Here is a 56058-nt window from a genome sequence, read left to right as displayed (position 1 = left end):
CGGATTGGGCAATATCTATGTTTGCGAGGCGCTATTTCGCGCTGGAGTGTCGCCACGTCGCAAAGCCGGACAAATTTCTGCGCCCCGCGTCGCCGCACTGGTTCCAATCATCCGGAAGGTGTTGCAGGACGCCATCGAAGCGGGTGGTTCATCCTTGCGCGATTTCCGCCAAGCTGATGGAGAACTTGGATATTTTCAGCACAGCTTTGATGTTTATGGCCGCGAAGGCGAACCCTGCAGGACCGAAGGTTGTGGTGTGGCGATTAAAAGAATCACCCAGTCCGGTCGCTCATCCTTCTACTGTGCGCAATGCCAAAGATAACTTGATCCAGCGAATTCGCGTGATAAGGAATCGTACCTGAACGGAACAACCGGAAGCTTTCACCTCATGGCTTTTGAGACGATCATCGTCGAAATCGAAGACCACGTCGCACTTATCAAGCTCGACAGACCCGATGCGCTGAATGCGCTGAACTCACAGTTGGCGCAGGAACTTTGCACCGCGTTGGAAGATGCGGATACTAATGACAAAGTGCGTTGCATTGTCATCACCGGTTCGGACAAGGCGTTCGCTGCTGGCGCGGACATCAAGGAAATGTCCGAGTTGAGTTTTGTCGACGTCTACAGCTCAAATCTGTTTGGCGATCTCAATGACCGGGTCTCCGCGATCCGCAAGCCTATCATTGCGGCCGTTGCAGGCTATGCGCTGGGCGGAGGTTGCGAACTGGCCATGCTGTGCGACTTCATCATTGCGGCCGATACGGCCAAGTTTGGCCAACCGGAAATCAACCTTGGTGTCATTGCGGGCGTGGGCGGCAGCCAGCGGCTGACACGGTTTGTCGGCAAGTCCAAATCCATGGACATGAACCTGACCGGTCGTTTCATGGATGCCGAAGAAGCTGAGCGCTCGGGCCTTGTCAGTCGAGTCGTCCCTGCCAAGAAGCTAATGGACGAGGCGATGGGCGCAGCCCAAAAAATCGCCGAGAAATCCCAGTTGACTGCAATGGCGGCCAAGGAAGCGGTCAACCGCAGCTATGAGTTGCCACTTAGCGAGGGGCTGTTGTTTGAACGTCGCGTTTTCCATTCGATGTTCGCGACCGAGGATCAGAAAGAAGGCATGGCCGCATTCCTTGAAAAGCGCGCCGCGCAATTCCGCGACAAGTAAGCAGTGTCCTAACCGAGTCGAAACCGGCGGGCCTATGCCCGCCTTTTTCATACACGACATGTGCGGCGAAAGAATCGGCTTGGCAAACCTGGCCAACTTGGATAGTAAGCGCCGCTATACATGCGCGTGCGGCCCGCCTGGCCCGACTCACACTCGTGATTTCTGATCCGGTGCGGATATTCCGTGGCGCGCAACCCTAGATAACGTACCGAACCAAAGGTCAGAGACACACATGGCTAATTCGCCCCAAGCAAAAAAACGCGCTCGTCAGAACGAGAAGCGTTTCGCAATCAACAAAGCACGTCGTTCGCGCATCCGCACCTACCTGCGTAAAGTAGAAGAAGCGATCGCATCCGGCGACAAGGACGCGGCAACCGCGGCACTGCGCGCAGCTCAGCCTGAACTGATGCGCGGCGTCACAAAAGGCGTTTTCCACAAGAACACCGCGTCGCGCAAAATGTCGCGCTTGTCGGCACGTGTAAAAGCGCTGGGCTAAGGTCCGGGTTGACCTTGGGTCAATCAAGCAAGGTAAATTGATAAAAAAAGCGCCGCGGTCTGTGGCGCTTTTTTTGTGCTGTTGCCGGAAAGCCGCGCCTTCACAAATCCGAGAGATTCTTTCGGCGAAAGATACGAGTCAACATCAGAGTTTCGTTGCCGGATGCCTTGGCCTCTTGCTACCACTGTTACAGCGATTCACTCGCTTGGGGGGACAGGCTGTTCCAACGACCGGACTGACGGGCATCAGAATGGTCAGGAACGAATGTTGGCAACTGGTTTGCTGATCTGCTGCGGTCCTTGGGTCACCAGGGAACCAAGCCCTGTCGAATATGAGATTGCGTTGCGCAACCCTGTTTTCAGGGCGTTTCGGGTATGGAGCGCCGGCAAATAAGGTTGTGCGGACTTTCTGAGACACACCCGCCAAACTTCTGCGGTTTGGTGACGGTATCCCTTTGCGTGTGAGTGCTTAATCCGGGCAACCGGAAAATAGCAATAAGGCCGACAGGCCAATAAAGAATGGGATGCGTGAGGCGCTTAATGACACAAGAGAAATGGGGACTACTACGAAACAAGTTGCTCAAGGCCATTGGAAAAAACAACTACACGACCTGGATCGAACCTCTTGAATTCCAAGAGTTGCAGGATGGCGTAGCGGTATTTTCCGTGCCGACAAATTTCATGGGCAACTATGTCAGTCAGAACTTTGCGGATCTCATACTCTATGAGATGAACACCGCAGGGGAAACGGTTCAACGACTGGCCTTCCGCGTCGCTGCCAACTCACCGGCGCGCCCTAAGACCGAGACCGATTCCAAACCGACCGTTGTGCGTGATGCACCAGTTTCGTCGCAAGCGGACGTCACGAACGACGCGCTTGAATCCTTACAGGCCGCTCCGCTGGATTCCCGTTTCACGTTCGACAGCTTTGTTGTTGGCAAGCCCAACGAACTGGCCCATGCCGCTGCGCGTCGTGTGTCCGAAGGCGGACCCGTCACGTTCAATCCTTTGGTTCTTTATGGTGGCGTCGGTCTGGGTAAAACGCACTTGATGCACGCCATCGCATGGGAGTTGAAAACCAAGAGCCCCGAGTTGAACGTTCTGTATTTGTCGGCGGAGCAGTTCATGTACCGGTTTGTTCAGGCCCTGCGCGAACGTAGGATGATGGACTTCAAGCACTTGTTCCGCTCGGTTGACGTGTTGATGGTGGATGATGTCCAGTTCATCGCTGGCAAGGACTCAACGCAGGAAGAGTTCTTTCACACGTTCAATGCGCTGGTCGATCAGAACAAGCAGATCATCATCTCGGCCGATCGCGCGCCAGGTGAGATCAAGGACCTTGAGGATCGTGTTAAGTCTCGTCTGCAATGTGGTCTGGTCGTCGACCTGCACCCCACCGATTATGAATTGCGTCTGGGCATCCTGCAGAACAAGGTTCAGCAGTACAGCAGCACATATCCCGACCTGACCATTGCCGAAGGCGTTTTGGAGTTTCTGGCACATCGCATCTCGACCAATGTCCGCGTGCTGGAAGGCGCCCTGACCCGTCTCTTTGCGTTTGCGTCGCTGGTAGGCCGCGAGATCGACATGGAGCTGACGCAGGACTGTCTGGCCGATGTGCTGCGCGCGTCCGAGCGCAAGATCACCGTCGAAGAGATTCAGCGCAAGGTTTCGGATTATTACAACATCCGCCTGTCGGACATCATCGGGCCCAAACGCTTGCGGTCCTATGCTCGCCCGCGTCAAGTTGCGATGTATCTGTGCAAGCAGCTGACCAGCCGGTCCTTGCCGGAAATCGGTCGCCGCTTTGGCGGTCGCGACCACACCACCGTCATGCATGGCGTAAAACGCATCGAAGAGCTGAAAACCACGGACGGTCAGATCGCCGAAGATGTGGAAATGCTGCGTCGCGCGCTGGAAGCCTGACGTATACGCGCAATCACAGAAAACGCCCCGGTCCCTCACGCCCGGGGCGTTTTCTTGTGCGCTAATATCCACGGTTGGAAACGAACTGTGCCCGTCGGGCAACGCGACCCTTGACCCTTTGCGCATTCCGACCGAGAAATCCGTAAAAAATCCTTGTGCCTCAGGGCGGAACCGCTAACGTGCCAGTCCCGCCCATTTCGGCACGCAAGTCAGAGGAATTGAGGGTATGAAGATCAGCATCGAACGCGGCACCCTTCTCAAGGCCGTTTCCCAGGCCCAATCTGTTGTCGAACGTCGCAACACCATTCCCATACTTGCCAATGTTCTGATCGAAGCCGAAGGCGATCAGGCGATGTTCCGGGCGACTGACTTAGATATTGAGGTGGTCGACAAAGCGCCTGCTCAGGTCGAAAAGGCCGGGGCCACCACTGTTGCCGCAACCACGTTGCACGAGATCGTGCGGAAATTGCCGGATGGTGCGTTGGTGACGTTGACCGCTGACAGCGCGGCTGGTCGTCTTACCGTTGAAGCCGGGCGATCGAATTTCTCACTGGCGACGCTGCCGAAAGAAGATTTCCCTGTGATGGCGTCCTCGGAATACCAGTCGAACTTTACCGCCTCGGCAGCCCTGCTGCGGCGTCTGTTCGACAAATCAAAATTTGCAATCTCGACCGAAGAGACGCGGTATTATCTGAACGGCGTCTACATGCACGTGGCCGACGGGTCAGAAGGCGGCAAGGTGCTGCGCTGCGTAGCCACAGACGGCCACCGTCTGGCACGCATCGACGCGGATCTGCCCGAAGGGGCTGCAGACATGCCAGGTGTGATCGTGCCGCGCAAAACCGTGGGTGAACTGCGCAAGCTGCTGGACGACGATGAGATGGATATCGCCGTGTCGGTCAGCGAAACAAAAGTACGATTTGCAACCCCGGACATCACGCTGACCTCAAAAGTGATTGACGGCACGTTCCCGGATTACACACGCGTTATTCCGCAAGGTAATACGCGCCAGCTGGAAGTTGACGCGGCCGAGTTCGCACAGGCTGTAGACCGGGTTGCAACGGTGTCGTCCGAACGGTCTCGCGCCGTAAAGCTTCAGCTGGATACCGATAAACTGGTGCTGTCGGTTAATGCTCCGGATAGCGGCGCGGCTGAGGAAGAACTGGCCGTGGCCTATGGCGATGAGCGGCTGGAGATTGGGTTCAACGCCAAGTACCTGCTGGAAATCGCCTCTCAGGTGGATCGTGAGAACGCAGTGTTCCTGTTCAATTCAGCGGCTGATCCAACCCTGATGCGCGAAGGCGGCGATCAGAGCGCGGTATACGTCGTCATGCCGATGCGCGTCTGATCGCACGGACGTGCGATGCCTCCGGTGGGAGTATTATTGAAAAGATGAAGGGAGGGGTCATGGGTTTGGCCCTGACCGAGCTTACCGTCTCGCATTTTCGGTCCCACAAGCTGGCGCGATTGTCTTTGGATGGTCGGCCTGTTGCGATTCACGGACCAAATGGTGCAGGTAAGACCAATATCCTGGAAGCGGTGTCCCTGTTTTCGCCCGGTCGCGGTATGCGAAGGGCCAGCGCGGCCGAGATGACCCGACGCCCCGAGGCGCTGGGTTGGAAACTGTCAGGTTTGCTGCAGGCCCAGGGGCGGCAATACGAAATCGAAACCTGGTCCGAGGGAGGTGCCGCGCGTCAGGTTCGCATTGATGGCAAAGCGTCCAGTCAAATCGATCTTGGTAAACTGGCGCGGATTGTCTGGCTGATCCCGTCCATGGACCGGCTTTGGATCGAGGGGGCCGAAGGACGGCGGCGATTTTTGGACCGGATCGCGCTGAGTTTCGACCCGACCCACGCCGAGGCGTCTTTGACCTATGAAAAATCCATGCGCGAACGGAACCGTCTGCTGAAAGAGCAGGTCCGCGATGCGCATTGGTATTCCGCTCTTGAGGGGCAGATGGCCGAGACGGGCCACCGGATTCACTCGGCACGGCTTTCGGCGCTGGACCACCTGCGCGAAGCGCAGGATAAGGCCGAAACCGCGTTTCCTTCTGCTGATCTCGAGCTGGTTCAGACCGAAGGTGCGATGCCGGAAACAGCTGGCGATCTGCGGGAAGCACTGAATGAGAGCCGCTTTCGCGATCTGGCGTCGGGCAGGACTTTGGTGGGTCCGCATCGATCGGATCTGTACGGTGTGTTTGCGGCCAAGGGGGTTCCGGCAAAGGATTGCTCGACCGGAGAGCAGAAGGCGCTGTTGGTGTCTTTGATCCTGTCAAACGCGCGAGCGCTGGCGGGAATGGTCGGCGCTCCCCCGATAGTGCTACTGGATGAGGTGGCCGCGCATCTGGACGCCGACCGGCGTGCGGCGCTGTATGATGAGATTTGCGCGTTGGGCGCTCAGGCCTGGATGACGGGCACCGGGCCTGAGCTGTTTGCGGAATTGGGCGACCGGGCCCAAACGTTGATCGTGAGTGACGGCTTTGAGGGCTCGGTCGTATCCGCTTAGGCCGGCTCGCCGACTTTACGCTCCCACAGGAAACCGCGCATGACTTCGTCGACCGGGGTTTTGGCCATGTGATTGACGTAGTTTGACATGGTTTTCTGCGCCAGGCCCAGCACCACATCCAAAACCGCGCGGTGCGAGTAGCCTGCGTCAAAGAAGGCCTGCAGTTGTGCCTCGGTCGGGTTGCCGCGGGTTTCCATCACTTGCAGGGTGAAGGTGCGCAGTGCTTCGAGCTTGGCAGAGGGCAGCGGGGTTTCATTGCGCAGGGCCTCAGAGATCTCGTCCGAAACCTTCATCATCTTGGCGATACCGGTATGGGCGGGCACGCAATAGTGGCATTCGTTTTCCACATTGATGGTCTGCCAGACGACAGTTTTCTCATCATTGTCGAAGTCGGTCTGCATGAACAGGCCATGCAGCACCTGATAGCCTTCCAGATGCTGGGGGCTTTCAGCCATGACCTTGTGCAGGCCCGGCAGTCGGCCAAAAGCGGCCTGCGATTTTTCCAGCAGCGGTTTGGACCCTTCGGGGGCGGTTTCGAGGTCATGAGATGGGAAATTGGCCATGTTGGAACTCCTTTTCTGGCGGGGTAAGGCAGAAATAGTCTTTCTTGAGTGATCACTCAAGTATATATTTGAGCAACCGTTCAAGAATTGGTGAAGATGATGCCGCGAAAGCCCGAATACGACCGTGATGACCTGATTGCCCGTGCAAGGGATATTTTCTGGCGCCAAGGTTGGGCCGGAACATCGTTGAAAGACCTTGAGCGCGAATTGAAGTTGAAACCCGGCAGTTTTTACGCGGCATTCGGATCCAAGGACGCTTTGTATGGGTTGGCACTGGAACGCTACGCCCAAGAGGGTGTCGCGCGATTGAAGGCTCTGGCTGACCGGTTAGGCCCATTGGAAGCTTTGAAGGCGCAGCCGCGTTTGGTGATCGAGGCCACCGGAGCGCCCGCGAAAGCCTGCATGTTAGCTAAGACCTATGCTGAATTGCAGGCCAAGGATCACGAACTGGCGGGGCAGGCGGGTGTCCTCATGTCCGAGATGAAGGCCTGTTTTGCGGACCTGTTTCGTCGGGCGCAGGAGGCCGGAGATATCGCTGCAGAACATGATCCGAACCGGCTGGCGACACGCTACCAATCTGACCTTTTGGGCCTGCGTTTGTCCGCGGAACGCAGTGATGTCGACGCTCACGAAATCGCAGCGGATATAGCGGCAGATATCGAACGTCTGTAAGGATTCGGCAGCCGGTTGCCGAAAGAAACGAAATCCTGCGTAACCAACACAAAATGTTGGGGTAGCGCGTGACATTCCCCCCCAGAAAACGTATAAGTTACCAAAATAATATAGGTACTGACGGCATGTCCGAAGACGCACAGGCACCCCAGGAATACGGTGCAGATTCCATTAAAGTTCTCAAAGGGTTAGAGGCGGTTCGCAAGCGCCCCGGTATGTATATCGGTGACACGGACGATGGCTCGGGCCTGCACCATATGGTGTACGAGGTCGTGGACAATGGAATTGACGAAGCTTTGGCCGGTCACGCCGACCATGTAACCGTCAAAATTCACGCCGACTCCAGTGTGTCTGTCAGCGATAACGGCCGCGGAATTCCCGTTGATATTCACCCCGAAGAAGGTGTTTCTGCCGCCGAAGTGATCATGACCCAGCTACATGCCGGAGGTAAGTTCGACAGCAATTCCTACAAGGTTTCGGGCGGCCTGCATGGCGTTGGCGTTTCGGTGGTGAACGCGTTGTCGAACTGGCTGGAATTGCGCGTCTGGCGTAACGGCAAGGAACACGTCGCACGGTTCGAGGGCGGTGAGACGGTTGAACACCTGAAAGTCGTGGGTGAGTGCGGTGAACGGACAGGAACCGAGGTCCGGTTTTTGGCCTCGACGGATACGTTCTCGAACCTTGAGTACTCGTTCGAGACTCTGGAAAAACGACTGCGCGAACTTGCGTTCCTGAACTCGGGCGTGCGGATCATCTTGATCGACGAACGCCCTGCGGAACGGCTGGAAACCGAGTTGTTCTATGAGGGCGGCGTCAAGGAATTCGTCAAATACCTCGACCGTTCGAAATCCGCTGCGATGCCTGAACCGATCTATATCAAGGGCGAGCGCGACGAGATCGGTGTCGAAATCGCGATGTGGTGGAATGACAGCTATCACGAGACGGTGTTGCCCTTCACCAACAACATCCCCCAGCGCGACGGCGGCACTCATGTGGCCGGTTTTCGTGGCGCGCTGACCCGTACGATCAATAACTACGCACAATCCAGCGGGATCGCGAAAAAGGAGAAGGTCAACTTCACTGGCGACGATGCGCGTGAAGGCTTGACCTGCGTGCTGTCGGTTAAAGTGCCCGATCCAAAATTCTCGTCCCAGACCAAGGACAAGCTGGTCTCGTCCGAGGTGCGTCCGGCAGTCGAAGGTTTGATGAACGAAAAACTGGCCGAGTGGTTCGAAGAGAACCCTAACGAAGCTAAAGTTATCGTTGGCAAGATCATCGAGGCTGCTCTGGCCCGTGAGGCCGCCCGCAAGGCCCGCGAACTGACCCGTCGCAAGACGGCAATGGATGTGAACTATCTGGCTGGAAAGTTGAAGGACTGTTCTGAGAAAGATCCATCTAAGACCGAAGTTTTCTTGGTTGAGGGGGACTCGGCCGGCGGATCGGCGCAAACTGGGCGGGACCGCCTGACACAAGCAGTGTTACCGCTGCGCGGGAAAATTCTGAACGTGGAGCGGGCACGGTTCGATCGGATGCTGTCATCTCAGGAAATCGGTAACCTTGTCATGGCGCTGGGCACCGGTATTGGCCGCGATGAGTTCAACATCGAAAAGCTGCGCTACCACAAGATCGTCATCATGACGGATGCGGATGTTGACGGCGCACATATCCGAACACTGCTGCTGACCTTCTTCTACCGGCAGATGCCGGAACTGATTGAAGGTGGATACCTCTATATTGCGCAGCCACCGCTGTATAAGGTTTCACGTGGCAAATCAGAGGTTTACCTTAAGGATCAGGCCGCGTTGGATGACTATCTGATCAATCAGGGTGTTGAGGGCGCGGTGCTGAAACTCGGCTCGGGCGAGGAAATCATCGGTCAGGATCTGACCCGTGTGGTGGATGAGGCGCGACAGTTGAAGCGCGTGTTGGATGCCTTCCCGACGCATTATCCGCGCCATATTCTGGAACAGGCCGCTGTTGCCGGTGCCTTTGTACCTGGCGCGGTCGATGCCGACCTGCAAGGCGTGGCCGACAAGGTTGCGGCCCGTCTCGACCTGATCGCGCTGGAATACGAACGTGGCTGGCAGGGTCGGATCACGCAGGATCACGGCATTCGCCTGGCCCGCATTCTGCGTGGCGTGGAAGAGGTGCGCACATTGGACGGCCCCATGCTGCGCTCGGGCGAGGCCCGCAAAACCGGCAGCTTCACCCAAAGCCTGCAAGAGATCTACAACACCCCAGCAACGCTGATCCGTCGCGACCGGTCGCAGGCCATACACGGCCCGCTGGATCTGCTGCGCGCTATACTGGAAGAAGGCGAAAAGGGTCTGTCTTTGCAGCGCTACAAAGGTCTGGGCGAAATGAACCCCGATCAGCTGTGGGAAACCACGTTGGACCCTGATGCCCGGACACTTTTGCAGGTACGTGTGGACGACATGGTTGAAGCGGATGATTTGTTCACCAAACTAATGGGCGATGTGGTGGAACCCCGCCGTGAGTTCATTCAGCAAAATGCCCTAAGCGTCGAAAACCTGGATTTCTAGGCTTGGTGTAGGACGCCACGAACGTGTTCGTGGCGTCCTACAGCGTGTGTGGCCGATCCTGATGGAAATCATATTCATATTGGCTTCGAGGAAGGCGAGTGAGTGACCAAACCTCGAAATACTTGGAACACAAAATCAAGCTTGCAACTACTTGCCAATCAGTGATCGAGATTCTTGCCGGCTTGCCTCCAAGTACTTCACAGGTCAACAGTTTCAGTAAACGTCGATCTGGAGATCAGCATGCCGGACCTCGAAACAAACAAGAAAAACGTCATCGCTTTCTACGAAATGATGTTCAATGATTGTCGACCGGCCGAGGCCATAGCGACCTTTGTTGGCGAAACCTATACGCAGCACAACCCACATGTTGGCGACGGCAAGCAAGCCTTTATCGAATATTTCGAGCGCATGGCTGCTGAATACCCGGGAAAGCGCGTGGACATAAAACGTGCCTTTGCTGAAGACGACCACGTTATTCTACATTGCCACCAAATCTGGCCGGATGGTCTCGAGTACGCAGGGATCGATATTTTTCGCCTGGATGCTGATGGTAAGGTTGTCGAACATTGGGACGTTCTTCAAGAAGTTCCAGCAAACAGCGAGAATGACAATGGCATGTTTTGACTTAACCGTTCTGACAGCGGTGCAAGGAACTTCGAAAGGCCCTGTCGGCTGAGCCACTATAGTCAAAAGTCATAAGTCTGATCCAAGAAACCCGCCGAAGCGTATTTATCAAGAACCCTTTAGCAAGGAGATAAATATGCTCCCAAAGAGTATTCTTGCGGCGACACTTGGATTAATTGCAGCTACTTCGCTTCAAGCTGGTGTACAAATTCGCTTTATAGAAGGCGCACCCAAAGACCGTTTTGTTCTGACAAATGTCGGAACGTGCCTAGTTGAAGCTTCGACGGTCAAAATTGATTTGTCGCAATCTACCGGACGATTGATTTTCGACGTTACCGAAAAAGGTGCGGGCGTAGAGGTCTTTCAACCTCTCGAATTCGTTGAGGGTGTGGATGCTCTGCGGCAAATTCCAGTGGTCTTGGACGGGCAAAATACAATTGAACTTGAGATCGCCTCCCTCGCAGCCGGGGACAAACTCGCCTTTACCATCGATGTGGATGACACCATCGGGCAACGCGAAATCACCGTAACAGGGTCGGAGATCGAAGGCGCCACGGTATCATATTCCGATGCGGACAAGGTCAGTACTGCAACATTCTCTTCCGAAGCGCTTGTCAACGTGACGACCAAGGATTGCTGAAAGCAGTCCCGCAATGTCGAATTTGTTGATCCGCATAGCATTTCTTGCGCTCATGTTGGGAGGCGGCATCCTGATCGGGACACTGACCGCACCTAGCGAATGGTACGCGCAGCTTTCTAAACCGGTTTTCAATCCACCAAATTGGATTTTTGGGCCGGTTTGGACGGTGCTTTACGTCTTGATCGCTTTGGCGGGTTGGCGCCAGTTCGAAGCAGACCGAAGCTCGACCGCCATGACGCTGTGGTGGGCGCAGATGGGTCTGAACTTTCTGTGGTCCCCAGCCTTTTTCGTACTGCAACTGCCATGGTTTGCTCTTGTGATCATTGTCGCGTTGTTGATTGTCATCGTCATGTTCATCGCTCGGGTCAGGAATTCAGATCGGGTTTCCGCACTGGCCTTCCTGCCGTACTTTGCGTGGGTCGCATTTGCCACGGCCTTGAACTTTTCTATCGCGATACTGAACTGAGAAAGAACGATATGCGTGGAAACTTCGCTGGGCTTGTTTCAAGTCTTTTTATCATCGGATCTACAATGGCACAGGCTGGTGAAAATCTTGCAGAAGACTTCTCCGAGTCTCCGGAGACGCGTTGGGACTACGTTGCCGACACCGTCATGGGAGGAGTTTCCTCAGGGCAGGTGCAGTTTCGTTCAGACGGTGATGTTGCATTCGCGCGGTTGACCGGATCCGTCAGTACAAAAAACAACGGTGGCTTCATCCAGTTTCGACGCAAGTTGCCTGATCGGCCAGATGCGAGTGTTTCGGGCGTCAGGCTCTTGGTGCGGGGCAACGGCGAACAGTACTTTGTTCACCTCAGGACGCGTGGCACGGTGCTTCCGTGGCAATACTATCAGGCCGAGTTCGCGACTTCTGACAAATGGACCGAAGTCTCTTTACCTCTGTCAGGCTTCAAGGCTTCAGGTGCCATGTTGCGCGCTATTCCCGTTGCTGACGAGATCACCTCAGTCGGAGTTGTAGCCTACGGGCGCGATCACGAGGCCCGCGTAGATGTCAGCGAGATTGGCTTCTATTGAAGATCTCCCAGGCGAGGGCTGTGATCTTCTAATAAGTCAGCAACGCCGGTATTTCTTCGTCTGCCAGTTCCTGAATGCGGATGTGCTGCTTCTTCTTATTAGATGCTGAACTTGTCTTTTCTGAGCGAATATTCAGAGTAGGCTGCTTTCTGAAGAGACAACTCGTCTGGCAGTCTAAAATTAAGAATACTTAATCAAAGCAAAGTACTTTCAGCAAAAAACAACTCCCACATGACGCTTATCTAAAGGAGTGAGTATCATGAAGAGGATTGCAGCTTTGGGCCTTGTTGCCCTGACCCTATCATTTGTTGGCACTGGTGCGTTTGCGGAGTGCTATTTTGGGAACGATGCGGTAACCGGGGCGGAGACGATCATCTGTGAGACAGAGAGTGGCTTTTCCAGCTGGGGCACAATGATCGCTGAAGCTTGAGCATTTCGGGGCACAACACCAAGCTTTCTGTGAGTTAGGGTGAATCAGATCGAACTCTGCAATTGGTAACACCAAAGCCGAGGAGCACGCAGCGCCGGGAGTGGTGACTCAACAGACTCTTTGATAGTTGTTGCACGACGCGGAACCTCGGGTTTCGCTGCGTTTCAAGAAGCTGCTCAAGTTCTTCACCTTGGTTTGCATCGCTGGAATTATCAAATTCACGCAACATTGCGCCAATTCTTGGCGTTCTCCGGCTCTCTGGCCAGGCAATGTGATGGCCTTTGTTGTCAGGAGTTCTATTGTTCTTTGTATTGACCCGTCACGACACCGTCCCACCTTTCTAACTCAGATTTAGGAGAATCCTGAGTGTTTGTGAGGATCACCGCCTTGTTGATTTTTGCTGTGTCGGCCCCGGCCATGGCATTGCAGCTTCGCGAAACAGGGCGTTATGAGCTCAATCAACCCGCAAGTCTGGACTACGATCCAACGTTTTGCGGGTTGTGGATTGCGAACGAGGGACCCGAGGCCATTCTCGTTACTTTGCAAGGTGATGAGTTACGCCGCATATCCAGCGATCTCTTCCGTATCAAGGCAATTGCTATCGAAGGGGATCACTTGTTGGTAGGCGACGGTTTTGGCAGCCTCCAACGTGTCACTAAGGAAGGAACCGCTTTAGGAACACCCTTTGAACTTGAAGGTGGATTTGCGGATACCGAGGGGATCGCGATCAATGCCAAAGGGCAGATTGTAACCGTAGAAGATGACCCCGAACGATTATCTTGGTTCACTTCAGAGGGTGCTTTGACGGCGAGGTTGGATACCATGAAGCTGTCTCCCCCCTTAAGCGAGGCACAGGGCATCGCAATTGACCCACGCACCGGTCACATGTTGATCGTTGATGACTGGGAAGGGTCAAACAGCCTGTATGAGTTCACGGCAGATGGCCAATTGCTTGCCCAGCAAAGCTTGTTGGAGTTCGGAACCGACCCGGAAGGCATCGCCATTAGGCCGGGGTCCAACCAACTGTTCGTTGCATTCGACGGTGGCGCGAAGATCGTGACATTTGACTACACACCCACCTTGCCCGAAGGATCGCCGCCGCTGCCTCCGGGCGCGGATTGTATGATCTTTTGAGAATTTGGCTGCTTGCTTGGGGCGACGCAGGTTTCGGCTAGTCGCGTTCGTTGTCTAGAGTTTCACGTATGAGCGTCAAATTGGGCAAAGACCTATGGAACGGTTCGGGCCCGAGTTCGGACAAAACTGGAGCCAGTGCTTCAGACATCCGCTCCATACAAGCTTTCAAAAACTCCGCGCCTTGCGGCGTGGACCGGGCAATTTTTGAACGCTTGTCATTGGGGTTGGCTTCAAGGGTAATTAGGGCATGATTTTCAAGGCTGGAGAGCATGTGAGTCATCGACGTCTTGGCCACTTGAAACGCGTTCGATAGCTGTAGTGGAGTTTCTCCGTCGGGGCGCCGGACCAGGTGGCCCAATATGCCAAATTGGGTTGCGGTCATTCTGCCAGGTAAGAACGCTTCTAGCTTGGTCGAGATCAACTGATTGATGATCCCGACCTCGGTGAAGAACCGGTAGACTTCGTTGGTCTCATCTTCAGGCTTCATTCAGAATTCGTGTCTCCAGCGGCCAGCGGGGTGTGGCAATTGGCTCGGGTCCATATCCCAAACGCAGCAACATTTGCACCGTGTGGCCCGGTGACGCAAGAAGCTCATGCGCCAGAGCGTATTCATTGGCCATCTCAGGATATTCCTGAAGGGCCTGACTGACTGGATGAACGCCCAGGCCCATTTCGGTTGTCTTCAGGTAAAAACGCATCAATTGACGTCCGGCATCGAGTTGATCGCTTCGCGTATTTGTGGCTGTCGTAAGGATTGCGTATTGCGGCGTCGCGTCTAGCATCGCGAAGTAGTCTCGCATGTGTGACTGAGTGCCTGGGTGGTCAACGTTCATCAGGGTCTCATTGTCCAATAGGCCGGTAAGTCGCAGCGTTTCCAGCATGGGATCGCGCAATTCAATCCCGTCTGGGTTGGCATTGATTTCTGCTTTCCCGATCCGCATCAGGTCGACGGATTCTTTCAGGGTCTGCGGCGTTCGCATTTCGATTTCAAAGGCGCGTTTCGTGAGGTCTCGAAGACGGGCCACCAAATCTTCATCGGTAATCAGAGTGGCGTAGTTTTCAAGGGCTGACACTTCCGCCTCGGACAGCCGCTGTTCAGTGTACGGTTCTTTGTTTGAATGTCGGTTGAGGATTTGATCTGAAAGCGGATCGGATGCCCCGCCAGGAACAAACACCGCTTCTGCGATGGGTCCGTCATCCCCATCTGGCAGCAACTTGACCTCAGTATCAAACCCGAGAGCACTTGCCGCCAATACCATCGTCTCAACAAAGGCGCCGAGGCCAATATAGAGTTGGCGGTTGTAAGGATCGGTTTCCGGAAGCTCGCGATCAGGATCACGGTGGATGCGCACCTTGTCTTGTCCAACCAACTCGACCAGCCAAGGTTGCAAGTTGTGTGGATTGGGGGCGAGAATTGCGTAGGACAAAGCGGCTTTGCGTAGGTCGTCATACGGTTTTGGCGTCCACGGAGCCAGCGCGTCATGCGGCGTGCGTGTAGCTAGGAACGCAACCGCGCCCGTTGCCGCCAGTATTGTGCCTCCGCCTAGAATTTTGAGAAAACGTCTTCGGTTTGGCATGTTGACTCTCCAATAGTACGATATCGTACTAATTTAATACGAATTCGTACCACATCAACCCCAATCGATGCAGTGATTGGTTGAGTGATTTGAAAAAAGAAAATCAAAACAGCCGGACGCAACTGTGGAGTGCCGTGGCAGGCAATTGTTCGGAGCGCCTTTAATGCCGAAAATAGGCAGTTATTTTAGTTGATTAACGACCGGATAAGAGAAGGTCAGAGGCTGTTGAGCCGATGTTTTTCGAGTATCCCGCAAAGCATAGCCTGTGCTTGCAGCCTGTGTTCTCGATGACGTTCACGGGCAACATCCGGTCGACCTTCACTAATTGCTTGAAAAACAACACGGTGATCTTCGTTGGATTTGACGGGCAGGGGCCTGATGAACAACGTCGTTGCGCGCGCGCGACGCACCTGATCGCTCATCATGGCGACAATCGCTTCGACCCGTTTGTTGCCGCCCAACCGAACGAGCTCCTGATGAAACATCTCGTCGGCCTCGGCCCAGGCTTCTAGGTCTTCGGCTTCGATGGCTTGGTCCATCTTTGCAATTGATCCGGCAAGTACTGCCAGTTCATCTTCTGAATAACCCGCTTCGGCAGCGCGCTGTGCTGCTAGGCTCTCGAGTTCCGTCAGTATGTCGTAAATTTCACGCATATCGTCTGATGAAACAGGCAGTATCCGCACACCCTTGCGGGGCCGCATTTCCAGCAACCCCTTACTTTCCAACATCAGCGCAGCTTCCCGTATCGGAGTGCGGGACATGCCCAGAGTTTCGGCGAGTTCCGACTCCAGATGGTCAGTTCCGGCCGCAAGTTCGCCAGACAGGATCATCTGTCGCAAATCCCTAACAGCGCGTTGCGTATTGGAAAGAGTTTTTGCGTCCTGATCCTTCACGGCGTCTCCAGGTTGATCTTTCGTCCCTCCGCAGCCGAGAGATAGATGTTCTCTTCGATGCGGATCACATCCAAATAATCTCGGGCCGTGTTTTCCAACGGCGTGCCTCTTAGAAGGCCTGAAACGACGTGACTTTGCAAGGCGTGGACGCAGTCTCCTCCAAATCCATCGTGATCGCTTGGAGGTAGAATCTGCTGCCGCTCCTGTTTTCCAAAACCGCGGAGTTCTACTGAACCGTCGCCGTTAAGAAGCAGTGATCCTTGCGTTCCCTCGATGAGAGCCTCGCCCATGGTCTGACGCAGGTTTTCGGCACTGTGGTCAAGGCATCTGTTGCCATCGAACAGAGCTTTCAAACCGTTGGGGTGGTCAAACAGGATGTAACCTGCATCCTCGCCCGAGATAACGGGGTTAACTTGGCGCAAGTCCGCATAAACTGCACTGGGCGCATCGAATAGAAACCGGAATGCGTCTACCCAGTGAACCGCTGTTTCATGAACCAGGAAACGCGGCATTTCCTGAAAGTACGGCTGCCGGTCAAGGTAGGCGCGTGGTCCCTGTCCGTCGCCGGGTCGAAGCCGGAATGTCGCTTGTAGAGGTGTTCCAATTCGACCCTCGGTCATCGCCACCTTGATTGCACGATACCAAGGCTGAAAGCGAAAGTTCTCGTGCACAACAATAGTTGCGCCTACCGCTTCAGCCTCGGAGACGATCTTCTCCGCTTCATCCAGAGACATGCAAAATGGCTTTTGGCAGATCAACCACTTTATTCCAGAGCGCAGTGCCGTTCGGATGGCGTCGGCCTGCGCCACAGGTGGAAGGATGATGTCCACGAGATCTGGTTTTTCCGCCTCCAGCATTTTTGACAGATCATCGTAGGCGGCCAGTCCTGTTTCTTTCGCTTTGTTGATATCACGGTTGCAGGATGCAATCGGAACCGCTCCGGGCATTCGTGACCAGCTTTCGTAGTGGAACCTGCTGAAATACCCCGCACCCACACACGCGACTCTGATGGTTTGTCGAGTGTTCATGCCCGCAATGCTTCCAATACCGATGAGGCTGCGTCCTGCGTTCCGGTGGTGCCACCCAAGTCTCGCGTCAGGTTCTGACCGTTTGCAGTCACCTTTTCCACGGCTTCGCGCAGTCGTGCGCCGTCGTTGGACAGTTCCGGGTGATCATGGGTCAAGCCTAACCATTCCAGCATCATTGCCGCGGACAGGATCATCGCAAAGGGGTTGGCAATGGCTTGTCCCGCAATGTCCGGTGCGGAGCCGTGACAGGGTTGGAACACAGCGTGGTTTAAACCAATATCCGCTGAAGGAGCCAGCCCAAGACCACCCATCAGACCCGCACCAAGGTCGGAGAGAATGTCTCCGAACATGTTCTCAGTCACCAAGACATCGAACTCCCAAGGTTTTTGGACCATCCACAGTGCTGTGGCATCAACATAGGCATGGTCTGCCTGCAATTCGGGATGGTTTGCAGCTTCTGCATCAAACATCGATCTGAAGAACGCAAAGGCGCGGAACACATTGGCTTTGTCGACACATGTAACTCGACCCCGGCCGCGCCCGGTTCTTTTGCGGTTCTGGGCGAGTTCAAACGCGAAACGGAACAGTTTTTCGGACACCTCACGAGTGATCAGCAAAGTTTCACGTGCTTCGTGTTCAGTAACTTCGCCAGCGCCTTGGGTGAAGAACAGTCCTTCTGTGCTTTCGCGTATCAAGACAAAGTCGATCTCTTTTCCGGGAGGCAGCGCCAATGGGGTCATTTGTCTACTGCTTACCTTTACTGGCCGCACACCGGCGAAAAGTCCCAGTTGCTTTCGCAGATCGATCTGCGGTGAAATCTCGGTTCCGTCTGGGTAGCGAACATCCGGCAAACCCATTGCAGATAGCAGAATCGCGTCGGCGTTGCGTGCAGTTTCGAGTGACCCAGCTGGAAACGATTCTCCAGTTTTGGCGTAGTGGCCTGCGCCCGCCGGAGCGTCTGTGAACACCAGTTCGTAGGAAGGACTGCCGCGCGAAAGCTGGTGCAGAATTTCAAGCGTAGGGGCCATTATTTCCGGGCCGATTCCGTCCCCGTGGAACACTGCCACATCATAACTTTTCTTCATCTTAGCCCGCTTCCTTCCCGTTTCGCATTCATAGCGCGATAGCAGCTTTCACTACAGTCCGTTGACAGCGCATTCTTTAATGTATACGCAAATAAATGCAATAATAAACGCAAAGATGTTTGGGAGGACTTGGAAATGAAACTAAAGCTAGGGCGGTTGGCGGCCGCAGCCGTGATGGCGACCGGCATTGCAGGGGCAGCTGTTGCGCAGGATTATCCCTATCGTGATATCACCACAGCTGTGGTCTGGGGGGCCGGTGGTGGCACGGACACGATCAACCGAATGATCATGGCCGAGATGGAAAAACACCTTCCGGTTTCGATCAATGTGATCAATCAAACAGGTGGGGTCGCGGGCTCCAACGGCATGGTCTACGTCATGAACCAACCAGACGATGGCTATACATTGGTTGGTCTGTCAGAGTCGAATGTCACTGCTGCCGTGCAGGGCGGTTGGGATAAGAAATTCGATTTTTGGTATCCGTTTATTGTCGGTGGATCACCTGATCTGATCTCGGTTCCGGCCGAGAGTCCTTACAATACTCTGGAAGAACTGGTCGACGCCGCGAAAGCTGCTCCTGGCACTATTCCCGCGGCGGCTTCCGGCGCAGGTTCAATCCATCACTTGAACCTCCTCGCAATCGAGAAAGGGTCCGGGGCAGAGTTCAAGTTTGTGCCATACAAAGGCTCGGCACCAGGTCAGGAAGCAGCAATAGCGGGTGAAGTTGCGTTGGTTGTGACATCTCTGGCTGAACAGGCCCCGTTGATCGAAGGCGGTCAGTTGAAGCCGCTCGCGATGCTGACGCCTGAAGATGCGCAGATTGCCGAAGCTACAGTGCCTTCTGCCTTTGGCATTTACGACGGTCTCGATCAGTACTTGCCGCTCAAACAGGCCATCGGGTTTGCAGTTCACAGTTCAGCCGGGGACGACGTAAAGGCCGCGCTTGGTGATGCCTTCGAGCAAGCGATTGCGTCCGAAACCGTCGCCGAATGGGCCGCGGCAAACAATTATGATGTTGGTGGTCAACACGGCGAAGAAGCTCAAGAACTGTTTGCGAACCTTGAGGCGACATTTGCCTACACCCTGCAAGATCTGGGTGCAGCGACCGTCGATCCGGCGTCGCTGGGTATCGAGAAGCCATAATCCGATCACTTTTGAAAGGGCGCGCCTGATCGCGCCCTTTCCGACGAGAGGCAGGCAATGGACAAACCTGACGATACACTGATCATGCGGGCGCGCGATTTCTGGGCATCGATTGGTCTGATAGCAACTTCTACCTTTTTCCTTTGGAAGACGTTGGACATCCCTCTTTGGGGTGAAAACCGCGCAGGTGTAAGTGGATCGGGTTGGTACAACTCGGCTGCAATTGTACCGCTGTTCATCTTCGGGGGATTGCTTGGCTTGTCCTTCGTTTTGCTGGCTATTTCAATCCGCTCAGGTGGAGCCCAACACGCGCTCAGTGCTTTGGGCATTGGGTGGGATAAGTCGGAAGCCTATCGAGCTTCAACAATAGGCCTGATTCTTCTTGCTTATGTCGTCGGGCTGGTTCCCAGAGTGGACTTCATTCTGTGCTCTGGGTTGCTGATCACGGCTTTGACTTACGGCTACTACGGCGGTCACGCGCGGCGTGCTTTGGTGGCTTGCATAGCAGTTGTCGTCGCCGGTTTGTTTGCGTTCGCCGTGTATCCTGCTCAGGCGGATTGGAATGCACATAGTGATGATTGGTTCACGCTGGCCTTGTGGGTGGCGTTAACACTAGTGGTGTTGACCAAAGCGGCTTCCGAACGTGTTTTGCGGTTCGTTCCATTGGTGGCAATACTTGCCCCGCTCATCCTTGTTTGTGCGATGGCTTTTGTCTTTCGCCAAAACGTGCCCGCGCGCGGTGGGCTGATCTTCAAGCAAATCGAATATCACTACTACGTGACGCTTCGTCCGTTATGGAAAGACTGACCGGATGGACTTTATCTTATCGCAACTGGCTGGATTTGGGGCGGCGTTCGTTGGTCTCACAGTGGATCCGCTGACCTATCTGTATTTGATTGCATCCGTGTTCCTGGGCATCACGTTCGGCGCATTGCCCGGACTTACGGCAACCCTGGCCGTGACGATCCTGACGGGTTTTTTCGGCAACAAGATCCCATTGGACTATTCGCTCATCGCCTTGCTCGGGGCTTATGTCGGCGCGATTTACGGTGGCTCTTATCCGTCAATCCTGCTGAACATTCCGGGCACGGCGGCCAGTGCGGCGACGGCCATGGATGGCTACCCTTTGGCCAAAGCGGGTCGAGGGGGCGAAGCACTAGGATTGACCACGACGGGCAGTTTCATTGGCACAGTTATCGGGACCATCACGCTTTTGATTTTCGTCTGGGCGCTGCTTTTGGTTTCAAAGAACATCGCAAGCCCGGAAAAAGCATTGCTGGCCCTGTTCGGTATTTTGCTTTCTGGCACTTTGATGAGCGAAGACCTGGTGATCAAGGGATGGATCGCCGGTCTGATCGGGCTTGCGATGTCCATGGTCGGGCTCGACCCTCTGTTGTCTGAACCGCGCTATACCTTCGGCTGGTCTTACCTGATGAGTGGATTTCAGGTTGTGCCAGTTTTGATGGGAGCCTTTGCCATTCCCCAAATTATCGACGGCTTGAGGCACGTTGAGGCCGGGAAGGTTCTGGCCCTGAAAGGTCGCATTCTTCCGAACCTACGCTCCATCCGACGCTACCTGCCCACCATTGGCCGGTCAGGAGTGATTGGAACTGGGGTAGGAGCACTTCCCGGCGTCGGCGAAGATGTCGCCGGTTGGGTCAGCTACGGTGTCGGTAAGACCGTATCTGCCGAGGGCGATAAGTTTGGAAAAGGGTCATTGGAAGGTCTGCTGTGCTCTGAAACAGCAAACAACGCCTGCATTGGGGGCGCGCTGATCCCGCTTTTGGTTTTGGGTATTCCCGGTTCACCACCCGCCGCGGCTTTGATGGGGGCTTTCAAGATCAACAACGTGATCCCGGGGCCGACGATTGATCCCGAGATCATTCTGCGCGTGGTTGCGATCCTGGTGCTGGCATCCCTGACGATGTTCTTGATGGGGCTTTTTACCGCTCGGGTCTTTATCAAAATACTTGCCATCCCGCAGACCATCTTCTTGCCAGTCGTGATGGTTCTGACAACAATTGGGTCTTTCAGTGTTGGTGGTGGCATCAATGATCTCTACCTGATGCTTGGCGTCGGCGCCGTTGCCTACTTCATGAACCTGATGAAGTACCCAATCGCGCCGTTGGTGATAGGCGTTATTCTGGGCAGCCTGTTTGACGAAACCTTCCGCCGGTCGCTGTTCTTGTCGGATGGGGATCTGTCGGTCTTCTTTTCACGGCCTGGTGCGGCCATTCTGCTAGTGCTCAACATTGGCCTGATCCTCAGCCAATTGCCCGTCGCAAAGCGCGCTTTCTCACGTCTGAAAGGACTTTCCGTCTGATGTTTGTGGTTACTGTCACTTTCACTCTCAAGCCCGGTACGCGGGACACCTTTTTGCCGCTGATGGTCGAAAACGCTTCAATCTCTTTGCGTAAAGAACCCGGATGCCAGCAGTTTGACGTTTGCCTCGGCGATGATCCTGAGACAGTTTTTCTCTATGAGGTTTATGATGATAGCGCGGCGTTCTCCGCCCACCTAGAAAGCGCGCATTTCCAGTCCTTCGATACGGCTGTGGCTGATTTGATCGCCACCAAGGTAGTTCACCAGTACTCCGGGGTCATCCGATGAACGATTGGGAAATCCACGCCGTGAAATACGCGGATCGAAATGCCCGGACGCGAGCTGATAGTTTCATCATCGATGATAATCACAGCGCGCCTCATGCAATGGATTACTTCGTTTGGGTGCTCAAACGCGGCGACAAAGTCATTATGGTCGATACCGGCTACGACTCCGATGAGGCGGTTGCCCGTGGTCGTCCCATTGCGATGGATCCTCGCGAGGCTCTGCGGCCCTTAGGCATTTCGCCGGAAGCGGTGACCGAGGTTATCGTGACCCATCTTCATTATGACCACGCGGGTGGGCTGCATATGTTCCCGAACGCGAAGTTGCATATGCAATCGGCGGAGATGGCCTTCGCCACAGGTCCCTGCATGTGCCATGACCACCTGCGTGCGCCTTTCACGGCCGACCATATCTGCGAGGTCGTGAAGCGTCTCTATTCAGGCAAGGTCGTATTCTACGATGGAGAAGCCGAGATTGCAGATGGGATCACGGTGCACTGCATCGGTGGGCATTCGCGCGGGTTGCAATGCGTTCGCGTGAGAACGGCAGCCGGGTGGATGGTACTCGCCTCTGATGCCTCGCATTACTACGAGAATTTTATGGCGCGCAAAGCGTTTCCCATCGTCGTCGACCTGCAAGACATGATGGATGGTTTCGAGACGCTCGAAAAGTTGGCCTCGCACCCTCGACTTATCGTGCCCGGCCATGATCCGCTTGTGCGTGAGGTTTTTCCCGTCGGAGCAGCACCCCACATCCATAGGCTGGATTCCGGACCAACCAGGGACATCAAACTATGAGGATCGGCGTCATAGCGGACGACTTTACCGGTGCGAGTGATATCGCGAACACTTTGGCAAAGGGCGTTGAGCCGGAAGGTGGATTAAGAACCGCGCAGTTTCCAGGTATTCCGGATCTCCCAGCCGACGAGGAGATCGAAGCGGGCGTGATCTCTCTCAAGAGCCGCACGGCACCGGTCGAGGAAGCTGTTGCAGACAGTCTGCGTGCCTTGCGGTGGCTCGCGGACCAAGGATGCCAGCAGTTCATCTTCAAGTATTGCTCGACCTTCGATTCCACTATGGAGGGAAATATCGGCCCAGTTGCGGAAGCGCTGGCCAACGAACTGGGCGCGCAAAAGGTGGTTTTCTGCCCGGCCTTTCCGACAACGGGACGCACGGTCTATCACGGTCATCTATTTGTGCTCGGTAAGCTGTTGCACGAGTCTGGGATGGAAAATCACCCTCTTACGCCGATGACGGATGCGAACATCAAGCGCTGGTTGCAACATCAGACCGAAGAAGCGGTTGGATTGGTGCCAGTTGACGCTGTGAAGCAAGGTTCAAAGGCGATTGCTACTGCTTGGCAGAACGCCGACGAACGATTTGTGATCGGTGATGCTATTTCGGATGAAGATTTGTTGACCTGGGGCGAAGCTCTAAAGAACGCCAAGCTCATTACTGGAGGATCTGGTATAGCTCTGGGGCTACCAAGAAACTTCCTGAGAGAGACTTCATCCAAAAGTGCTGGCAGTGTGTTCACGGGTATCGCAGGGCCTGCCGCGATCCTTGCGGGTTCTTGTTCAGGTGCGACCCGCGGGCAGATTGAGATTCACGCGAAATCCCATCCGACTTTCGCAATTGATGTTCCAGGCGTCATGTCCGGAGATGTTACCGCGCAAACGCTTCTGGATTTCTTTAAAGCGCATCCGGATCAAACGCCGCTCGCGTATTCATCGGGAAGCCCGGAAGATGTTCGCGCGATCCAAGGTCAATTCGGCCAAGAAGCCGTGGCGGAAAAGCTGGACAATCTCTTTGCAGATACAGCACGAGAACTTGCCGAAACGGGGTACAAACGCCTTGTCGTGGCGGGAGGAGAGACGTCGGGAGCTGTTGCCAAAGCCGTCTCTGAGGCACTGGGGTCACCGGCCATGTCAATTGGGCCAGAGATCGACCCGGGCGTGCCAGTCCTGAGCATTGGGAAATCTGAACCCATTGCGCTGGCTTTGAAGTCTGGAAACTTTGGCGCTCCAGATTTCTTCTCGAAAGCGTTGAGAATGATGGAGGCAGGCAAATGAGTTCTGAAGAACAGGCCCTGCGACGGCAGATGTCCGAACTGTGCGCCTCGCTGTTTGCGCGTGGCTTTTCCGTTGGCACTGCGGGCAATGTCTCTGCGCGTTTACATGATGGGATTCTCATGACGCCAACGAATTCGACTTTGGGAGATATCGACCCCGAGCGCATCGCCAAAATTGATTTGTTTGGGAACCACGTCTCTGGGGACAAGCCGACCAAAGAGGTTTTCCTGCATCAAGCCTTCTATGAGACGCGGCCAGAAACGGGCGCCGTGGTTCATCTGCATTCGACCTGGGCCACTGCTTTGTCCTGCTTGGAAGACACGAATCCAGACGACTGTATTCCACCGCTTACACCATACGTGGTTATGCGCGTCGGCACGGTTAAACTGGTTCCATACGCCAAGCCTGGTGACCCGAAATCCGGTGATTTGATCCGCGAACTGGGCGGCAAATGTAGTGCAGTTCTATTGGCTAATCACGGACCTGTCGTGTCGGGAAATGACCTGTTCTCAGCGGTCTGTGCCGCTGAAGAGTTGGAAGAAACAGCCAAGTTGCTCGTGGCATTGCGGGGTATGCCAACCCGGATGTTGGATGCAGAACAAGTCGCAGAACTTAAAGAGACTTTCGGAAAGATGTAATCCTACACCGAAACTGGCGACATGCAAACTTATGGGCAAATCGAGCAAAATTATGCGTGAATACAGCGCAAAGTAGTGAGCGCGCCTACAGCTTGTATGGGTGCGCCCGCAATCGCTCGCGGGCGGTTACGGAAAATTGCTTTTGACCAACCTTCCAAGTACCCAAATTTCTGCCTGGGGCAGAGGTCGGGCCAGTCTGTATTTGAGATTGGTTCTCGGCCGCCTAATGATACGGGGTCGTTCCGCCGGAAGAGATTTTTATGAAGAAATTCGCCTGCGTTGACGGAGGGTGAAACGTATCTTCGCAGCTTCGAAAGTATCTTTTTTAGTTTCTAAAAATACCTGTGTATCTTTGGCAAGACAGGAGTCTTTCTGTCGAGGGTAGCCGACTTCTGTAATACATGGACTAATGACCGCTCTCGCGGACATTCGAATTAGGCAAAAAAAATTCAAATCGATATGAGCCATTTCTTGAAAACCCTTACTGTGACCCGCTCTTGATCACCCGGACGACAGACGAAGTAGAGTCCACGATCCAACGGAACACGGGTTTCATCCAGACGGATTAACCGGCCAAGTTCCAAGTCCCTGGCTGCCAAAAGATGTCTCGCCAATGCCACGCCTTGCCCGTCAATCGCGGCCTCCAACAGAACGGCACTGTCGACATACTTGATGCTCTGCGCATTGAACCGATCAGTGCTCAAACCAACTTGCGCGGCCCAACTTTCCCATCCGACGTTAAAGGCGTCGTGCAAAAGGGGAAGACTAGCCACGTCCTCGGCGCGCATTGGCACCCGGGTTTGATCAACAAGAGACGGCGCAGCCACGACAACCAGTTCCTCTTGCCGTATTTGCTCATGATATAGCCCGTCCCAGCCGGGCTCGCCAAAGCGCAGGGCGACATCAACTTCGGACGCATCGAAATCTGCAAAGGCATCATTCGTGTCCAGCAACAATGCGATACCCGGATGTTCTTGTTGAAACGAGCTTAGTAACGGCACAAGCCACTTGAGCGCAAGCGATGTGGACAAAGACACCGTAATCGACTGGCGGTGATGAAGTCGTTTCACCTCCATCACGCCCAGCTGCAATGTCGAAAATGCCCCGCGAGTCGATTGATGCAGGCGTTCCCCGGCCTTTGTCAGTTCAACGCCATTTGGTCGGCGGTGAAAGAGCGTCACACCAAGATGCAGTTCCAGCAACTTGATTTGTCGACTGATCGCCCCGTGGGTGACGTTCAGAGCATCCGCTGCCCTGCTCAGGCTGGAGTGGGTAGCGGTCTCGTCAAAAGCCTGAAGGGCGCGAAGGTGTCTGAGGTTCTCCATGATGTGAGAAAATCTATCAGCAGTGTTCAATAAACTCGATAGGATTAACTGATTCCAAGAAGGTAAACTGCTATCGACGCAAAAATTCTCACATACTATGCATCGGAAGAAAGGGGATAACATGCCCGATACCAAAGTCGCGCTGATGACAGGTACAGGACAAGGCATTGGCCGGGGTTGCGCCATTGAAATGGCAAATGCGGGTTACAAAGTTTCGCTAATGTCCCCGTCAAACCGCTCTATTGAACTGGCGGAGGAGCTTGGGGGAATTGGTCGTCGTGGCTCTGTTTTAGATGTCGACGATCTCCAAAAGATGATCGACGACACCATGAGCAAATATGGGCGAATTGATGCAATCGTCAGCAATATGGGCCACGGTGGTACGGTGCCAGAAGCCATCAAGACGGTAGGGTTTGATCCCGACTTTGACGGGCCGCTTTTGGAACTCAGCGACGCGTTGTGGCACGAAAGTCTGGATATGTACGTGCTGAACGTCGTCAAGATCGCCCGCATTGTCACGCCCATATTGATCGAACAGGGCGGGGGTGCTTTCGTAAACATTTCGTCCATGAACACAATCGAGCCGCGTGCGCCTTATCCCATGAGCATGCTGCGCGGCGCGCTGCACAGCTTCTCAAAGCTTTATGGGGATCGCTATGCACGGCATAATATACGCATGAACAACCTGCTGCCCGGGTTCTGCGAAAACGTAAACCTATCCGAACAGGCCCGTCGGGAAATCCCAGCTCAACGGCCGGCAACGTTCGAAGAAATCGGGCAAGCCTGCGTATTTCTCGCCAGCGAAGGAGCCCGGTACATTAACGGTCAGAGCATCCTTTCCGATGGCGGGATGAACCGCGCGGTACGATAGCAAAGAGGCGTTAAAATGATTGTTACGGAACTCAAAGATATCCTTGGCACAGAGCGGGACGTTTCCGGGCCGGGTTGGAACAGCAGAAGACTGCTGCTCGCGTCGGATGGTATGGGGTTCTCGCTGACGGATACGATCATCAAAAAAGGCGCAGTGCTGGAGCTGGAATATACCCATCATTTGGAGGCGTGTTACTGCATCGAGGGCAAAGGGCAGATCAGAGCGTCTGAAGATGAAACGTGGCATTCCCTTGAACCATTTACCCTCTATGCCTTGGATCAACATGACCGGCACTTAGTGAGGGCTACAGACGCTGATCTACGGCTTGTCTGCGTCTTCAATCCGCCGCTAAGCGGGCGCGAAATACACCGCGAAGATGGAAGCTACGCCCCACCTGCATCCTGATGAGAGCGACGGTGTTTGCGTGAACTTAGAACTTATGCCGTGTGCCGCATCAGGGCAAATGGGCTCGTTTGAGACCCTCATCATCTGGGGAAGCAAATTCTCCGGTTCGGACAACCAGCCCGATTTTGTTTCCTTTGCGTGTGGAAATCAGAAACCGGCATAAAGCTACCCGTATTTGGTGAATTCTAAGAAAGTGTCAGAACCTGATCCGAAAACTGGCACCTCGCTCAGGAGCCATTGCTTCGATGGTTGTATCGGCTTGTTTCAGGACAGCAGCGACAATGGATAAGCCCAGCCCGGTGCCGCCTTGGTCCCGTCTGGTCGTGAAGAATGGGTCTGTGACACGAACGTTGTTTCGCGGGGAAATTCCAGTGCCGTTGTCGGCAACAATCAAGCTGTTCGAAGTTGCCTCAAAGGTTATGTCGACACGCGTTGCCTCGTGCTGAAACGCGTTTTGCAAAAGGTGATGCAGAACGATAAGCCCCTGGTCCTTGGACAAAGGCAGTTGCGTGTCGGACGGCGCGTGCAGCACAATTTCCTGGTTCGGAAACTCGGCTGAGGCAGCTTGAACAATTTCTGCAAGTGACGTTGGGGTCGGGTCGGATTGAATGCTGGCCCGTGCCAGTTCGCGAAGCCGAACCAGCAGAGCGTTCATGCGCAGGCCTTCTTCTTGAATGTTGCGAACCAACTTCTGATTGCGATCCCCGGACACGGCAGACGGTCCGTCGGACAACAACTCGGCGGCACCCAATATTGCGGTGACGGGCGATTTCAACTCATGTGTGACGTGGCTCGTATAGGTCTCGATCGCAGTGGACCGTTCTGACAAGGTTGCCGCCATCGAAACAACATTATTGCCCAAATCTGCCAGTTCCTGCACCCCATAGTGCCGCACGGGATCGGGTGTCGGTTTCAATCCGCTTGCGACATCCCGGCTTTGACTGCTGAGATCGCGAATTGGTTTTGAAATCAGTCGCCACATCATCCAACCGACCATGGCCGCAGACGCCAGCATGAATACCACGACAGAGCCAAGCGTGAACCGTTCCTGAAACAGGAACTTCCGAAGGTCCATGGGAGTGCGCGACAGGTAAACCGCGCCGATGACCCTTTCATTCAACACCACCGGGTGGGCAACAAACACGCGGTATGAGGTGTCTCGGCTGATCGAGTTCAGCAGGTGCTGCTTGGACAAATCATCTCGATACCGCAGCAGTGAAACGGTTTCGCCCTGCAGGGCCTGCGTCACTTCCGGCACATGCAGAAAAGACCCGCTGACTGATCCGCTGCTAGCAATGACCCGCCCGGCGTGGTCCACGAAAACATACCCCGACAGAGTTGTCTTCTTTGCGGAACGCGCCAGCTGTGACAGCGTTTGCGAGATCTCCATATATGGCGTGTTCAGCGGTTCATCACTGGAAACCGCGTTGGGGCGCGGCGGCGAGACCTGACCGCGAAACAGGTCCAAACTGGCCGGGATGGGGTGAAAGTCCTGCGAAAGGCGTTCCGCCTGCTCGGCAGACAAGCTGTGGCCGACATCAGGTGAGGGCTGAAGCCGGGAAAAAGCATCGGCATACACCTCGGCAAAGATAACGGCCTGAGACAGCAGACTGCGTTCGGTTTCACGCGCGAATTGGTTGCTGGACAGGCGGGCACCAAGAACACCAATGATCGGAAGCGTGACCAGGGCGACGCAGACCAGCGCAATCACCAGCGCAAGCGGCGGCCGCCATTTTCGCTTGATGGTCAGCACTGGCAAACACCCAGTTTTACCCCAACCCCATGTACCGTCTGGATCAGGTCTGGATAGCCCAAAGCGCGCGCCTTTTGGCGAATGTTGCGGATGTGACTGTCGACCGTTCGGCCGGACAGATAGGTGTTGTGACCATAGACAAGCTCGATCAATTGCGCGCGTGAATAGACCCTGCTTGGCGCTTTGGCGAGGATCGACAGGACCGCGAATTCGATCCCGGTAAGCTGAACCTCGGCTTTGCCAAGGGTACAGCGATGCGCACCATGATCCAGTTGCAGGTCCTCGAAAACCGTCACGTCGTTCAGCGATTTCGGGTCTGCCGCGCGGGCAAGGATAGCCTTGATCCGCAGTACCAGCTCACGCGGGCTGAAGGGTTTGGTGACATAGTCATCGCCACCAAGCTGAAACCCCAGAATGCGGTCGATCTCATCGTCCCGAGCCGTCAGAAACAAGATTGGTACGGTCGAGGTTTTTCGCAGTTCCCTGCAGGCCTCCAACCCATCCATTTCGGGCATTCCGATATCTAAGACGACGAGGTCAGCCGGGGTCGTGCCCAAAAGCTCCAGTGCGTCCTGACCTGTGGATGCCTCGGTCGTTCGAAAGCCGGAGTCTTCCAGTGCAAAACGTACGACATCGCGAATACGTGCGTCATCATCTACGATCAGGATGTTGTTCACTGTGTGCGTCCGCCATCGAAGTTTCACCGAAGTCACGATCAAAGATTATACCGCCATTGGCCGGGTCAAGTGAAGCGTTCACCTGTGGGCTGCGCCGGGTGAAATCGTCCCCCAGCCACCAGGCATCTGTCCGCAGTTTGTAAGGTATGCCTCTCATGCCCAAACCCTCCGGCCTCGGCTCAGGCGCAATGCGCCGAGCGCCATTAACAATATCAACCCAAAGATGGTTTGAGGCTCGGGCGTAGAAGACCCGCTGAATGCGGTTTTTGGATAGGCTGCAGGGCCTACACCCGCCACCTGTGGCAAGGGGACCGGCTTGTTAGCCGCCGGCGTGTCACTGTCGTTTACGACCTGTCTTGAGACAGCAACAAATGACGTGAACTGCGTCTGTAGGTTGAATTCCAGACCAAGATTGGTGATCTGCGCCTCAAGCTTTTGTGGATCACCGGTCTGCACCGCCATAGCTCGGTCAAGGTCGGCAATTTTGGTGCGGGCCCAGGTCAGGGGGATCGCATTACCCTGTTGCGTATCGTCTTCGGATACGCGGGGCGAGGGTAAGGTCGGTGAAAGCGGCATCTGCGCTTTTCTACCCTGAACCAGCCCGTTGATTGTGATGTCAGTTGGCCCGCCACCTTCGTATCGGGCCAGAACCCGGACCGAGCCTCCGTCGAACAAGTCGGGGATACGTTGCGGCACCACATTGGTGACGTTCAAATCTCCCCAATCAATGGATATATCCGTCAGAACCGGCGATTTCAGATCCCGGGCCAGTGTGTCGGCGACATCTGAGGCGCGCTGGGTCGGATCAACATAGCGGGCATAACCGCGGCCTTCTTCGGCCATCGCATCCAGAAGGTAACGGTTCACCGCAGTGCCCACACCGAAGGCATAGATGCGCGCATCGCCGATCTGCTGCCGGATCGTGTGCAGAACACGGGCTTCCTGCCCGATATAGCCATCACTCAGGAACACGACGATGCGCAACGTATTCGCGGGTTGCCGCGTCGCAAAGGCATGACGGATTGCATTGTCGACTTCGGTTCCACCCCCGGCACGAAGACCGCCCACATAGCGCAAACCGGACCGGATGTTGCTGCGAGTGGCGGAAACGGCTTGGGATGCGAACTCAGACGAACCCGAGGAAAAACGGATCACGCGGAAGTAATCCTCGGGGCGCAGTCCTTTCAACGCGGTTTCCATAAACCGTTTGCTGGCATCCAGGGGGGCACCGCCCATTGATCCAGAGGTATCCAGAACAAAGACCAGTTCCCGCGCAGTGATCTGATCCGATTGCGGGATTTTTGGCGGTTCGACCAGCAACGAGACGAAGCCGCCGCGGTCATCATGATGGGCCAGCACTCCGGCTGAGGTCTGATCGTCGCCGAGTTCATAGCGCAGAACCAGATCGCGATTATCGATCACCCGCCCATCCTGAAAAGTTGCGCTGACTGACTCCTCTGTCTGCTGGATTTGCAGGTCATGCGTCGCGCTTGTCAGATTGGAAACAGGAACGGCACTATGCAGATTCAGGTCCAACGAGACCCGGGCAGAGTCAATTGTATCGGGATTCGAAAGGCGCGGAACCGGCGGGTAGGCCGGCAGTTCGGAAACGGCCCAGCCATCAACCTCGGTGACGGTGGAAGGGGGCGCCTCCTTTTCGTTGAAATCAGCCAACACAACGTCCCCTGATGTCGGATCAAAGCTGACTGCCCCCTGATAGCGCGGGCCGACGATCAGTGGCAGCACCAGTTCATACCCGCCGTCCATCTTTGGAACGGCCTGCACATAGCTGAGCGTCACCGTGATCGGTTGCCCCGGCATCAGATTGGCGACCGTCTGGGTGAACATGTTTGGACGATGTTGGGTCAAAAGGGCGGCGGCTTTGCCCTCTTGCTTTGCCGTCTCAAAAGTTTGCTCAGCCTCCTGCTTTTGTTGAATCTGCGCGTCTACGACTTCGTCGCCCACCTGCATCTGCATCGCGTAGACAGCTGCCTTTTGGTTTAGCGGGAACAGGTATTCCGCGGACATCGGATCACTCGAGGGATTAACGAACACTTGTCGCACCTGAACGGTTGCCATGTCGCCCTGAATATCAACCGAAAGATCCGATTTTAGCAGTGGCAGGTCCAGTTGTCCGGCTGTTCCGCTACCGATTAAACGGCCTGCGATTTCGTCGTCGGGCTGGGCAATCACTGCCCCGGGCAGCAGCAGGAAAACAAAAGCTAAATGTCGTATCATATGTCCGTTCCTTCGGTGGTGTGAATGTCGAGCGCCGCAATCGCAGCAGCGTCCAGTTGGGCACGCAGCGCGGTGTCTAGGGTCCATGGGGTGATCCTCTGCACGCTGCTCCAGGTGCCGCCTGATCCGTTGAGCCAGCGCCAAATTGCTTCACCGACGCTGGGTGTGACTTGCCCGCCCTGCGAGACATAGCTGACAGCGACCAGCCATTTGTCCCCATCCGGGCCAGAGGCCTGGTAATAGGCGCTGGGAACGCCGCCATAGCGGGTACCCAGAAACCGAACCCTGTAGCCAAGGCCCCGCAGGCAGACTTCGGGCGCATGCAGATGTCGCAGTGGTGCGCGCGTGCTGACAACGTTCAAGCCCAGCGGACCAAACTGAGCCTTTTGCGCCTGACCGCCGTACGCTTCAAAATAGCGAGCCTCCATCGCTGTCAGGGGCACTTTTTGCCCCAGAAAACCTTGAATTTGCGTGGGCAAGTTGGGCGTTTGCACGCGACCGGAAACATCCAGCGGGTTGGCCTTGAGGGACACGATGGCAAAGCTGCCGATCAGGCATGCAACCCCCGCCAGCGCTTTGATGGGATTGGGCAGAATGAACGGTTTGGGCCGTGGGCGGCCTTTGCGCGCGTTTCTGCTGAGAGGTCTGTAGAACAGTGCAAAGGGCGCAACGGTCAGGCCAAGCGTCACGATACCGATCAGGCTGTGCCAGGGTTCGGCCATCACATCCAGATCGTTGGCAAGTCCAATCGCCAGCAGCGAAATGCGCAGGCTATTGCCCAAGGTGGCGCATCCAATTACGGCCAATAGGCTGAGGCCCCCGATAGGCCAACGCGGACGCATTACCGCGTTTTGCGTGACCACGAAGGCCAGCGACAACAACAGACCCGATGCGCCGGAACAGGGCAGGTCGACCAGAATGTCCTTCTGATCCAACGTAATCCGCACTCCGTCGCAGATCACATTCGAGAAAACAGCGCCAAGCATTGTACAGGACACTTCCGCCGAAACCATCTGCAGCGGAAATCCAAGCGTCCGCTGCAGGACTATTTCGGTTGGCAGGGAAAACAGGAACAGCGCCGCCACCCAAAACGGCGACAGCGAAAAAGGGCGGCGGTTCAGTTGTAGCAACCCAACCAGCGCAAAAACATCCAAAGCAAGCGCAAGGGCGCTGAAGATATTGATCGCCAAAACCTGACCCAGAAACCGGATCAAAGCCGCCAGTAACAATAAGAAAATCGCTGGGGCCTGAGAGCCTGCTTCCTTCGGGCGCCCGCTCAGCAAGCTCATCCCGGCCAGACCTAAAATCAGCAGGACATAGATATACCCGTAGGACCCATAGGCCGGGCTAAGCCAGCTTTGAACCAGCCATTGCACGGGCTGCGCTGCCAGAATAACTGAGGCAATCACAAAAGCGCACCATGCCAGGGTATCTGCGGTCAAATGTTTCATGCCGCCATATGTGACTGGCGGATGCGCATTTCCTCTGTCCATGATGTGCAGAATTTGATGAGAGATCCTTAACCGAGATCCTCGCTGCAACTGATATCACGGCTGAAACACGAGCCGTCGCATCGCCCCGTTGTTTAAAAGAACACCAAAAAAACTGGCTTCTCTAACGCTTAGCGAAATGGTCATTTTACACACTTAGCGAAGGCGCATCTAATAGCTTACTGCACACACAGCCAATGCCCGCAAATGTGGATTATGATACAGCCGTGTTTGTAGCCGTAAAAAAGATAAGCAAGACCGTTACGCGGCACAGTTCACATTTCCAGATTCGGCGCTTTCAATAGGATGCTGGGTTTAAGTTCTGCCGGCCCGAATTTCCCGAGCACTTACCCCTTCGCATTTCGCCTTTTGGGTCAGGATTGCGCTGATCAAACAGGTCGACGATGTCGGTGTGGACTTCCAGATCGGTCATTGCGCTTTCGACCTTGGGTCTTGTTAGCTCTGCCAGGCAAGGTCGCGCACCCGCATTTATGGTTTCGTGCTCTCGTAGGATCGCGCGACACATGATCCCGGGCACAAATGGACCATGCCCTTCTTCCGCGATCAGCCTCCATTTTCGGGTCAGATTACGCCCGCCGCGCTTTCCCGAAACTGTCACCTGCATACCGCCTCGGTCACTCCCGAACGGGTAAAGCGCCTTTGAGAGGATATAGAGCGCAGAGTACGCAATGTCGGGTAATTCGAAATGCCGATGCTGCCTTATTTTGGCCAGCAGGCTTAAGGCCCAATTCATCAACGGAAGCTCCAGGCCCGCCCGAAACATTACACTTCTTGCGCCAGTCTTTTCCGGAAGCAGCGCGATGTCAGGAACTTCGACGCTATAACCTGCACGCTGCATACCAGGCTCCAGCTCATACATCCTGCGATCGGTCCATCCGGTCGTTGTTTGCCAGACGCCGTCACGCCACACCTGATATGGCCGCCCGACCCCGCTGGAAATACTCTTTATTACAGACATGCCTCGCGGTGCCCGATTGCCCGGCAGGATTGCGATGTCGATATGATGGATCTCATCCAGAGGGCGGATCAAGTCTTCGACGACGCATGAAGACAGGCCGGGCACGCTGGATGCGCCAGAAAGTACGAAAACACCTGCGGCCTTTGCTTTGTTGTTCAAGGCCGCGATACCTTTCGTGAAACTGGCGCTGTCTGACAGGTCAAGATAGTGGCAGCCATGGGCGATACAGAGTTTGGCGACCCTGTAAGGATCGTCGCCATAGTTTTGGAAAGGCCCTGCAGCGTCGATGACAACGTCTGGTGCGACCTTAAAGACAGCCTCTGGTGCTTTGTCGATGTCCAGCTTCAGCGTCTGCGCCCCGAGGTCTTGAGCCAGAGCGCGGCCCTGTGCAGGGCGTCGTCCGGCCAGCCAAAGCTGGTGCCCGTCACGTGCCAGCAATCGGGCCGTCAATGATCCGAAAACACCGTACCCTCCGATGATCACGATCTTCATGACCGAACGCCTCCGATGATCTCGGCATCGTGGAAAGTTGCATCCTGCCGGATCAGTTCACCAAATAATGGATGCGCCAGTTCCAGGGTGAACCGGAACTGCCCACCCCCAAGCTCTTCGTGTCCAACCACAAGCGCCCCAGGGCCCGCCCATCGCGGCAGAGGCAGCCGTTTTTGCCCCAGTTTCAGAAAATACCGGTCACTGAGGAAGTAGAGACCGTTCGTTGTACTTTTCAGCCTCAGCGAGATACCGATCCCGAAGCCGATGTATTCTTCCAATCCGGTGGGACCGGCAAATCGTTTGGAACTGCCAACCATCTGAGGAAACCCAGCGGCCCGGCCGTATTGCCGGATCCAGAACTGCCCGCCCGTTGCCGCATCTTCAGTGACGGTGACCACGGCGGATCGCCCGACAGAGGTACGATCAAATGGCAGCGGCGCCCCGATAACACGTAAGGCAAAGGCAAGTGCGCGCCCAACAGGGTTCATCCGCATCCGGGTCACGCGGCCCTGATAGGCAAGACTGGCATCACCCAGCAGACGCTTGCTAAATCGGCGCTGGATTGCTTTGGGCAAGCGAGTCCAACCTGCGACACCCAGCAGGTTTTTGAACCGATCATCCGGTCTGACGGCAACATCGAATTGGGGTTGAGTTGGCTTTGCACCCGGCGGGGCTATACTCTTGCTGTTTACGATCATTCTGTTGTTTCCGTCATGAGAGAAATGAATGGTTAAATTTTTTTAGCTGCTTTTTTTGCCTCCGGCGAAGCTGAGAAGAGACACAACTTTGGTTCCCATTTTCATCAACATCTTCAGCTTTGGACGAGGCACCGTAAGCATATCGCGGAACCACGTGTCGGCTGTTGCCAGAAAATCTTGCATGTCCTGCATCCGCCGCAGCGCAGTTGGGTCCAGTTCGCTTTCGGTTTCAGCTTGGGCTACGCAGGCACGCAGGGCTTGTGTCGCCGGATCAATCTCGCGTTCCTTACGGCCCTGAGCAATGCGGATCCCCATTTCCCAGACATCCACTTCGGCCTCATAATGCTCGCGCCGATCCCCGGGCACAGGAACACGGCGAATGAGCCGCCAGCTCACCAGTTCTTTGAGCGAATTGGACACATTGGATCGCGCGATGCCCAAAGACTCGGCGATCTGTTCGGCGTTTAGGGGTTTGGAGCTGAGGTAAAGCAGCGCGTGAATCTGCGCGACTGAGCGATTGACACCCCATTGATTGCCCATGTCGCCCCAGTAAAGAATGAACTGGCTTGCAGCATTAGATTTCGCTATGTCATTAATTTCTGTCATGACAGAAATATCAGACACGATAGTTTTAAAGTCAAGACCCAAGTTGCTTCAAGGATATTTGGCTTCTTAGGCGATGGATCAGGGTCGTGACTGTGCGGCGTGGCGTGCCCCAGTGCAGTACCGGATCAACAAATGCCTGAAGTCACGTATCTGTGTTTTAGTATTTGGTCCGAGTGTTTAGTATTCAGATTGTTCATTTAGAAATGGCCCGATTTCCTGAAAGAACTCGTCGAAACCAGGATGGCCACGTATCATGCAGTGGTTTGCACCGGGCAGTTCTACGAATTCAGAAGTTGGGATTTCCCGCGCCGTTTCGCGTCCTTCGCTTACCGGTGCAGCCATATCGCCCTTGGCGTGCAGCACCAAAGTAGGAACGGTCAGGCGCTGCGCATCAGCCCGCGCATCTACGTAGGCATTCATTTCCATAATCCGCAACGCCGTTTCCGAACTTGCTGAAATACGCTGCATTTCGTCAAAGCTGGCACCTTCTTCCGGCGTCGCATCAGGCATGTAGCTGGATGTGAAGAAATGGCGATACACAGGGTTTGGTGATCCCCAACCGGCCGAAACCATGGCGCGTGAAGCTGTGTAGAATTGTTCGGCCTCGGCGTCGCCTCGCATCATGCGACCGCGGACATAGCCACCCAGCAAAACCAGAAACTTCACACGATCGGGGTGTCTTGCGGCAAATCTGATCGAAAATGCGGCCCCCTGACTGACGCCAAACAGGCCAAAACAATCCAGTCCGGCAGCATCGGCGACTGCAACCATGTCATCAATCATGCGATCTTCGGAAATGTCATCGACGTCCCAGTCAGAAAGACCGTTGCCGCGCTGATCAAATCGAACAAGCCGACAAAGCTTGGACATCTCGGACAAGAAGTCGCCCCAGACCGGGCTGGTCCATTCGTACTCAATGTGATTGAGCCAGTTTGGAGCCTTCAGCACTGGCGTGCCGTTGCCTGTAGACGCCCAGGCAAGGTTGGTCCCATCCGCCGATTTGCAGAATTTCACACGTTGCTGGAGTGAAACTTCCGGCGCTATTCGCACCGGTGCCGCTTTTGGCGACCACTGCCAAACTCGAATAGGGCGAGAGATGTTCTTTACCCTTTGCCCGCCCATATCCCGGAATGGCGTATCCACTCTGTCCTGAATGGCCTGATGCACGATGTCCGAAACGCAAACGCCCCCGGGTTCAGCCAGGCCTTCCAACCGTGCCGCGACGTTTACGCCGTCGCCGAATATGTCGCCTTCATCAAAGATCACATCCCCAAGGTTGATGCCGACCCGAAACCGAATTCTCTGGTCGTCATCCAATTCGGCTTCGTTCAGGTTCATCACTTTCTGGATTTTGACGGCGCATTGCACTGCGTCCTGTACGGACTCAAACGTTGCCAGCATTCCATCGCCTGTGGTCTTGACGATGCTTCCACGTCGACGCGAAATCTCTGGATCAATCAACTCGCGCCTGTACTTCTTTTGGCGCGCCAACACTCCCAACTCGTCCGCTTCCATCAAGCGCGAGTATCCGACCATGTCGGCCGCCATAATAGCCGAGAGGCGTTGTTCCATGACCCTCCCCCTTTGCGCCGGGTCAGGTGCCAGCGCGAAACCTTTTGGTCAGTATACCCTGAAACCGCGCCGGATCACCGAAGTTACTCGAACTGAATGATTACGGCCTCAAAGTCCTGATCGCTTGTGACCCTGGTGTGGTGGCCTTTTCCGATTTTGTCTTGCATGTCCCACACATCGCCGGGACCGATATCGCGGAAGTCTCCATCACTCGCGGTGACGCGAATTGCGCCTGCGAGGCACACCAGTCTTTGCACCACCGGGGTCGGATGGACCGGTTCATTCCAACCGGATCGAAGCCGCAGAAACAGGGTTTGCTTGACCGGCTCTGGCTGGGATACCTCAATGGCTTGCGCAGGTGGGGCGAAACTCCGCTCTTCGACTTTGATTTCAATGTCATCCCAATGGCTTTCGCCGGCGGCATCCGTGTAGAGTTTGTAATACTTCACAGTGAAATTCCTTTCCGCTATTTGGTGCGGTCAAATCAAGAATGATGGATCGCATTGATCCCGCCTGTGATCTTAAAGCTGCGAACCGATAGGCAAAATCCCGAAGAACCCAGAGACGATGTGATCCCAGACCGATCCTGTGGGTTCGGATCCGTACTCCAGAACTTCCCCGTCCGCGCCTCGCGTTTTCCATTTAAGCTGGCCGGCACGTTCCAACGTCACCTGGTATGTGTAGGCAGGCAGGGCTTCGTCCAATGCGCCCATCGTTTGAATAGCCAACGCGGGCGAGTCGATCAGAATGCCCATTTCGGTATTGATATTCACGGAACGTGGATCCCAATTGAAAGAGCCTACAAAGAGATACCGATCATCAATGGCAAAAGCTTTGGAATGCAGGCCGGACCGGGATTGTGCCCAATTTATTCCGCGACGCTGAACCTGATATGCGTCTGGTCGCAATTCATAAAGTTCGACCCCACCACGCAGCAGTGCCCTGCGTTTCTTGGCATAATGTGCGTAAACTGGCACCACGTCATTTGAACCGAGCGAGTTGGTCACGACCTTGACGTCTACACCGCGATTTTCCAATTCTGTCATCCAACGGACGCCATTGTTGCGCGGCACGAAATAGGCTGAAACGATATTTACCTCGGTGTTGGCGTTCTCAAAATACGGCAGCAACTGAGACGCAAGAATAGGGCCTGACGTATCATCGCCAGCAGCTTTTGAGGGCGGGTCTGCGTATAGCCGTGCGGGAACCCAATTCAGCCTCAGCGCACCGTCGGCAAAATTCTCTTTCGCAGATTTCCTGAGCGCCGCCCCGTACTGAGTCTTTTTTGCCTCTTCTACCAGCTCACTCAGCCTTGTCCGTGCATCGTTCAGATCAAACGTGTCCGGCTGTCCAACAACCGCGCGGGCAGGAACGGCGAATTCGCTGTTCCAATAGGCGTCGAAGCTCTGGGAAACCTCATTTACGACCGGGCCTGCCGCTAACACGTCCAGGTCGGCATAGTTCATATCTTCGCGGGCCAGGAAATACTCGGCGCCGATGTTGCGGCCCCCGACAATCGTGAAGGTGTTGTCTGCGGTCATGGACTTGTTATGCATCCGGCGATTGATGCGCTTGAAGTCTGTCAGTCCAGCAATCAGCAGGCTTTGATCCCGCCAAAAGGGATTGAACAAGCGGATCTCGATATTCTCGTGGTAGTCCAGCGCAGCGGTCATTGCGTCATAGCTGGACGTGTCCATGTCATCCAAAAGCAGCCGGACGCGCACGCCCCTGTCTGCCGCCTGTAACAGGCTGGCCGCAAAAATATGGCCCGTGGGGTCGTTGTGCAAAAGGTAATATTGCGCGTCGATTGTATGCTCGGCTGCAGTCGCCAGCAGAAGCCTGGAAACCAGTGCTTGTTCTCCATCACTGATCAGCTTTACCCCGGACCGACCGTCCTTTGGATCGCCCAGCCGATTGGCCGCGCGCGACAGGGAACTGTTCGTCGGGGCGGCAAATGACGAAGAAGCGGTCCGTTCGTAGCTGCGTGTTTTAGGGGCGCAGGCAGCAAGCGCCAGCGCACAGCACAGACAAACCACGACAGTCCATGGCTTCATCGATTTCCTCCCCGTTCTGTCTCAGGTGACTACGCTCAGGGGGGCGATTGCAAGTTTGTTTCCGGATTTGCCGGATCGTTTCACACAGCCTGTGTTGTTTCAGCGAAGCCTCAGGAGGCCAGCGCAGGGTGTGGTTAGAGAAACCTCAGGTCCGGGGTTTGCGGCTTAGCAGCCCGTATTTCATTGCCCAAGATCGGAATGAACGACGTTTGCGTTTCTCCGTCTTTAATGCGTTTTTTGATTGCGCGCCGCCTCGCCGGTTGAATTCGAACACATCAATGATCCGTTCGGCACACCCGCAGGCTTCGCCCATGCCAACTTTGGCAAAGTAGAATTTTTCAAAGCTATCCGGGTTTTTCATGGCAAACCTCCTGATGCGATTGAACCCGTTTCGGAGATAAAAACTAAATCACATTCCGGATGGTTGCTGAAAAGGCCGTCGCAAACGAGTGTTTCCAAAATACAAGTCTTCAGATTTCGTGACTGAGAAATTGTGGTTTTGGTTTTTCGTAAACAAAGACTGGGCTACGATCAGTTAAACGCCAAGCGCGTCAACAAAGACGCGCTTGGCAGTCGAAAAAAACCGACAGGCGAACCTGCGATTGAAAAGACTTGTTGCGTACACATCGTTTTTGATCTGGAGTTTCGCCCCGCAAGCCAATGCGCAAAACCTTGATCCAGACGCATCAGAAGCCGCCGCACGGGCCGCTCTTGCGGTGCTGAGCGTCGCGGCCACGCCGAACGAAACACTTTCATCTCTATCTTTTCTAAGCGCATCCGGAGACGCGAGAAACTTGCGATCCACGCAGCTGCGCGGTGGGTTCAAGCCGTTGGAAAATGGCCTGTATCTGGAAGGTCAGCTTGCCTACCAGAGCTACAACCCAGTGGTGATTTTCCCCGAGATCGGAACTGATACCGAGTTGGATGTAAAATGGTCAAGCATCGCCGCGACCCTTGGTGTCGGGTGGGAGATTCCGATTAACAAAGATTGGTATCTCCGACCAACCGCGCATCTTTCCCTTGGTCACGTCACCACGGACGCGGTGTTTTCCAATTTTCCGCTGTTTCCGTCCCGCTCGAACGGGGCTGGCGCGGTGGACGGCAACCTGAACGCCTATGGTTTCGGGGCCTCTCTGAGCCTCTTTCGCGAGGCGCAATTCGGCCGTTGGGAGGCCGAATACAGGCTGCGCCAGACTTTTCTGGAGTTCCATCCGATAAATGAACCACAAGCAGGAGATGCACGCGCGAACTCGAACCAGACGACCTTATTCTCGCGCTATCGCTATCCGCTGGAAAACGTCAAGCTGCTGGGACGCCCGTCAAAGCTGGTTCTGGACGGGGGTGTCGTGCTCTACCACGGCGACAGTGCGGCGGTTTTGGAGACGAGTTGGCTGGCCACACTTGGTTTCGGAATTGAGGTCGATACCACAAAGATCGGGTTACCTGCGGTCGAGGGCGCGCGCGTCATGCTGAACGGAGTTGTTGCGGACTCGTTTTCGGGGTTTTCGGTCGGGTTTGGGGTACGGTTCTGAACTCGGGGCCATATGAAAAGGGCGCAGAAAACACTACGCCCTTCATACTGCTCTGGTTTCGCTAGGATTACTTCCAGCCGACTTCGTTGAAGATTTTTTGTGCTTCGGGCAGGTTTTCGGCGACGTCGGACAGGACGACCTCATCCGCTTTGAACTCACCCAGCGACTTCACAGAGTCCGCAAGTGCGGCGCCTTCAACCGCGGGGAATTCGTCATTCCCGGACGAGAAATACTGCTGGGCGCTGTCGCTTGCCAGATACTCTAGAAAGAGAATAGCGTTCTCTTTGTTTGGAGCGTTGGCCGCGACACCGGCACCTGACAGGTTCATATGCGCGCCATAGCTGTCCTGGTTCGGGAAAACCCAACCGATCGCGTCGATGTTTTCAGACACCCCTTTGACGTCCTTACGGATTGCGCGGGCAAAGTAATAGGTGTTTGAGACCGCGATATCGCATTCACCCGAGACGATACCCCGCAACTGGTCTGTGTCGCCGCCCTGCGGTGCGCGGGCCATGTTGGCCACGATACCTTCGGCCCAGGCCTTTGCTGCCTCAGGGCCTTCATGGGTGATGATCGACGCAAGAAGGGTCTGGTTATAGGTGTTGGCGGAGGACCGAATGCAGATTTGCCCTTTGTATTCGGGCTTGGCAAGATCGGCATATGTTGCCGGCGGGTTGGCGACGTTCTCCTTGTCAAAGAAGATGATGCGGCCACGCTGCGAAAAGCCGAACCATTCGTTGTCGCTGTCCTGAAGGTTGTTCGGGATGCGCTCTTCCAGAACAGCGCTTTCGATCGGTTGCAGAATTCCTGCATTCTTGGCCCGGGACAGGCGCGACGTGTCGACAGTCAGCAGAATATCCGCGGGCGAGTTTGCACCTTCGGCTTCCATCCGTGCGATCAGCTCGTCGGCCTTGCCTTCGATGCGGTTGATGGTGATGCCGGTCGCCTCTTCGAAATCACCGTACAGTTTTTCATCGGTGTCATAATGGCGCGAGGAATAAAGGTTCAGCTCACCCTCGGCGGCAGCAGAAGTGGCGATCAGGGCCGTCAGGGCGGCGGCGACACAGGTAGAGGATTTGAGCATCATATCTCCCAACATTAAAAGTTGTGGCGGGTCGTAATCCGACTGAATTTGTCAATTAAACGATTCTGAGGGAGTTTCAAGAAATTCCGACGGAATTACTTGGGCAAATGGTCGCTGCCTTCTTTTCCTAGATTCGAGGCAGTCTTGATACGTTACAATTGCCGACTTGACTTAATGTAATAACATAACGATAAACTGTGCGCCGTATCAGAGGTGTTTCGCCAAAACCGATGCGCCTTTTCGCCTGAGTCCTTCAAATAGGTAGACACCCAATGACCGACACCCGCCTTCCCGTAACTGTTCTGTCCGGATTTCTTGGCGCAGGCAAAACGACATTGTTGAACCGCGTTCTGAACAACCGGGACGGTCGTCGCGTTGCCGTGATCGTCAACGATATGTCCGAAGTGAACATTGACGCTGACTTGGTGCGTGCCGACACTGAACTGTCCCGCACGGATGAGACGCTGGTTGAGATGTCAAATGGCTGCATCTGCTGTACCCTTCGCGACGATCTGCTGGACGAAGTTCGGCGATTGGCTGGCGAAGGTCGCTTTGACTATCTGCTAATCGAATCCACCGGGATTTCTGAGCCATTGCCTGTCGCCGCGACGTTTGATTTCCGGGATGAGACCGGCGTAAGCCTGTCGGATGTCTCGCGCTTGGACACATTGGTCACGGTGGTCGATGCGGTTAACCTGTTGGAAGACTTCTCTAGCCACGATTTTCTGGCCGATCGCGGCGAAACGCTCGGTGAAGAGGATGAACGCACGCTGGTCCATCTGCTGACCGATCAGATCGAATTTGCTGACGTGGTTATTCTCAACAAGATCGCCGATGCCGGAGCAGAAAGAGTAGACGCCGCGCGGAAAATCATTCGAAGCTTGAACGCTGACGCAAGGATTATCGAAACGAACCACTCGGACGTGTCAGCCGATGAAATCCTGGATACCGGCCTGTTCGATTTCGAAAAGGCGCATGAACATCCGATGTGGGCCAAAGAACTGTATGGTTTCGCGGATCATGTACCCGAAACTGAAGAGTATGGCGTCACCAGCTATGTATACCGCGCGCGACAACCCTTTGTGCCAGAGAAGATTCTGACGATCCTGAATGGCGATCTGCCGGGCGTCATCCGTGCAAAGGGGCATTTCTGGATCGCGACGCGCCCAGATTGGGTTGCCGAATTCTCATTGGCCGGTGCGCTGTCCTCGGTACAGCCACTGGGCACCTGGTGGGCGACAGTACCCGAAGAACGCAGACCAGATCACGAAAGCGCGCGGGCCTATATGCAAGCGCATTGGCAAGAGCCCTGGGGCGACCGGCGGCAAGAGATCGTTTTCATCGGCAGCGGAATAGATTGGCCCGTGCTCAAAGCCCGGCTGGATTCGGCGTTGGTTCCGGCAGCAGCCGCGGGACGCCTAGAAGATCTTCCCGATCTGCCCGACCCATTCCCGGTTTGGCGTCGGGCAGAGGCTGCAGCATGAATTTGGTGCGTGAAGTCGTCAAAGATGCCGCAATAGGTGTCGGCATAGCAGAAACGCCCGGGGACTTGTCGGTCATTCACAACCCCGGTTGCGCCGCAGCGATTTGGCGGCGCGACCCCTTGCTCGGCTTTCAGAGCTGGATCAACGGGTTGGATCCCGCACGCCTGCCCAAAGCGCGCATGATCCTGCGCCCCGAGACAGTGCGCAGCGCGATGGTTGAGCTGAGCGACGCGCATGGTACGCCCGAAGGTCCGGAACGTGATCTATTGGTGGATGATGTTGCCGCGATGGCAACCTTGTTTGCTGGTCTTATGGAATCAAAATGGCTTCGGCTGCGCTTGGATGTGGTTACCACAAATGCCTGCCGCAGGTTTCACATCGACGCAGTCACGTCGCGTTTGGTCTGCACCTATCGAGGGACTGGAACGCAATACGGTGTCTCGAACGATGGTAACGAGCCGAAACGTGTTTTCACCGTACCAACAGGTGCGCCGATACTGTTGCGCGGAACGCTCTGGCCTGAGAGTCCAAAGTCCGGGCTTTTGCATCGTTCGCCACCAATCGAGGGAACGGGTGAAACACGGCTGGCGCTCGTTCTTGATCCTGTGGCGGACCCGGATAATGAACCCGACCATCTGTTCGCCCACTGATATACGCGTTTGCCTTTGACCGTTCCGTTTTTTTTGCATCAATCGTTCGAACAAAAAAACCGCGCTGAGAAGCGCGGTTTTTCTTTAACGGTATGTGCAGTTCTTAGCCCTGGCGAGCTTTGAACTTGCGCTGCGTCTTGTTGATCACGTAGACGCGGCCTTTGCGACGCACAACACGGCAATCACGGTGCCGGTTCTTGAGCGAGCGGAGCGAGTTCTTGACCTTCATGGGTCTGTCTCCAATCTGCGGCGCCTTCATCAAGGACGTGGCCAGCGCCTGGGTTAGCGGGTGCCCCGGAAACCCGGAACAGTGAAACGATGGTGGGCGGTACAAGGATCGAACTTGTGACCCCTTCGATGTCAACGAAGTGCTCTACCGCTGAGCTAACCGCCCACGTAACCTTTGCGTTCTCCTGCCCCATAACGAAATGGGGCGCGGAACCCCGCGCCGGTAGCGGGGTCTATAAAAGGAGTCGCAAAGGGGTTCAAGGGGTTTGGTAGAACTATTTTCCGGTCTATGTTCAATGCGAACAAGGAGTCACCATGAAGAACGCTGCTTACGTATTGGATATGCCCGCCAAGCGCACGTCTTGCGTTGTATTTTCTTCTCCGCACAGTGGCCGGAACTACCCAGAAGGGATGCTGAAACGCACGGTGCTAAGCCAAAATGTGATTCGGTCATCCGAAGATGCTTTCGTGGATCAGTTGTTTTCCGCAGCGAATGAGTACGGCGCGCCCCTGATATCGGCGACAAAGCCACGGGCTTATCTGGACCTTAACCGCAGTGCAGAAGAGCTGGACCCGGCCTTAATTCAGGGCGCGCGCCGTCACGGGCACAACCCACGCGTCGCCTCGGGCTTGGGCGTGATTCCCAGGGTCGTTGCCAATGGGCGCGCAATCTACCGTGGAAAACTGACGATGGACGAGGCGCGCCTGCGCATCGACACATGCTGGCGACCTTATCATGCGCGCCTCAAGTCTCTGCTGGCCGAATCGCATAGCGCATTTGGTCAGGCGATTCTGATTGACTGCCACTCGATGCCCCATGAAGCGGTTTCGATGGCCAGCACGTCCAAGTCCCAGCGTCCGCAGATCGTGCTGGGTGACAGATTTGGCGCGTCGGCCTCGGCCGGGATTGTGGACCGGATCGAATCCGCCTTTGCCTCGGCGGGTCTTGTTGTCGCGCGCAATGCGCCCTTCGCTGGCGCATACGTGACGCAGACCTACGGTCGACCCGGACGCAATCAACACGCGATCCAGATTGAAATTGACCGCTCTCTCTATATGGACGAGGTCAAAATAGCGCCGAGTGAGAATTTTAAGGCATTTCAGGACCTATTGCGGCAAGTCATTCAGGAAATTTCGGACATTGGCCGTGATTCACTGCGTCTGGCTGCCGAGTAAACTCAGCGCAGAGCCCGGCCTTTGACAATCGCGTCGGTCCCAAACCTGCGCCGGATTTCATCCGTAGCGCGTTCGGCCTGTGACCGCTTTGCCGCGCCGGGGTCCAACAGATCGCCAGAGATATCTGCCTGATCTTCGGGACACAGATCGGATATCCCGCACCCCAAAAGGCGGTATGGTCCTTTGTCGCCGACCTGATCGAACAGCCCCCGCACAGTACGGTAGATTCGATCTGCGATTTGTGTGGCGTCCCGCAAAGAGACACGCCTGGTGATGATCTTGTGGTTTGATTGCTTGAGTTTCAGCGTCACAACCCGTCCAGCCAGCCCTTTGGCTTTGGCGCGATCCGCAACTTTCTCGGACATGCGCCACAGGTGACCGTCAAGGATGTCGAGGCTGGCGGTATCCTCAAAAAACGTGGTCTCATTGCTGATCGATTTCATTGGCTCATGCGAAGATACGCGCCGTTTGTCCTGACCGCGCGCCAGATGCCATAGCCGATATCCCATTGCGCCGAACCGCGCAGTCAGTGCCTCTTGATCCCAGCGCAACAGGTCTGAGAATGACCGGATACCAGCGCGATCCAGCGATTCCTGTGCCGCCGGGCCGATGCCCCAAATCAGGCGCACTGGTTTGTCGTACAGAAACTCGGCGGTCTCAGCTTTGCCAATCACTGAAAACCCGCGCGGCTTGTCCAAATCCGAGGCAACCTTGGCCAAAAACTTGTTATGCGACAGACCGATCGAACCCGTGACACCCAGTTCGTCTTTCATTCGTTTCACCAGACGCGCCAGCATGATCGCCGGCGGCGCGCCGTGCAGGCGCTGCGTGCCGGACAGATCCATGAAAGCTTCGTCCAGTGAAAGAGGTTCGATCACGGGGGTCATTTCGTCCATCATGGCCCTGATCTGTCGTGACACCTCGGCGTAGACCGACATCCGCGGCTTTATGACAACGGCATCCGGGCACAGCTGCAAGGCTTTGAACATCGGCATCGCAGAGCGGACCCCACGAATACGGGCCACATAGCACGCAGTTGACACAACACCACGTTTGCCGCCCCCGATGATTACCGGCTTATCGGCCAACTCGGGATTGTCCCGCTTTTCAACCGAGGCATAAAACGCGTCGCAATCCATATGGGCGACGGACAGGTCGAACAGTTCGGGATGGGTCTTAATCCGCGGACTGCCGCAGGTGGGGCATCGCGCTTCCTGTTCCAGCATCGAATAGCAGTCGCGGCATAAAGCGGGCATCACGTTCACATCTCAGTTTTATGCGCTTTGTCATATCAGGCGGGTTAGCTAAAATTTATCCGTTCGGGAAACAAAGAGAAAGCGTTCATGCAGTTCACAGGGGCAAAGGTCGCACTGTTTCTTGGATCAGACCTTTTGGTGATTCAAAGGGACGATAAAAAGGACATCCCGTTCCCGGGCTATTTCGATTTTCCCGGTGGCGGGCGCGAAGGGGCAGAGACACCGCTGCAATGCGTGAAGCGTGAAACACTGGAAGAAGTTGGGTTGCATCTTGGTGACGCCGATTTTGCCTGGTCACGCAAGTATGGACAAAACTGGTTCTTTGCAGCGCGCCGACCACCCGGCGATGTCGATCTGATCAGGTTTGGCGATGAAGGGCAGGGTTGGTTTTTGATGTCGCCGGAATCATACCTTGCGAATGCGCTTGCGGTTCCGAATTTCGCACTCCGCCTGCGCGATTACCTAGCAGAGGCAAGGCCGGTTTTTGACAAGTAATGCTTCTGGAAGAAGACCCCCCGCAATTGGCGGGGGGAGGTGACGGACCTCAGGAAGATGTGGTCCGCGGGGAGTATCACGCCCCTAGAATCGCGCAAATTCCGGGATTTAGATAGGATCGAGGTCACACAACGAAAACTCGCATGTTTCATGTGTGTTTTGGGGCACAGGGACGATTTGGCGCGGATCGCTGGAAAAGTGACGTTAGGTCAATCATTTGACCGCGTCAGTTAAGCGTTTTTACTTTACTTTCCGGCAGGGGTTCAGTGGCGTGTCAACGTTTTTAACTCGTCCAAAACCGCCTCGGCCGCCGCCTTTGGGTTCTTAGATTGATAGATCGGACGGCCGACGACGATATGATCTGCGCCGTCTCCGATCGCGCTGGCGGGGGTTGCGACGCGTTTCTGATCTCCTAATGCTGCGCCAGTGGGGCGAACGCCAGGAGTTACAATCAAACGCCCCTCGGCCTGGGGCAGGGCACGGATCAAGGCAGCCTCTTGCGGGCTTGCGATAACGCCGTCCGCTCCAGCCTCCAGTGCTTTGGCGGCGCGTTCGACGACAAGGTCCTGAACGTCGCCCTCTTTCAAAAGGCTGGCATCCAGATCATCGCGGTTGAGCGAAGTCAGAATGGTCACCGCCAGAATCTTGAGGTCTTTGCCCGCAGCCCCCTCTTTTGCGGCGCGCACCACATGCGGGTCACCATGTACCGTTAGGAAATCCAGGTCGAACTGCGCCAGACCACGAACGGCGTTTTCCACCGTGTTGCCGATATCGAACAGCTTCATGTCCAAAAAGATGCGCTTGCCGTGGTCCTGTTTCAGTTCATTGGCCAAAGCCAACCCGCCACCGGTCAGCATCCCCAGCCCGATCTTGTAAAAGGAAACGCTGTCGCCCAGCTGTTCTGCCATTGCCAGACCCTGAAGGGCATTGGGAACATCTAGGGCTACGATCAGGCGATCATCGGACATGGTGCGGGCTCCTTTTTGGCAAACGTCTGCGTCCTAGCGGTTTCGGGCGGCCGTGTCCATGCAGCGCGCGCGTGATCGAGATCACGCAGCTTTGGCCGGACTGTGATATGGTGCCGATCATTCATAAGAGTTTTTCGATGGGGGGACTATGAAACAGGTATTTAGTGTTGGGATACTTCTGGCCCTGATGGGATGTCAGGATATGCCATTGGAAAATGAGGCCGCGGATACGGTCATCAAATCCCCGACAAATGACAATTTGCGCCTGGTGGGGGGGTATCGTTCGACCGACGATGATTGCCAATTGACCGGCGAGACGTCTTTTACAGTCAATTTTCTGGATGATGCAGCAGACCTTGTTTCCTGCCCGACGGGCAGCGACGCCGCACAATCTTTGGTGGAAATGTACCCTGCGCGCGAGGTCGCGCAGACGGGCGGATACACTGTCTACACCGTACCCCGACGATAAGTCTGAATCTGCGCTCCAGCCTCTTGAACGGGCAAAGATATTTCCCAGATTGAATGTGAGGCCCAGACCGACGCGTGCCGCCAAGCGGGCGCATCACATTCAGGGCGCTTAGGAAAAGGAGAATACCATGGACTTAAACAAGTTCACCGAGCGGGCACGGGGATTCGTGCAGGCAGCGCAGACCATTGCGCTGCGTGAGGGGCACCAACGATTGATGCCCGAACACCTTTTGAAAGCATTGATGGATGACGATCAGGGGCTGGCCAGCAACCTGATCACACGCGCGGGCGGCGCGCCGACCCGTGTGGTCGAGGCACTGGATGCTGCGCTATCCAAGATTCCAAAAGTCAGCGGTGATGCGAGCCAGATTTACATGGATGGCCAGACCGCCAAGGTTTTTGCAGAAGCCGAGAAAATTGCGACCAAGGCAGGCGACAGCTTTGTACCGGTCGAACGCGTTCTGATGGCGCTGTGCATGGTGAAGTCCAAAGCCAAAGAGGCTTTGGAAGCCGGTGCCGTATCTGCGCAAAAGCTGAACGAAGCGATCAATGACATCCGTAAAGGCCGTACCGCTGACACCGCGTCGGCGGAAGAGGGCTATGACGCACTCAAAAAATACGCGCGTGACCTGACCGAGGCTGCGGCTGAGGGCAAGATCGACCCGATTATCGGACGGGATGAAGAAATCCGCCGCTCGATGCAAGTTCTGTCGCGCCGCACCAAAAACAACCCGGTTCTGATCGGTGAACCCGGCGTCGGTAAAACCGCGATTGCCGAGGGCATGGCCCTGCGCATCGTGAACGGAGACGTGCCGGAATCGCTGAAGGATAAGAAACTGCTCGCGCTCGACATGGGCGCACTGATCGCCGGTGCGAAATACCGCGGTGAGTTCGAGGAGCGCCTCAAGGCCGTTCTGACCGAGGTCACCGAGGCCGCTGGTGAGATCATCCTGTTCATCGACGAGATGCACACGTTGGTTGGTGCCGGTAAATCAGACGGCGCAATGGATGCCGCCAACCTGATCAAGCCTGCGCTTGCTCGGGGCGAGCTGCATTGTATTGGCGCGACCACTTTGGATGAGTATCGCAAATACGTGGAGAAAGATGCAGCCCTTGCCCGCCGCTTCCAGCCCGTTGTTGTTGCAGAACCGACCGTCGAGGACACGATCAGCATCCTGCGCGGCATCAAGGAAAAGTACGAGCTGCACCACGGCGTGCGTATCTCGGACTCGGCGCTGGTGTCGGCCGCGACCTTGTCGCATCGCTATATCACCGACCGGTTCCTGCCCGACAAAGCCATCGACCTTGTCGATGAGGCCGCATCGCGTTTGCGGATGGAGGTGGATTCCAAGCCCGAAGAACTCGATCAGCTGGATCGTCAGATCCTGCAGATGCAGATCGAGGAAGAAGCGCTGAAGCTTGAGGATGACGCGGCGTCGAAGGATCGTCTGGAAACCTTGCAAAAGGATCTGGCCGACCTGCAGGAACAATCCGCCGAGATGACCGCCCAATGGCAAGCTGAACGTGACAAGCTGGCTGGCGCGCGTGATCTGAAAGAACAGCTCGACAAAGCGCGTGCTGATCTGGAAATCGCCAAGCGTGAAGGCAATCTCGCCAAGGCGGGTGAGCTGTCTTACGGCGTCATTCCCGAACTTGAGAAAAAGCTGACCGAGGCTGAGAACGCCGAAAGCAGCCAGATGATGGCGGAGGAAACGGTGCGTCCGGAACAGATCGCTTCGGTGGTCGAACGCTGGACCGGTATTCCGACCTCGAAAATGCTGGAAGGTGAGCGCGAGAAGCTGCTGCGGATGGAAGATGAACTGCATTCGCGTGTCATTGGTCAGGATGCAGCGGTGACTGCCGTGGCCAACGCAGTGCGTCGTGCGCGTGCGGGTCTGAATGACGAGAACCGGCCGCTGGGCTCGTTCCTGTTCCTTGGACCGACTGGCGTTGGTAAGACCGAGCTGACCAAGGCCGTGGCGAACTTCCTGTTCGACGACGACAATGCGATGGTGCGCATCGACATGTCCGAGTTCATGGAGAAACACGCCGTTGCCCGTCTGATCGGTGCCCCTCCGGGCTATGTTGGTTACGACGAAGGTGGTGTGCTGACCGAAGCCGTACGGCGCAGACCCTATCAGGTCGTGCTGTTTGACGAGGTCGAAAAGGCGCACCCGGATGTGTTCAACGTTCTGCTGCAGGTTCTCGATGACGGCGTTCTGACCGACGGTCAGGGCCGCACCGTGGACTTCAAGCAGACGCTGATCATCCTGACGTCGAACCTTGGGTCTCAGGCGCTCAGCCAGTTGCCAGAAGGTGCCGACAGTGCGCAGGCCAAGCGTGACGTGATGGACGCGGTCCGGGCGCATTTCCGGCCTGAGTTCCTGAACCGTCTGGACGAAACGATCATCTTTGATCGCCTCAAGCGGGCCGATATGGATGGTATTGTCGACATCCAGATGGCTCGTCTGCAGAAACGTCTGTCCGCCCGCAAGATCGAGCTGGCACTGGACGATGGGGCCAGAGAGTGGTTGGCGGATGAAGGCTATGACCCGGTCTTCGGTGCACGCCCGCTAAAACGCGTTATCCAGCGTGCCTTGCAAAACCCGCTGGCCGAGGCTCTGCTTGCCGGTGAGATCAAGGATGGTGAGACCGTCCCTGTGACCGCAGGCTCAGACGGTCTGATTATCGGCGACCGGCTGGGTACTTCAGAGCGGCCACGCCCGGATGATGCCGTGGTGCATTAAACCAAACAAAGGCCCGCCACACCGGCGGGCCTTCTTTTTTAAGTCACGTCAAAAGCAACTTGTTCAAGTGGGTCGCAGTTGAACAAGTGAGAAAGACGAGGCGTCCAAAGAATCCATAGGGAAATCCATCGTCTCTGGACCCAGCCCTAATCCGCTCAAGTATTTTTCAGTCCCTCTGCGCCCAAATATGTGCTCGAGCACAGAAAACCCTTGTTCAGACGCGTAGGCGCTGACCTCACTGGGAGAGATGTTGAAACGAAAGGGTTCGCCGACTCCGGCCACCGCATTTCCGATACTGTCGACTTCCTTTTGCGCTTGCGATGCTGCGGCGGTTGACGCGTATGTCGTCAGAAAACGCGTTTCCATGGCGCCATTTGACCGGATCATCGCGTACACGTCTGCAACTTCGGGCGGTGCTACATATTCCAACGAAACCTCAGCAATAAAGACCGTGCCCAGCTCATGGTCGTAACCGAGCGACTGCAACTTATCGAGCGTTGTCTCACGAGAGAAATCAACCGCCGTATATCGAACGTTTGGTGGAACGCCAAAATTTGAACTGACCAAAGACCGCTTGGCTTCGATGGTCTCGGGGCGGTCGACCTCGAAAACCGGAATGTGGCTGTGACTGTTGGATAGCCGCAGACCCAGCGTATCAAGACCTGCGCCAAGTACTACGATCTGACGTGCACCATTCTTGATTGCAGTAAGCGCGCGGCTTTGCATGAATGTCTTGCGCCACAGGACCGACGCGACGAGACGGCGCGCCACTGAACGGTCATCGGCGAACTTTAGTACGGCATCCCAGTCGGTAGCTTGGTCCAGGACCTCGGGTCCCTCGGTAGAACCGTTGCGAAATAGCTGCTCGGCAAATGGGTCATAGAATACGCGTCGATATGTTGGGTTGCGGTTGACCAAAGCGCAAAATGCGCAAACCCCAAGAGCGGTGCGGCTTAGTTCAGGAAAGGCACTTTGCGGAACATAAAACATGAAAAGCTCGCCTCGGTTGTTTGTATGACAAGATAGCCTGAATACTCTGCCAATTGGCAGAGTTCAGATTGCCCGGTCAAAGTCGCCAGTCTTTTGAAGGTAAGGCCCGCCAAGCAAGCGGGCCACTTTGTCAAACCATCGCAAAAATGCGCGCAGGCCCGCCGGTGCCACCGGCATGTTTCGGTGCACCGATCACCAGCGTTGCGCCAGCGGCCGGTACGCGATCCAGTCCCGCGATGTTCTCAATCCCGAAACGGCCCGTGGGCAGCCATGCATAATGGGTGGCGAAGTCGGTGGATATGCCGTGGTCCAGGGACAGTGTGTCCGATGCGATCGAGCGCGCCCCGGTTTCTTCGATCAGCATCATTGCGGCTTCGGGGTGGAAACCGGGGTAATGTTGTGCCTGACCGTCAAATCCGCGGTATTCGTCGCTGTCGGCTTTAGCGGCCCACCCGGAATACAGGGCTACGCAAGAGCCATCCGGAATGTCTCCGTTGGCAGACATCCATGCCTTCAGGTCATCTGGTGTCAGCAGCGTATCGACATCCTCGGCTGCGCGGGCGGCAATGTCGACAACGCAAAGCGGTGCCACAAGATCGGACACGGGGATTTCGTCCACCGAAGCACCATCCGCTGAAAAGTGCAGCGGCGCGTCGATATGTGTGCCTGTGTGTTCATTGACTGTCAGGCGCTGCAGGTTAAAGCCGTGTTCGCCAAAATTGAAAACCTGTTCGGACGCGTACCCTGGTTCGCCAAAATAGGTTGGGAAATCGGCACTGATCGTATGGGTCATATCCTCGACCTTACCCTCACCAGCGGCAAGGGCGAACGATGCGCTGGTGCCAGTTGCGGCAACAGCCACACCAGAGGCAGCGGCAGCTTTGAAGAACCCTCTTCTAGAAAGCATACGGTCTTTGACCGCGTTCATCACACAGATGTCACACATTCGTCTTCTCCCTATAGTCTTTCCCGACAATCGGGTGGACAGCGGATCTTTGGGCCAGTCGGCCGATCCTGACAAGAACACTGCAAGTTGCGTGAAGCAGTTGTAAAGATTGAAGGCCCAGGTGTTCTGCTTGAATTGGCGGGATGCGATCAACTTGGCGTGACAGGTATCAACGGTATTGCCGCAATTGGCCCCCGGTGGATGTCACAGGTAATTTGGATTTGATTTGGCGTGAAACGTTACAGTCTCTTCTCCCAATCGTGACGCATGTTGCCTTGGCGGTGTGGTATCAGCGGATTAACTGGAATCTCAGGCTAGCTTACCAAGGAGACTTAAATGGCGCATCGCTGGACCAACACACTGACACATGCCGACGTCACGCCACAGGCGGTGTTCTTGAACCGGCGGCAGGTGCTGGCTGGCCTTGCGGGTGTCGGATTGGCGGGACTGGCCAGACCGGCAGCGGCGCAGGAAGTTCTGGAACCCAACACCTGGGAAGAGATCACCTCGTACAATAACTTTTATGAGTTCGGGACCCGCAAGGACGATCCCGCGAAATACGCGCATACTCTGGTGACCGAACCCTGGAGCGTCGCAATTGACGGTTTGGTCGATAAGCCGGGTGACTATGATTTCAAAGACATCATGTCCGAGATGACGGTTGAAGAGCGCATCTACAGATTCCGGTGTGTTGAGGCCTGGTCGATGGTGGTTCCGTGGAACGGGTTTGAACTTGCCGATCTGCTGAATATGGCCGGTGTGCAGGAAGGCGCCAAATACGTGGCCTTTGAAACTGCGTACCGTCCCGATGAGATGCCGGGCGTTCAATTTCCGATCCTCGAATGGCCTTACCGGGAAGGTTTGCGCCTGGACGAGGCGATGCACCCGCTGACCATCATGGCGACCGGCATCTATGACAAACCCATTCCCAACCAGAATGGTGCACCGCTGCGTCTGGTCGTTCCGTGGAAATATGGCTTCAAGTCCATCAAGTCGATTGTTCGCATCACCCTTACGGATGTCGAGCCGCCCACCAGTTGGAACATGTCCGCTCCGCGCGAGTATGGTTTCTACAGTAATGTGAACCCGAACGTGGATCACCCACGCTGGTCACAGGCCTCGGAACGTCAGATTGGCGGCGGTCTTTTTGCCAAACGAATCCCGACGTTAATGTTCAACGGCTACGAAGAAGAGGTCGCCGGGCTTTACGAAGGTATGGATCTAAAGGAATTCTACTAAGGCCATGCAGAGGCTAAATCAGATATTGCGCCGTGTTCCGGTCTGGCTGGTCTACCTGTTAGGGGCGCTTCCCGCCCCCTGGCTGTTCTATCAGGGTCTGATAGGCGGTCTTGGCGTGGATCCAATTGAGGCATTGGAACACAGATACGGTGAACTGGCACTTCAGCTATTGATTGCCGTTCTTGCAATATCACCGCTGCGGCGGTTCCTTGGCCTGAACCTGTTAAAGTTTCGACGCGCGCTGGGCGTTCTGACCTTTGCCTATGTCAGCCTGCATCTTTTGGTGTGGCTAGCGCTGGATGTGCAGCTGCCCAGTCAGATTTGGTCGGATATTGTGAAGCGCCCTTATATAACGGTCGGCATGGCAGCGTTTGTCCTGATGATCCCGTTGGCGGTGACGTCAAACAATCTGTCGGTGCGCAAATTGGGGCCCCGGTGGCGCAGCCTGCAGAGGCTTGTCTTTCCAGCGGCGATTCTGGGTGGGCTGCATTACGTCATGCTTGCCAAGGGATTTCAGATCGAGCCGCTGGTCTACCTGTCTCTGATCGTCAGCCTGATACTGTTACGCATTCCAGTTTCTGGACTGCTGACTCGGTTTCGCCCAGTCGATTCCGCCTGACTCGGCGCCGAGTCTGTAGGTAACTCTGTTGAAAACGTCGGATTCAGCGCTGCCTCACATGCTTGTGGCGTATTTTTAGCGGGGGAGTGTCGGGTAAATCACTGTTTTATAATTATAAAATTAAATCGTGCGGTTTTTTGCAAGTTTATCGAATTTTCCGCTTGCGGACTTATGCGGTTATACTTAGAACCCCCTTCACCGGCGCTGCTGAGGCGCTTGGGACGCTGCGGAAGCGGCGGAGACGC

The 56058-nt window shown here is 55.5% G+C and carries 57 protein-coding genes and 1 tRNA gene (1 of these 58 only partly in view); 32 read left to right on the top strand and 26 right to left on the bottom strand.

Features of this window, described 5'->3' with window-relative positions; all coding sequences use genetic code 11:
* From mutM to recF, 6 genes are all read left to right on the top strand, one after another.
* Nucleotides 1–322, top strand: partial view of a bifunctional DNA-formamidopyrimidine glycosylase/DNA-(apurinic or apyrimidinic site) lyase gene (gene mutM / locus GOW92_RS21915; protein WP_170564987.1) — the 3' end only. 530 nt of this gene lie to the left of the window's left edge; 322 of the gene's 852 nt are visible here — the last part of the coding sequence; the start codon falls outside the window, past its left edge; the stop codon is at nucleotides 320–322.
* 66 nt (nucleotides 323–388) lie between these two features.
* Nucleotides 389–1165: an enoyl-CoA hydratase gene (locus tag GOW92_RS21910; RefSeq protein WP_170564983.1), complete on the top strand. Its 777-nt coding sequence runs from the start codon at nucleotides 389–391 to the stop codon at nucleotides 1163–1165.
* 232 nt (nucleotides 1166–1397) lie between these two features.
* Nucleotides 1398–1661, top strand: coding sequence for a 30S ribosomal protein S20 (rpsT, locus tag GOW92_RS21905; RefSeq protein WP_170351928.1), 264 nt, complete (start codon nucleotides 1398–1400; stop codon nucleotides 1659–1661).
* 539 nt (nucleotides 1662–2200) lie between these two features.
* Complete coding sequence (gene dnaA / locus GOW92_RS21900; protein ID WP_170564980.1) at nucleotides 2201–3586, top strand: chromosomal replication initiator protein DnaA; 1386 nt, start codon at nucleotides 2201–2203, stop codon at nucleotides 3584–3586.
* A gap of 226 nt (nucleotides 3587–3812) precedes the next feature.
* On the top strand, nucleotides 3813–4934 hold the full coding sequence (gene dnaN, locus GOW92_RS21895; protein WP_170564977.1) for a DNA polymerase III subunit beta: 1122 nt from the start codon (nucleotides 3813–3815) through the stop codon (nucleotides 4932–4934).
* A 59-nt stretch (nucleotides 4935–4993) separates the two neighbouring features.
* Nucleotides 4994–6091, top strand: coding sequence for a DNA replication/repair protein RecF (recF, locus tag GOW92_RS21890; RefSeq protein WP_170564974.1), 1098 nt, complete (start codon nucleotides 4994–4996; stop codon nucleotides 6089–6091).
* Here recF and GOW92_RS21885 read toward each other — a convergent pair.
* Nucleotides 6088–6654: a carboxymuconolactone decarboxylase family protein gene (locus tag GOW92_RS21885; protein WP_170564971.1), complete on the bottom strand. Its 567-nt coding sequence runs from the start codon at nucleotides 6652–6654 to the stop codon at nucleotides 6088–6090. The two genes, recF and GOW92_RS21885, sit on opposite strands and share 4 nt — an antisense overlap.
* Before the next feature lie 99 nt (nucleotides 6655–6753).
* Between GOW92_RS21885 and GOW92_RS21880 the strand changes: the two genes are divergently transcribed.
* The 8 genes from GOW92_RS21880 to GOW92_RS21845 all read left to right on the top strand — a co-directional run bounded on the left by GOW92_RS21880 (nucleotide 6754) and on the right by GOW92_RS21845 (nucleotide 13729).
* Nucleotides 6754–7326, top strand: coding sequence for a TetR/AcrR family transcriptional regulator (locus GOW92_RS21880; RefSeq protein ID WP_170564968.1), 573 nt, complete (start codon nucleotides 6754–6756; stop codon nucleotides 7324–7326).
* Nucleotides 7327–7451: 125 nt separating this feature from the next.
* Nucleotides 7452–9869 (top strand): DNA topoisomerase (ATP-hydrolyzing) subunit B, encoded by a 2418-nt coding sequence (gene gyrB / locus GOW92_RS21875; RefSeq protein WP_170564964.1) that lies wholly within the window; start codon nucleotides 7452–7454, stop codon nucleotides 9867–9869.
* A gap of 240 nt (nucleotides 9870–10109) precedes the next feature.
* On the top strand, nucleotides 10110–10493 hold the full coding sequence (locus tag GOW92_RS21870) for a nuclear transport factor 2 family protein (protein WP_170564961.1): 384 nt from the start codon (nucleotides 10110–10112) through the stop codon (nucleotides 10491–10493).
* A gap of 136 nt (nucleotides 10494–10629) precedes the next feature.
* Nucleotides 10630–11133, top strand: a complete 504-nt coding sequence (locus GOW92_RS21865) for an aggregation factor core (protein ID WP_170564958.1) — start codon at nucleotides 10630–10632, stop codon at nucleotides 11131–11133.
* A 13-nt stretch (nucleotides 11134–11146) separates the two neighbouring features.
* Nucleotides 11147–11599, top strand: coding sequence for a TspO/MBR family protein (locus GOW92_RS21860; protein ID WP_170564955.1), 453 nt, complete (start codon nucleotides 11147–11149; stop codon nucleotides 11597–11599).
* Between the two features lie 11 nt (nucleotides 11600–11610).
* On the top strand, nucleotides 11611–12165 hold the full coding sequence (locus GOW92_RS21855) for a CIA30 family protein (protein WP_170564952.1): 555 nt from the start codon (nucleotides 11611–11613) through the stop codon (nucleotides 12163–12165).
* Nucleotides 12166–12424: 259 nt separating this feature from the next.
* Nucleotides 12425–12595 (top strand): hypothetical protein, encoded by a 171-nt coding sequence (locus tag GOW92_RS21850; RefSeq protein ID WP_159453907.1) that lies wholly within the window; start codon nucleotides 12425–12427, stop codon nucleotides 12593–12595.
* A gap of 366 nt (nucleotides 12596–12961) precedes the next feature.
* The gene (locus GOW92_RS21845) at nucleotides 12962–13729 is read left to right on the top strand and encodes a hypothetical protein (protein ID WP_368040315.1); all 768 of its coding nucleotides are present in this window, start codon (nucleotides 12962–12964) and stop codon (nucleotides 13727–13729) included.
* A 37-nt stretch (nucleotides 13730–13766) separates the two neighbouring features.
* Here GOW92_RS21845 and GOW92_RS21840 read toward each other — a convergent pair whose 3' ends face one another.
* The 5 genes from GOW92_RS21840 to GOW92_RS21820 form a co-directional block, all read right to left on the bottom strand.
* Nucleotides 13767–14216 (bottom strand): MarR family winged helix-turn-helix transcriptional regulator, encoded by a 450-nt coding sequence (locus GOW92_RS21840; protein WP_217356570.1) that lies wholly within the window; start codon nucleotides 14214–14216, stop codon nucleotides 13767–13769.
* Nucleotides 14206–15306 (bottom strand): Acg family FMN-binding oxidoreductase, encoded by a 1101-nt coding sequence (locus GOW92_RS21835; RefSeq protein WP_170564949.1) that lies wholly within the window; start codon nucleotides 15304–15306, stop codon nucleotides 14206–14208. The genes GOW92_RS21840 and GOW92_RS21835 overlap by 11 nt, the downstream gene beginning before the upstream one ends.
* 215 nt (nucleotides 15307–15521) lie before the next feature.
* Nucleotides 15522–16199: a GntR family transcriptional regulator gene (locus GOW92_RS25385; protein ID WP_170564946.1), complete on the bottom strand. Its 678-nt coding sequence runs from the start codon at nucleotides 16197–16199 to the stop codon at nucleotides 15522–15524.
* Nucleotides 16196–17227: a Gfo/Idh/MocA family protein gene (locus GOW92_RS21825; protein WP_170564943.1), complete on the bottom strand. Its 1032-nt coding sequence runs from the start codon at nucleotides 17225–17227 to the stop codon at nucleotides 16196–16198. Before GOW92_RS21825 ends, GOW92_RS25385 begins: the two co-directional genes overlap by 4 nt.
* A complete protein-coding gene (locus GOW92_RS21820) occupies nucleotides 17224–18312 on the bottom strand; it encodes an isocitrate/isopropylmalate dehydrogenase family protein (RefSeq protein WP_170564940.1) in 1089 nt (362 codons plus the stop codon). The genes GOW92_RS21825 and GOW92_RS21820 overlap by 4 nt, the downstream gene beginning before the upstream one ends.
* Nucleotides 18313–18447: 135 nt before the next feature.
* On the opposite strand from GOW92_RS21820, the gene GOW92_RS21815 reads away from it, so the two are divergent.
* Genes GOW92_RS21815 through otnC form a run of 7 tightly spaced genes read left to right on the top strand, consistent with a single transcriptional unit; the run spans nucleotide 18448 to nucleotide 24771 of the window.
* The gene (locus tag GOW92_RS21815; protein ID WP_170564937.1) at nucleotides 18448–19455 is read left to right on the top strand and encodes a Bug family tripartite tricarboxylate transporter substrate binding protein; all 1008 of its coding nucleotides are present in this window, start codon (nucleotides 18448–18450) and stop codon (nucleotides 19453–19455) included.
* Nucleotides 19456–19512: 57 nt separating this feature from the next.
* On the top strand, nucleotides 19513–20262 hold the full coding sequence (locus tag GOW92_RS21810) for a hypothetical protein (RefSeq protein WP_170564934.1): 750 nt from the start codon (nucleotides 19513–19515) through the stop codon (nucleotides 20260–20262).
* Nucleotides 20263–20266: 4 nt separating this feature from the next.
* Nucleotides 20267–21778 (top strand): tripartite tricarboxylate transporter permease, encoded by a 1512-nt coding sequence (locus tag GOW92_RS21805; RefSeq protein ID WP_170564931.1) that lies wholly within the window; start codon nucleotides 20267–20269, stop codon nucleotides 21776–21778.
* Nucleotides 21778–22065: a putative quinol monooxygenase gene (locus tag GOW92_RS21800; RefSeq protein ID WP_170564928.1), complete on the top strand. Its 288-nt coding sequence runs from the start codon at nucleotides 21778–21780 to the stop codon at nucleotides 22063–22065. Before GOW92_RS21805 ends, GOW92_RS21800 begins: the two co-directional genes overlap by 1 nt.
* Nucleotides 22062–22859: an N-acyl homoserine lactonase family protein gene (locus GOW92_RS21795; protein ID WP_170564925.1), complete on the top strand. Its 798-nt coding sequence runs from the start codon at nucleotides 22062–22064 to the stop codon at nucleotides 22857–22859. Before GOW92_RS21800 ends, GOW92_RS21795 begins: the two co-directional genes overlap by 4 nt.
* Nucleotides 22856–24133 (top strand): 3-oxo-tetronate kinase, encoded by a 1278-nt coding sequence (gene otnK / locus GOW92_RS21790; protein WP_170564922.1) that lies wholly within the window; start codon nucleotides 22856–22858, stop codon nucleotides 24131–24133. The genes GOW92_RS21795 and otnK overlap by 4 nt, the downstream gene beginning before the upstream one ends.
* Nucleotides 24130–24771: a 3-oxo-tetronate 4-phosphate decarboxylase gene (gene otnC / locus GOW92_RS21785; protein ID WP_170564919.1), complete on the top strand. Its 642-nt coding sequence runs from the start codon at nucleotides 24130–24132 to the stop codon at nucleotides 24769–24771. The genes otnK and otnC overlap by 4 nt, the downstream gene beginning before the upstream one ends.
* A 449-nt stretch (nucleotides 24772–25220) precedes the next feature.
* On the opposite strand, the gene GOW92_RS21780 is transcribed toward otnC, so the two are convergent.
* Nucleotides 25221–26096, bottom strand: a complete 876-nt coding sequence (locus GOW92_RS21780) for a LysR substrate-binding domain-containing protein (RefSeq protein WP_174822598.1) — start codon at nucleotides 26094–26096, stop codon at nucleotides 25221–25223.
* A 121-nt stretch (nucleotides 26097–26217) separates the two neighbouring features.
* Here GOW92_RS21780 and GOW92_RS21775 point away from each other — a divergent pair, with 121 nt between their 5' ends.
* Both GOW92_RS21775 and GOW92_RS21770 read left to right on the top strand, forming a co-directional pair.
* Complete coding sequence (locus GOW92_RS21775; protein ID WP_170564916.1) at nucleotides 26218–26967, top strand: SDR family oxidoreductase; 750 nt, start codon at nucleotides 26218–26220, stop codon at nucleotides 26965–26967.
* A 15-nt stretch (nucleotides 26968–26982) separates the two neighbouring features.
* Nucleotides 26983–27372, top strand: coding sequence for an ectoine synthase (locus tag GOW92_RS21770; protein WP_170564912.1), 390 nt, complete (start codon nucleotides 26983–26985; stop codon nucleotides 27370–27372).
* Nucleotides 27373–27568: 196 nt separating this feature from the next.
* Here the strand turns inward: GOW92_RS21770 and GOW92_RS21765 are convergent, their stop codons facing one another.
* The 12 genes from GOW92_RS21765 to GOW92_RS21710 form a co-directional block, all read right to left on the bottom strand.
* The gene (locus GOW92_RS21765) at nucleotides 27569–29125 is read right to left on the bottom strand and encodes an ATP-binding protein (protein WP_170564909.1); all 1557 of its coding nucleotides are present in this window, start codon (nucleotides 29123–29125) and stop codon (nucleotides 27569–27571) included.
* Nucleotides 29119–29802, bottom strand: a complete 684-nt coding sequence (locus GOW92_RS21760) for a response regulator transcription factor (RefSeq protein ID WP_170564906.1) — start codon at nucleotides 29800–29802, stop codon at nucleotides 29119–29121. The genes GOW92_RS21765 and GOW92_RS21760 overlap by 7 nt, the downstream gene beginning before the upstream one ends.
* Nucleotides 29777–29959, bottom strand: coding sequence for a hypothetical protein (locus GOW92_RS21755; protein ID WP_170564902.1), 183 nt, complete (start codon nucleotides 29957–29959; stop codon nucleotides 29777–29779). The genes GOW92_RS21760 and GOW92_RS21755 overlap by 26 nt, the downstream gene beginning before the upstream one ends.
* Nucleotides 29956–32040, bottom strand: coding sequence for a VIT and vWA domain-containing protein (locus GOW92_RS21750; RefSeq protein ID WP_170564898.1), 2085 nt, complete (start codon nucleotides 32038–32040; stop codon nucleotides 29956–29958). Before GOW92_RS21750 ends, GOW92_RS21755 begins: the two co-directional genes overlap by 4 nt.
* Nucleotides 32037–33533 (bottom strand): exosortase T, encoded by a 1497-nt coding sequence (gene xrtT, locus GOW92_RS21745; RefSeq protein WP_170564895.1) that lies wholly within the window; start codon nucleotides 33531–33533, stop codon nucleotides 32037–32039. The genes GOW92_RS21750 and xrtT overlap by 4 nt, the downstream gene beginning before the upstream one ends.
* Before the next feature lie 295 nt (nucleotides 33534–33828).
* Complete coding sequence (locus GOW92_RS21740; RefSeq protein ID WP_170564893.1) at nucleotides 33829–35001, bottom strand: saccharopine dehydrogenase family protein; 1173 nt, start codon at nucleotides 34999–35001, stop codon at nucleotides 33829–33831.
* The gene (locus GOW92_RS21735; protein ID WP_170564890.1) at nucleotides 34998–35699 is read right to left on the bottom strand and encodes a DUF4166 domain-containing protein; all 702 of its coding nucleotides are present in this window, start codon (nucleotides 35697–35699) and stop codon (nucleotides 34998–35000) included. The genes GOW92_RS21740 and GOW92_RS21735 overlap by 4 nt, the downstream gene beginning before the upstream one ends.
* Nucleotides 35700–35741: 42 nt before the next feature.
* A complete protein-coding gene (locus GOW92_RS21730; protein ID WP_170564887.1) occupies nucleotides 35742–36305 on the bottom strand; it encodes a GbsR/MarR family transcriptional regulator in 564 nt (187 codons plus the stop codon).
* A 177-nt stretch (nucleotides 36306–36482) separates the two neighbouring features.
* Nucleotides 36483–37877 (bottom strand): alpha/beta fold hydrolase, encoded by a 1395-nt coding sequence (locus GOW92_RS21725; protein ID WP_170564884.1) that lies wholly within the window; start codon nucleotides 37875–37877, stop codon nucleotides 36483–36485.
* Nucleotides 37878–37960: 83 nt separating this feature from the next.
* Nucleotides 37961–38326, bottom strand: a complete 366-nt coding sequence (locus tag GOW92_RS21720; protein WP_170564881.1) for a cupin — start codon at nucleotides 38324–38326, stop codon at nucleotides 37961–37963.
* Between the two features lie 72 nt (nucleotides 38327–38398).
* Entirely contained in the window at nucleotides 38399–39931 is a 1533-nt protein-coding gene (locus GOW92_RS21715; RefSeq protein WP_170564878.1) for a phospholipase D family protein, read from the bottom strand.
* A 145-nt stretch (nucleotides 39932–40076) separates the two neighbouring features.
* Nucleotides 40077–40292, bottom strand: coding sequence for a hypothetical protein (locus GOW92_RS21710; RefSeq protein WP_170564876.1), 216 nt, complete (start codon nucleotides 40290–40292; stop codon nucleotides 40077–40079).
* Between the two features lie 241 nt (nucleotides 40293–40533).
* Here GOW92_RS21710 and GOW92_RS21705 point away from each other — a divergent pair, with 241 nt between their 5' ends.
* Entirely contained in the window at nucleotides 40534–41463 is a 930-nt protein-coding gene (locus GOW92_RS21705; RefSeq protein WP_170564873.1) for an autotransporter domain-containing protein, read from the top strand.
* A gap of 67 nt (nucleotides 41464–41530) precedes the next feature.
* Here GOW92_RS21705 and GOW92_RS21700 read toward each other — a convergent pair whose 3' ends face one another.
* Nucleotides 41531–42547, bottom strand: a complete 1017-nt coding sequence (locus tag GOW92_RS21700) for a Fe(3+) ABC transporter substrate-binding protein (RefSeq protein WP_170564870.1) — start codon at nucleotides 42545–42547, stop codon at nucleotides 41531–41533.
* Nucleotides 42548–42819: 272 nt separating this feature from the next.
* Between GOW92_RS21700 and GOW92_RS21695 the strand changes: the two genes are divergently transcribed.
* Nucleotides 42820–44031 carry a GTP-binding protein gene (locus tag GOW92_RS21695; protein WP_170564867.1) on the top strand — a complete coding sequence of 404 codons (1212 nt, stop codon included), beginning with the start codon at nucleotides 42820–42822 and terminating at the stop codon, nucleotides 44029–44031.
* Nucleotides 44028–44681, top strand: coding sequence for a DUF1826 domain-containing protein (locus GOW92_RS21690; RefSeq protein WP_170564863.1), 654 nt, complete (start codon nucleotides 44028–44030; stop codon nucleotides 44679–44681). Before GOW92_RS21695 ends, GOW92_RS21690 begins: the two co-directional genes overlap by 4 nt.
* 103 nt (nucleotides 44682–44784) lie before the next feature.
* Here the strand turns inward: GOW92_RS21690 and ykgO are convergent, their stop codons facing one another.
* Complete coding sequence (gene ykgO, locus GOW92_RS21685) at nucleotides 44785–44910, bottom strand: type B 50S ribosomal protein L36 (protein ID WP_005648635.1); 126 nt, start codon at nucleotides 44908–44910, stop codon at nucleotides 44785–44787.
* 90 nt (nucleotides 44911–45000) lie between these two features.
* Nucleotides 45001–45075, bottom strand: a tRNA-Val gene (locus tag GOW92_RS21680).
* Between the two features lie 149 nt (nucleotides 45076–45224).
* On the opposite strand from GOW92_RS21680, the gene GOW92_RS21675 reads away from it, so the two are divergent.
* A complete protein-coding gene (locus tag GOW92_RS21675; protein WP_170564860.1) occupies nucleotides 45225–46085 on the top strand; it encodes an N-formylglutamate amidohydrolase in 861 nt (286 codons plus the stop codon).
* A 2-nt stretch (nucleotides 46086–46087) separates the two neighbouring features.
* Here the strand turns inward: GOW92_RS21675 and GOW92_RS21670 are convergent, their stop codons facing one another.
* The gene (locus tag GOW92_RS21670) at nucleotides 46088–47341 is read right to left on the bottom strand and encodes a DNA polymerase IV (RefSeq protein ID WP_170564857.1); all 1254 of its coding nucleotides are present in this window, start codon (nucleotides 47339–47341) and stop codon (nucleotides 46088–46090) included.
* 87 nt (nucleotides 47342–47428) lie between these two features.
* Here GOW92_RS21670 and GOW92_RS21665 point away from each other — a divergent pair, with 87 nt between their 5' ends.
* On the top strand, nucleotides 47429–47836 hold the full coding sequence (locus GOW92_RS21665; protein ID WP_170564854.1) for an NUDIX domain-containing protein: 408 nt from the start codon (nucleotides 47429–47431) through the stop codon (nucleotides 47834–47836).
* 263 nt (nucleotides 47837–48099) lie between these two features.
* Here GOW92_RS21665 and pyrF read toward each other — a convergent pair whose 3' ends face one another.
* A complete protein-coding gene (gene pyrF / locus GOW92_RS21660; RefSeq protein ID WP_170564851.1) occupies nucleotides 48100–48804 on the bottom strand; it encodes an orotidine-5'-phosphate decarboxylase in 705 nt (234 codons plus the stop codon).
* Nucleotides 48805–48952: 148 nt separating this feature from the next.
* Between pyrF and GOW92_RS21655 the strand changes: the two genes are divergently transcribed.
* Entirely contained in the window at nucleotides 48953–49273 is a 321-nt protein-coding gene (locus GOW92_RS21655) for a hypothetical protein (RefSeq protein ID WP_170564848.1), read from the top strand.
* 127 nt (nucleotides 49274–49400) lie between these two features.
* Entirely contained in the window at nucleotides 49401–52019 is a 2619-nt protein-coding gene (gene clpB, locus GOW92_RS21650; RefSeq protein ID WP_170564845.1) for an ATP-dependent chaperone ClpB, read from the top strand.
* Nucleotides 52020–52082: 63 nt separating this feature from the next.
* Here clpB and GOW92_RS21645 read toward each other — a convergent pair whose 3' ends face one another.
* Complete coding sequence (locus tag GOW92_RS21645; RefSeq protein ID WP_170564842.1) at nucleotides 52083–53009, bottom strand: class I SAM-dependent methyltransferase; 927 nt, start codon at nucleotides 53007–53009, stop codon at nucleotides 52083–52085.
* 130 nt (nucleotides 53010–53139) lie between these two features.
* Nucleotides 53140–53955 carry a cyclase family protein gene (locus tag GOW92_RS21640; protein WP_170564839.1) on the bottom strand — a complete coding sequence of 272 codons (816 nt, stop codon included), beginning with the start codon at nucleotides 53953–53955 and terminating at the stop codon, nucleotides 53140–53142.
* 336 nt (nucleotides 53956–54291) lie between these two features.
* On the opposite strand from GOW92_RS21640, the gene msrP reads away from it, so the two are divergent.
* Nucleotides 54292–55194: a protein-methionine-sulfoxide reductase catalytic subunit MsrP gene (msrP, locus tag GOW92_RS21635; protein WP_170564835.1), complete on the top strand. Its 903-nt coding sequence runs from the start codon at nucleotides 54292–54294 to the stop codon at nucleotides 55192–55194.
* Between the two features lie 4 nt (nucleotides 55195–55198).
* Nucleotides 55199–55813: a protein-methionine-sulfoxide reductase heme-binding subunit MsrQ gene (msrQ, locus tag GOW92_RS21630; protein ID WP_170564832.1), complete on the top strand. Its 615-nt coding sequence runs from the start codon at nucleotides 55199–55201 to the stop codon at nucleotides 55811–55813.
* Nucleotides 55814–56058: the final 245 nt, after the last annotated feature.

The organism is Ruegeria atlantica (assembly GCF_013032505.1).
Lineage (GTDB): Bacteria > Pseudomonadota > Alphaproteobacteria > Rhodobacterales > Rhodobacteraceae > Ruegeria > Ruegeria atlantica_F.
This window is presented reverse-complemented; position numbering and strand designations above follow the sequence as displayed.

What these genes read in the sequence shown, in the direction of transcription:
- GOW92_RS21730 (WP_170564887.1), bottom strand. Translation starts at nt 36,305, where the DNA reads ATGACAGAAATTAATGACATAGCGAAATCTAATGCTGCAAGCCAGTTC.
- GOW92_RS21710 (WP_170564876.1), bottom strand. Translation starts at nt 40,292, where the DNA reads ATGAAAAACCCGGATAGCTTTGAAAAATTCTACTTTGCCAAAGTTGGC.
- rpsT (WP_170351928.1), top strand. Translation starts at nt 1,398, where the DNA reads ATGGCTAATTCGCCCCAAGCAAAAAAACGCGCTCGTCAGAACGAGAAG.
- GOW92_RS21870 (WP_170564961.1), top strand. Translation starts at nt 10,110, where the DNA reads ATGCCGGACCTCGAAACAAACAAGAAAAACGTCATCGCTTTCTACGAA.
- GOW92_RS21690 (WP_170564863.1), top strand. Translation starts at nt 44,028, where the DNA reads ATGAATTTGGTGCGTGAAGTCGTCAAAGATGCCGCAATAGGTGTCGGC.
- clpB (WP_170564845.1), top strand. Translation starts at nt 49,401, where the DNA reads ATGGACTTAAACAAGTTCACCGAGCGGGCACGGGGATTCGTGCAGGCA.
- msrP (WP_170564835.1), top strand. Translation starts at nt 54,292, where the DNA reads ATGGCGCATCGCTGGACCAACACACTGACACATGCCGACGTCACGCCA.
- GOW92_RS21675 (WP_170564860.1), top strand. Translation starts at nt 45,225, where the DNA reads ATGAAGAACGCTGCTTACGTATTGGATATGCCCGCCAAGCGCACGTCT.
- GOW92_RS21855 (WP_170564952.1), top strand. Translation starts at nt 11,611, where the DNA reads ATGCGTGGAAACTTCGCTGGGCTTGTTTCAAGTCTTTTTATCATCGGA.
- recF (WP_170564974.1), top strand. Translation starts at nt 4,994, where the DNA reads ATGGGTTTGGCCCTGACCGAGCTTACCGTCTCGCATTTTCGGTCCCAC.
- GOW92_RS21840 (WP_217356570.1), bottom strand. Translation starts at nt 14,216, where the DNA reads ATGAAGCCTGAAGATGAGACCAACGAAGTCTACCGGTTCTTCACCGAG.
- GOW92_RS21755 (WP_170564902.1), bottom strand. Translation starts at nt 29,959, where the DNA reads ATGAGAGGCATACCTTACAAACTGCGGACAGATGCCTGGTGGCTGGGG.
- xrtT (WP_170564895.1), bottom strand. Translation starts at nt 33,533, where the DNA reads ATGGACAGAGGAAATGCGCATCCGCCAGTCACATATGGCGGCATGAAA.
- GOW92_RS21775 (WP_170564916.1), top strand. Translation starts at nt 26,218, where the DNA reads ATGCCCGATACCAAAGTCGCGCTGATGACAGGTACAGGACAAGGCATT.
- GOW92_RS21860 (WP_170564955.1), top strand. Translation starts at nt 11,147, where the DNA reads ATGTCGAATTTGTTGATCCGCATAGCATTTCTTGCGCTCATGTTGGGA.
- GOW92_RS21645 (WP_170564842.1), bottom strand. Translation starts at nt 53,009, where the DNA reads ATGTTTTATGTTCCGCAAAGTGCCTTTCCTGAACTAAGCCGCACCGCT.
- GOW92_RS21800 (WP_170564928.1), top strand. Translation starts at nt 21,778, where the DNA reads ATGTTTGTGGTTACTGTCACTTTCACTCTCAAGCCCGGTACGCGGGAC.
- GOW92_RS21835 (WP_170564949.1), bottom strand. Translation starts at nt 15,306, where the DNA reads ATGCCAAACCGAAGACGTTTTCTCAAAATTCTAGGCGGAGGCACAATA.
- GOW92_RS21880 (WP_170564968.1), top strand. Translation starts at nt 6,754, where the DNA reads ATGCCGCGAAAGCCCGAATACGACCGTGATGACCTGATTGCCCGTGCA.
- GOW92_RS21670 (WP_170564857.1), bottom strand. Translation starts at nt 47,341, where the DNA reads ATGCCCGCTTTATGCCGCGACTGCTATTCGATGCTGGAACAGGAAGCG.
- GOW92_RS21750 (WP_170564898.1), bottom strand. Translation starts at nt 32,040, where the DNA reads ATGATACGACATTTAGCTTTTGTTTTCCTGCTGCTGCCCGGGGCAGTG.
- GOW92_RS21715 (WP_170564878.1), bottom strand. Translation starts at nt 39,931, where the DNA reads ATGAAGCCATGGACTGTCGTGGTTTGTCTGTGCTGTGCGCTGGCGCTT.
- pyrF (WP_170564851.1), bottom strand. Translation starts at nt 48,804, where the DNA reads ATGTCCGATGATCGCCTGATCGTAGCCCTAGATGTTCCCAATGCCCTT.
- GOW92_RS21805 (WP_170564931.1), top strand. Translation starts at nt 20,267, where the DNA reads ATGGACTTTATCTTATCGCAACTGGCTGGATTTGGGGCGGCGTTCGTT.
- GOW92_RS21850 (WP_159453907.1), top strand. Translation starts at nt 12,425, where the DNA reads ATGAAGAGGATTGCAGCTTTGGGCCTTGTTGCCCTGACCCTATCATTT.
- GOW92_RS21655 (WP_170564848.1), top strand. Translation starts at nt 48,953, where the DNA reads ATGAAACAGGTATTTAGTGTTGGGATACTTCTGGCCCTGATGGGATGT.
- GOW92_RS21665 (WP_170564854.1), top strand. Translation starts at nt 47,429, where the DNA reads ATGCAGTTCACAGGGGCAAAGGTCGCACTGTTTCTTGGATCAGACCTT.
- GOW92_RS21700 (WP_170564870.1), bottom strand. Translation starts at nt 42,547, where the DNA reads ATGCTCAAATCCTCTACCTGTGTCGCCGCCGCCCTGACGGCCCTGATC.
- ykgO (WP_005648635.1), bottom strand. Translation starts at nt 44,910, where the DNA reads ATGAAGGTCAAGAACTCGCTCCGCTCGCTCAAGAACCGGCACCGTGAT.
- GOW92_RS21815 (WP_170564937.1), top strand. Translation starts at nt 18,448, where the DNA reads ATGAAACTAAAGCTAGGGCGGTTGGCGGCCGCAGCCGTGATGGCGACC.
- GOW92_RS21820 (WP_170564940.1), bottom strand. Translation starts at nt 18,312, where the DNA reads ATGAAGAAAAGTTATGATGTGGCAGTGTTCCACGGGGACGGAATCGGC.
- GOW92_RS21735 (WP_170564890.1), bottom strand. Translation starts at nt 35,699, where the DNA reads ATGATCGTAAACAGCAAGAGTATAGCCCCGCCGGGTGCAAAGCCAACT.
- gyrB (WP_170564964.1), top strand. Translation starts at nt 7,452, where the DNA reads ATGTCCGAAGACGCACAGGCACCCCAGGAATACGGTGCAGATTCCATT.
- dnaN (WP_170564977.1), top strand. Translation starts at nt 3,813, where the DNA reads ATGAAGATCAGCATCGAACGCGGCACCCTTCTCAAGGCCGTTTCCCAG.
- GOW92_RS21780 (WP_174822598.1), bottom strand. Translation starts at nt 26,096, where the DNA reads ATGGAGAACCTCAGACACCTTCGCGCCCTTCAGGCTTTTGACGAGACC.
- GOW92_RS21810 (WP_170564934.1), top strand. Translation starts at nt 19,513, where the DNA reads ATGGACAAACCTGACGATACACTGATCATGCGGGCGCGCGATTTCTGG.
- GOW92_RS21910 (WP_170564983.1), top strand. Translation starts at nt 389, where the DNA reads ATGGCTTTTGAGACGATCATCGTCGAAATCGAAGACCACGTCGCACTT.
- GOW92_RS21885 (WP_170564971.1), bottom strand. Translation starts at nt 6,654, where the DNA reads ATGGCCAATTTCCCATCTCATGACCTCGAAACCGCCCCCGAAGGGTCC.
- GOW92_RS21795 (WP_170564925.1), top strand. Translation starts at nt 22,062, where the DNA reads ATGAACGATTGGGAAATCCACGCCGTGAAATACGCGGATCGAAATGCC.
- otnK (WP_170564922.1), top strand. Translation starts at nt 22,856, where the DNA reads ATGAGGATCGGCGTCATAGCGGACGACTTTACCGGTGCGAGTGATATC.
- GOW92_RS21695 (WP_170564867.1), top strand. Translation starts at nt 42,820, where the DNA reads ATGACCGACACCCGCCTTCCCGTAACTGTTCTGTCCGGATTTCTTGGC.
- msrQ (WP_170564832.1), top strand. Translation starts at nt 55,199, where the DNA reads ATGCAGAGGCTAAATCAGATATTGCGCCGTGTTCCGGTCTGGCTGGTC.
- otnC (WP_170564919.1), top strand. Translation starts at nt 24,130, where the DNA reads ATGAGTTCTGAAGAACAGGCCCTGCGACGGCAGATGTCCGAACTGTGC.
- GOW92_RS21865 (WP_170564958.1), top strand. Translation starts at nt 10,630, where the DNA reads ATGCTCCCAAAGAGTATTCTTGCGGCGACACTTGGATTAATTGCAGCT.
- dnaA (WP_170564980.1), top strand. Translation starts at nt 2,201, where the DNA reads ATGACACAAGAGAAATGGGGACTACTACGAAACAAGTTGCTCAAGGCC.
- GOW92_RS21825 (WP_170564943.1), bottom strand. Translation starts at nt 17,227, where the DNA reads ATGAACACTCGACAAACCATCAGAGTCGCGTGTGTGGGTGCGGGGTAT.
- GOW92_RS21770 (WP_170564912.1), top strand. Translation starts at nt 26,983, where the DNA reads ATGATTGTTACGGAACTCAAAGATATCCTTGGCACAGAGCGGGACGTT.
- GOW92_RS21640 (WP_170564839.1), bottom strand. Translation starts at nt 53,955, where the DNA reads ATGTGTGACATCTGTGTGATGAACGCGGTCAAAGACCGTATGCTTTCT.
- GOW92_RS21725 (WP_170564884.1), bottom strand. Translation starts at nt 37,877, where the DNA reads ATGGAACAACGCCTCTCGGCTATTATGGCGGCCGACATGGTCGGATAC.
- GOW92_RS21740 (WP_170564893.1), bottom strand. Translation starts at nt 35,001, where the DNA reads ATGAAGATCGTGATCATCGGAGGGTACGGTGTTTTCGGATCATTGACG.